Raw genomic sequence first — 57,174 nt, forward strand, 5'->3', positions numbered from 1 at the left:
AAGGATAGCATGAAGGAGAAACCTTTTGTTTTCTGGTAGCTATTCTACTCTTTTTGGTTTCTATTTCGTACTTCTTAATACACCTATCTATCTCTTCAGGTACTTTTACATACTTTTCAGCGGATAATGTTAAAACCCTCTGATTTTAAATCAAAGAGTTTTAACATTTTATAATTTATTCTGGTTTTTGCTCTTCCATTTGAGATTTCACTTCATCATAGCTCAAAGCATGTGAAGAACTTGCATTTGGTTCATCAGGCATTTCGCCAGTTTCATATAATGATTTGATTTGATGACTATCAAGTGTTTCGTATTTAAGAAGAGCTTCCGCAATTAATTTATGCTTTTCGCGATTTGATTGGATAATTTCTGCTGCTTTGTTGCGCGCTTCATTAAGCAAATTACGAACTTCTTCATCAATTTCATATGCAGTTTGCTCTGAAATTGATTTTTGTGGACTTGCAGCACCAAACATCGCATGGTTTCCTTCATATTGAACTGGACCGAGTTTTTCACTCATACCATACTCTGTTACCATCGCACGTGCCATTTGTGTAGCTTGTTCAAAGTCATTCGAAGCACCTGTAGTTTGGACGTTAAAAATAATTTCTTCAGCAACACGTCCCCCCATAAGTCCTGCCAATTGCTCTTTCATATCTTCTTTAGATAAAAGAGTCTGATCTTCTTTCGGAAGAGCAATCATATATCCACCTGCACGACCACGAGGTACAATGGTTACCTTGTGAACGACACGTGCATTTGATAAAACAAGACCAACAATCGTATGTCCTGCCTCATGATAAGCGACAATTTGCCGATCACGTTGTGAAACTGTCTTATCTTTTTTAGACGGTCCTGCAATAACACGATCTTCTGCTTCATCTATATCGGAAGCATCAATAACTTTTTTATTTCGACGCGCTGCGACAAGAGCCGCTTCATTTAACACATTTTCCAAATCAGCACCAACAAAACCAGGCGTTTGTTGAGCAACTAGTTTTAAGTCAACATCTTCAGCAAGAGGTTTATTTCTAGCATGAACACGAAGGATAGCTTCACGACCTTTTACATCTGGTTGCCCAACAAGAACTTTACGGTCAAATCGACCAGGACGCAGAAGCGCCGGATCTAGCACATCACTACGGTTTGTTGCTGCAATAACAATAATTCCTTCATTACCTTCAAAACCATCCATCTCAATCAGAAGTTGATTAAGGGTTTGTTCGCGTTCATCGTTTCCTCCGCCAAGTCCAACTCCACGTTGACGACCAACAGCATCAATTTCATCAATAAAAATAATCGCTGGGGCTGCTTTTTTTGCATCTTCAAAAAGAGAGCGAACACGGCTAGCACCGACACCGACAAACATTTCAACGAAATCTGAACCTGAAATACTAAAGAATGGAACACCTGCCTCACCAGCTACTGCTTTAGCAAGAAGGGTTTTACCAGTCCCTGGAGGGCCTTCAAGAAGAACACCAGCTGGTATGCGAGCTCCTAGTTTTGTATAACGTTTAGGATCCTTTAGAAATTCAACAACTTCAACTAGTTCTTGTTTTTCTTCTTCCGCACCTGCTACATCAGAAAAACGTACTTTTATATCTTCTTTGTTTGTCGCACGCGCTTTATTACGTCCAAAGCTCATGGCTCCACGCGCTCCACCGCCTCCACCTTGATTCATCATAGAGAACAGGAAGAAAGCAAAGATGGCAAATGGCACCAGAGTTGTCAGCACTTGAATCCAAACACCACTTGAACTTTCACGTTTAATGGTGATTTCAGTTCCTTTATCTGAAGCTAATTTTTGTAATTCAGCTACCGTTAAGTCTGAAGGTAGAATAACACTAGTAAAGCGGCTTACAGAGGTAGAAGAAGGAGTAAAAAACTGAATACCACTATTATCCTTTACCTTCTTTTCTTTCTTATAAGTACCTGCAACTTCAATAACACTACCATTTGGCTGATAGCTAATATCCTTTACATTTCCATTTCTAATTTCTTTAACTAACTCAGTATAGTTAATTTGTTGACTGCGACCTACAGAACTTCCAGCTGAAAAATACTGAAAACCTGTAATAACAACAACAATGATTAAAATATATAGGAAAGGATTTTTTATAAAACCATTATTTTGTTTATTTTTCATCTATCTATCAATATACCTTTTTATTTTGTATAAACTTCTTCTTTTAAAACCCCTACATATGGTAGATTTCGATAGTTTTCATCAAAATCTAGACCATAACCAACTACAAATTCATTTGGAATTGTAAAACATGTGTAATCCGCTTCAATATCAACTTTTCGTCCTGCCGGCTTGTCTAAAAGTGTAGCAATTTTAACAGACGCAGCTTTTTTCTCCCTAAATAATTCACACAGACTTTTCAATGTTTTTCCCGTATCAATAATATCTTCGACAAAAAGAATATGACGTCCAGCAATATCTTGATCAATATCTTTAATAATATTGATAACACCACTACTAGATGTTCCACCATGATAGCTTGACACTAACATAAAATCCATTTCAATATGGGTATCAACATGCTTTATCAACTCTGCCATAAAAGGAATGGAACCTTTTAGAATTCCTACAAAAATAGGATTTTTCCCTGCATAATCACTAGTTAATTGAGCTCCTAAATTTTGTGCTGCTACCACGATCTCATCATGTGAAACCAAAACTTTCTTAATATCTTGTTCTAGCATCTTCTTTACCTATCTAAATTTTGAATATAAAGTTTGTTATACATTATATCATTTTTTTGACTCTTACTCAAATCACATGTTACGATTCCAGCAATTGCTAAGATTTCCCCGTTTTGTTCAATAACAATAGCATTTTTTCTTTGATCTATAGGAATTTTTTGATCAATAAAATACCGACGAAGCTTTTTATGGTGTTGATTCAAAATAATTTCATCTTGTTCTTTTCTATGTCGAAGTAAAATTTCTGTTTCACGTGAAACAAACACTTCTTGGATGTTTTTTCCATGAAGTTCTTTTCCAAAAGAAAAGCGATAATGACCATATTCCACAATATCGTTATATTTTAACAAAATTGAATCCACTTTTAAATCAGACTGTGGACTGATTTTACGAATCTCAAAGGAATCATAATTTTTATAGAGTTCGTAACCCGCTTTAAGTGGTTGCTGATAATTAGATTGCTTGTTCAAGATTGCTAAAATATCAGAAAAATGTGCTTTACTGAGCTGCAAATCAGGAAATTTCTTTAAATAAGCCTGTAGCAAAAAACTTTGCACAGAGTAAGGTTGAGATTGAAATTCCTGCAGATTCGTCGCTACAATATTTTTAGTTAAATATGCTAATGCATCTTGCATTTGAGAAATTTCTGTTCCCAATTCTATTAAATGCTTCCTGAACTGCGGATTTTCTTGTTCTAACAATGGAAAATACTCATTTCGAATTCGATTGCGCAAATAATGGTTCTCTTGATTTGTCCAATCCTCAAAATGAAAAATAGGAGGGAAGTTTGATTTTTGAAAAGAAAGCAACGGTCTTATCAATTCTCCATTTGCAAATTTTTGTTTTTCTTTCATTCCTGAAATATGACATAAACGGCTGCCACGAAGAATTCTCATAAAAATCGTTTCTGCTTGGTCATCAGCATGGTGTGCTGTCACCAAAGCTGTGCAATTTTCTTCTAACATAATTTTTTTGAAAAAAGCATAGCGAAAATCACGCGCTTTTTGTTCTGAGAATGGTCCAGAAAAACTTGATGTAAAAATGCTTACACCAAGTTTCGTTGCTATTTTTTTTAGTTCTTCTTCCTCAAAATCAGATTCTTCTCTCACTCCATGATTAACATGAGCAAGGTAAATTTCTATTTCTAGTTTTTCGCGATATTTATAAAACCAGTCAAGCAAAGTCATAGAATCTAGTCCACCAGAAATAGCAAGTAAAACTTTTCTATGATGTCTGAAATAGCCTTTTTTTTGCACCATTTGAAAAAATTGTTGTTCTATCATTTTAAAACCTCATAAATATCATCTGCAATTTTAGAAATGGTGTCATAATCAGCATGATTTGTAAAAATAGACAGAACAAAAGGAGAATTAGCATAAACAATTGCAACATCATGCTTAAAATCATAAGCATCCCCAATTTTATGAGCTACTTTTACATTTATATTCTTAGAAATACGCTGTCCATCAAAATTTGTTTGTGATAGTGCATTGATAATGTCCCCATTTTGTTCATAGATAGCTTCCATCACATTTCCTGCCATCCTTGCTGAAGCATCGCGTTTTTCCACATCCCATTTTTTCCCAGCAATTTGCTCAATTGTTGCTTGATAAGTGCTGTCTGATTGATTAGTAATATAATATCCTAAAATATTTGTAGCTGCATTATCTGATTCTTTTGCAATATGGTTCATCAAATCCTGAATGCTGTAGGACTTATTATCTGATTTTTTAGAAATGCTTCCACTACCTTCTGTATCATAAGCACCTGAATAGTCATTTACAGCAGGAATATATTTTAAACCAGAAGATGATTTGTATTTTCCTTCATTTAATTGCTTCTGAGCGTAATAAAGAATAGGAAGTTTTGCCACACTAGCAGAATACATTTCCAAATCTGGGTTTATACCAGCAGTTTTTCCAGAATCTAATTGTTTTACATAGATCGAATAGTCTGCTTTATTGTACTTGCTTGTTAAAATCTCTTGAACTTTATCCATACGATTATCTGTATCAGATAAGTATTCCATATCAATCCAACCTTTGCCTTCAACATAAGCATATTTTCCTGATGTCGTCTCAGCAAGTTGAGTAATTTTCACTGGATGATAAGGTAATAAATTCGTCTTAACTTCTTTTGTTCCATTTATAAAAGGTTGATTGTAAACTACAAATGATGGTCTAAGCCACATTGTTTGAGAAACATCTGCACTAGATTGGACAATATCATCATAAATCATTCGTTTATCAGCAGGAACAAATTGCCCATTTGCGAGTTTAAAAACTGGGAGTCCTTGTTCATTGACTTGTAAGTCAGAAAGTTTAATTGATGTATTCGGAGTTAAACTCCCAGCAACTTTTTCTAAATTTAAGGACGTATAAGTTGGAATTTGCTCATAAACATTTGGATTGGTTGGAAGATCCGTGTAGTAGTTACTGTAGATCGTACTAGTAATTTCATACTGTTGCTTTGCAGTCAATTCGACATCTTGTTCCGTACTTACTACTACTTTTGCAGTTAAAAATGCTGGCAACAATAATAGAAATAGCAACTTACGCATGCTCTCCCCTTTCCTTTTTAGTCTCTTCTAATTTTAATGCCTGATTCTTTCTGGATAATTCTTCTAATTTTTCATCAGAAAACTCCAAAAATTGTTCAATCGTTTTTAATAAATTTTCCATCCTTACTGTGGCAACAATCCTGGGATTGTATAGATATATTCCCCTTGTTTAGAATAATAATATTTAGCACGTGCATATTTAGCAGCATATTCTTCATCTTTTAATTTATTAGCAAAAGCTTTTTGAGATTCTTTTTCGTTACTTATTTCTTCGTATCTCTTTTGTAGATGCATCAATTGTGTTCGACGTTCTAATAAATTTCGATAGCTTTGAACCAAATTAAATGTCGGTAAAATAAACAATAAGATGACTAAAATCAACACCCACCCCATAAAGCGATTCTTTTTTCTTCTTTCTTGCTCTAAATAACGGCGATGTTGGTTTTCATCTTGTATATAGCGATTATTTAATTGAACAATATTTCTAGCCATCTACTTCTACCTTTGTTTCTTTTATAATTTCGTACATTTTAGTGGCATCTTCTTTTTTAGTACTGTCTTTCATTTCTAGAACACGAACTAATAAAATTTTATTTCCAAAACGAATCTCTATTTCATCATTGATTTTTAAATCTGTTGAACTTTTAGCTAAAATTCCATTTACTTTAATTCTTCCCTTATCGGCCACCTCTTTAGCAATAGGACGACGTTTTATAATACGGGATACTTTTAAATATTTATCTAATCTCATAAAGTTACCTCAATTTATTATTTTACCATTTTTTAAGAAAATATTATAGATGAAAGCGAAACTTTACAAAATTGTAAAGTTAGCAATTTTTCTTTTGATTTTTAATTTCTACTAATTTTTCTGAAAACTGCAAAAGTCCTTCTAAAATTTCATAATCTTTTTTATTTTTTACATCAAATATAACTTCAATCAATCCCTTATTTTCTGAAATTCTTGCTTTTAAATTTGTCACAGAAAGAGCTTCAAAGTAATCTTGAGTTAAGAAAAACTGTTGAGAAACTTTTTCAAATCGGACAATCACAGCTTGTTGCTTTTTTTCAACAAGCTGAACAAAAGCTTGATCTAAATAAGACTTTACAAGACCAATTTCTAATAAAAAGGCAACAACATCTGGATATTCTCCAAAACGATCCATCAACTCATTCTGTAATTCTTCATAATTTACACGACTGTCAATCTCGCGAATACGTTTGTAAATTTCAATTTTCTGCCTTTCATCAGCAATATAATCACTAGGAAGATAGGCATCAATCTGCAAATTAATTTCAGCATTTCCTTTTTGCCGTCTTTTTTCTTTGCCTTGTTTTTTAGCAATAGCCTCTTCTAATAATTGAGAATACATCTCAAATCCAACAGAATCAATAAAACCAGATTGTGAACTTCCTAAAATATTTCCAGCACCACGAATAGATAAATCTCGCATAGCGATTTTAAAACCAGAACCTAATTCTGTAAATCCTTTTATAGTTTCCAAACGTTTTTCAGAAATTTCTGTTAAAACCTTGTCAGGACGATACATGAGATAGGCATAAGCAATACGATTACTACGACCAATACGCCCTCTTAATTGATATAAAGTTGACAATCCCATATGATCTGCATTTTCAATAAAAAGAGTATTAACATTAGGAATATCAACACCAGTTTCAATAATAGTCGTTGTCACCAAAATATCATATTCCCCATTGATAAAATCAAGTAAAGTATTTTCAAGAAGAATTTCACTCATTTGACCATGTACATATCCAATATAAGCTTCTGGAATCAATTCTTTCAATTCTGAAACTTTTCGCTCCATTGTGTCAACTTTATTGTAAAGATAGTAAACCTGCCCCCCTCGATCCATTTCTCTTAAAACTGCATCTCGAATAACTGTTGCATTATTTTCTAAAACATAAGTTTGAACTGGGTAGCGATTTGTTGGAGGAGTTTCAATAACTGATAAATCACGTATACCTAACATAGACATATGGAGTGTACGAGGAATAGGGGTCGCCGTCAAAGTTAAAACATCAACTTTTGTTTTCAACTCTTTTAATTTTTCTTTATGCTTAACTCCAAAACGTTGCTCCTCATCAATAACAATGAGTCCTAAATCAGCAAATACAATATCTTTTGACAGGAGACGATGCGTTCCAATAATAATATCCACCTGCCCTTTTTTTAATTTTTTTAAAATTATTTTTTGTTCTGATTTACTTTTAAAACGACTTAATACTTCAATGTTGATAGGAAAATCGTTAAAACGGTCCTTAAAGTTCGTATAGTGCTGTTGAGCTAAAACCGTAGTGGGAACTAAAATTACCACTTGTTTATGATCATTTACTGCTTTAAAAGCAGCTCTCATAGCTACTTCCGTCTTCCCAAAACCAACATCCCCAACTAAAAGACGGTCCATAGGATGATCACTTTCCATGTCTTTTTTAACTTCTTTTATAGAACGCAACTGATCTTCTGTTTCTACATAAGGAAAATCATTATCAAATTCTTGCTGATAAGAATCATCACTAGAAAACGCAAATCCCTTTAATTGACTTCTCTCTGCGTAAAGTTTAATTAAATCCTCAGCAATGTCTTCAACTTGATGTTGTACTCTCTGTTTAGTTTTTTGAAAACGTCCATCATTTAATTTATTGATCTTAGGCGCTTTACCATCACTCGCAACATATTTAGAAAGTAGATGAATCTGATCAACAGGAATAGAAATACGATCTGCATTTTGATATTGAATAGTGAGATAATCACGATGAATTCCTGAAATTTCAATCGTCTCAATTCCTAAATATCGCCCAATTCCATGAACGTTATGAACAACATAATCTCCTTTTTCCAGCTCATTATAATTTTTCAAACGTTCAGCATTAGAAATACTTTGCCTGCGAACTTTTCGTTTTACTTTTTTTTGCAGAATATCATATTCAGTGATTAAAACAATTTTTTCGTCTACAAAATTAAATCCTTGAATTAAACGTCCTTCTACTAATTGAACAGCATGTTTATGAATTTTAGTATCATTAACATAATCAAGTGGAATTTCATATTCTTGTAAACTTTTATGTAAACTTTGTAAAGTCAATAAAGAATTTGATTGTATAATAACTGTGTAGTTAGATTTTTTATAGCGACTGATTTCTTCTTTCAAAAGCTGAAATTGACTAAAAAATTCCTGCATAGGATACTGATTGAACTGATAAAGAGAATCAAATTTTAAATTTCCCAGTCCTTTATGAAAATTGGAAAAGAAGGTAGCTGGTTTATACTTTCTAAATATTGAATAAACATCTACAAAATAAGATTGATTTTCAACCGCTTTACTAGTTTGTAAATCTTCTGTCAATAAATTTGCTGTTTCTAATTGAAACTGAGCATATCTATTCATAATTTTTTGAAAATCATCAAAGAAAATTGGGCTATGTTTTGGAAGATAATCAAGAATTGTCCATTCATTTTGATAAAAATAAGACAATAATTTTCTAATATCAGTATGTTGAATTTGTTCTTTTGTACTAGCTAAAATCTCCTCTAAATAAGATTTTGAAGTTGAATCTACAGTTTTTTCTATAAGATTTTCTATTTTTTTCTGTGCACTTTTATAATCTGCTTTAGTAAATATGATATCTGTAGCAGGATGAATATGCACATGTTCTACATTTTGAATAGAAATTTGATTTTCAGGATTAAATAGACGAATACCATCAACTTCATCACCAAAAAATTCAACCCGAAAAGGCATTTGACTAGAGCGCTCAAAAATATCTAAAATATCACCACGAAGACTAAACTCCCCTTGTTTCAATACTTGTGATACTTGCTTATAACCTGAATTTAGCAATTGAGAAATCAAATCTTTCAACTCATATTCTTGCCCTATTTTTAAATCAATATAAGCTGAATTGAAATTAACAGGATTGGGTAAAAATAGTTGACTAGCTGCCACATTAACTATCAAAAATCCTGATTGTTGAGAATCTAATAAAAAATCTAGAGCTTCCAAACGAGAAAAAATCTTTTCTTGAGAAGAAAAAACAAACTCAGCTAACGGAGTATCATCTGCAAGAAATGTATAGACCCTCTCTTCTCCCACCAAGCCAATCAGATCACTAGAAAGTCTTTCTGCTTCACTATAAGTAGACGTTAAAATCAAAATTTTGTGATTCTCCTCTACACAAGAGGCCATTGTAATAGCCTTAGTTGAAGATGACAAACCCATTAATAACTGCCGAGTTGATTTATTTAGATTTCTTTGCCAATCAACTATTTGTTTATTTTGATTAAATAACTCAATAATATCCATCTTTTTATCCATTGTATTGTTGCATTGTTTGTTCAAAATTATTAGAATGTAAATAATAATTTACAGCACTGTCAACTTTGTCAAGTATATTTAAAATTATAGCATAGTCTCCTTTTGAAAATTTTCCTAACACATGGTGAATAATGGTTATATTATTTTCGGGACGACCAATACCAATTTTAATTCGTTTAAATTCTTGGGTTCCTATATGTTTTATAATTGATTTGATGCCATTGTGACCACCAGCTGATCCTTTTGCTCTAAGTCGTATTTTTCCTACTTCCATATCTAAGTCATCATAGATAACCACTAAATCTTCAATATCTAGACCATAATAAGATAGAAGAGCATGAACAGCCTTTCCACTCTCATTCATAAAGGTCGTTGGTTTGACAAAATACACTTTCTCACCATTAAAAAATGTAGAAGCTATTTCTGCTTGAAAAATTTTATCAGTTGTAAACTTTAAATTTTGTTCTTTACACATTTTGTCAATTAGCATAAATCCGACATTATGTCTTGTTTCAAAATATTTTTCTCCAGGATTTCCCAAACCTACAATCATCTTTACCATTTTTTACCTCTAAAAAGACCAAAAGGGCTGGAAAAGTTTTTCCAACCTCGTTTATATTTAGTTTACAATGCTTTACACATTAAATCTAAATTCCATAATATCGCCATCTTGAACGATATATTCTTTTCCTTCTTCACGCAGTCGTCCTGCTTCTTTGACTGCTTTTTCACTTCCATATTTCACTAAATCATCATAAGACATGGTTACAGCACGAATGAAGCCTTTCTCAAAGTCTGAGTGAATAATGCCAGCTGCTTGTGGTGCTTTCATGCCACGTTTAAATGTCCAAGCTCGAACTTCTTTTTCTCCTGCTGTAAAATAAGTTCCAAGTCCTAATAAATGATAAGCTGCTCTGGTTAATTTGTCAACCCCAGATTCGTTCAAGCCCATTGCTTCAAGAAATTCAGCTTTATCTTCATCATCTAGCTCAGAAATTTCTTCTTCAGCACGCGCAGATATAACCACTACCTCTGCATTTTCAGTTGCTGCAAACTCGCGAATTTGTTGAACATACTCAATATTATCCGAATCTGCTACCTCGTCTTCACCAACATTCGCAACATAAAGCACTGGTTTTGTAGTCAATAAAAATAATTTTTTGACAATCTTTTGTTCTTCCTCATCAAATTCAATGGTACGAGCTGATAAACCATTTTCTAAAACTGGTTTGATTTTTTGCAAAACATGAAACTCAGCTACTGAATCTTTGTCTTTTTGCGTTCGAGCAACTTTTTCTACACGTGTGTAGCGTTTATTGATACTTTCTAAATCTGCTAAAATCAACTCAAGATTAATTGTTTCAATATCAGCCATTGGGTCAACAAAACTTGACTCACGTCCTTGTTCCCGCATAACATTTTCATCATCAAAAGCCCGAACCACATGAACAATGGCATCAACTTCACGAATGTTAGCCAAAAATTTATTTCCAAGACCTTCTCCTTTTGAAGCTCCTTTTACAATCCCTGCAATATCTGTAAACTCAAAAGTTGTTGGCACTTTTTTCTGTGGTTTGATAAGCTCTGTTAATTTATCCAAACGAGCATCTGGAACTTCTACCCGTCCAACATTAGGGTCAATCGTCGCAAAGGGGTAGTTAGCTGCCTCTGCTCCTGCTTTTGTAATCGCATTAAATAAAGTGGATTTTCCAACATTAGGCAATCCCACAATTCCTGCTGTTAAAGCCATTTCGCTCTTCCTTTCACCTTTTCAATTCAATAAACCATTATATCATATTTACCACTATTTGACTTATAACTTAATCATTTTTGTAAAATGTTGTATTTTCCCAATAAAAATATTATAATTTTATTGAGGTATAGGAGGTAATGCCATGAAAAAAAGATATTTAAAACAATTATTGGTTGGTTTTGTTACAGTTTTTTCGCTCATCACTCTCATTGCATGCGGATCTCAAGAAAAAAAGATGTCATTTCAAAGAATTGATCAAAATTTGCAATACGACTTACGTTTAACCTATTATTATAAAGGAGATATTGTCACAAAACAAACTACTAATTCATTTTGGTCTTATAAAACCTTAGGAGCTACTAAAAAAGAAGATGTTAAAGACAGAATTGATAAAGCTTCTCAAATGTATCAAAATATTGAGGGAATTAAAGAAAAAGTCACTTATGAAGAAAAGGGAGTTAAGGAAACTGTAGAAATTAACTTTAATAAAGTAGACTTTGATAAATTAGCAACCTTACCTGGAATGTATACAGATAAGAATACGAGAAAAAGTAAAAAAGTTAGTATGAAAGCTAGTAAAGAACTCTTAACAAGTAAAGGTTTTAAAGAAATTACAGACGGTAAATTTGAAAAATTAAAATAAGATTATGAAAAGGTGCTAAGAAATCAATTTCCTAGCACTTTTTTTAGTTTTCGTTCAAAATCATATCGGCTCATCATCACGATATGTTGGCAATTTGTACAGCGAATTTTAATATCCGCACCCACTCGAATAATTTCCCAACGATTTGCTTTTTTGCCTGTAGATTTAATCGTACAAGCATGTGGTTTTTTCATTTCAACAAAATTTCCTACATCATACATTAGTTTGTTCTCACTGGTGTAATCAATTGAATAAAGTTCTCTGTATCTTCATTTGGAACTAAAGTAAATGGACGTACAGCCGAAATAAAGCTGATTGTAACTTTTTCACTATTAATAGCTTTCAATGAATCAATTAAATACGTTGGATTAAAACTAATGGTTAAATCTTGACCTGATATACTTTCAGTATCAATTTCTTCATTTACACGGCCAACTTCAGGAGAGTTCACATGTGCACTAACTACACCATTTATAATTTCTAATTTAACTGTTCCATTTTGAGTTGCATTTGAAAGAAGGCGTGCGCGTTCCATTGCATAACGAAGGTTATTTTTATCAAATGTTACGATACTAGTAAATTCTGTTGGAATTAAACGGTCGGTATCAGGATAATTTCCCTCTAACAGCCGAGTGTAGAAGCTAATATTTTCACTTCTAAAGAGCAATTGATTATTTGTGAAGTAAATCTCTACTGTTTCAATATCATCCGTAAAAACGGCTGAAAATTCGCGTAGAGAACGACTAGGAATAACAACATCAAAATTATCCCCATTTTTTTCTAAAACAATCTTCTTTTGACTCATCCGATGAGAGTCTGTTGCAACCGTCTTTAAATTTTTATTTTCTGTTAAAACAAAATGAACCCCCGTTAAAATCGGGCGACTTTCTTGTGTACTAGCTGCAAAAGCTGTCTCGTTAATAATATTTTTAAGAACACTTGTTTCAAGCACCAAAGGATTACTTGCTGAAATTTCTTGAATACGAGGGTATTGATCTGCATCTTTTCCTTTTAAGGTAATTTCTGATTTGCCACTAGTTAAAACAATTTGCTTTTGCTCAATTTCTTTAAAATCAAGTGTAACATCAGGAAGACTTGATACAACATTGATGAAAAAAGTTGCTTCAAGTAAAATGGAGCCTGAAGAGGTCACTAAAAGCCCTGCATTTTCATTTTTAATTGAAATAAAATTTTCAATAGAAATTTGTCCATTTGAACCAATTAATGTAATTCCTTCATTTGTAACATCAATTTTTACTGTAGAAAGAATTGGAATAGCATTTTTAAGACTAATAGCGCGTTTGGTTGTATTTAAAGCTTGTAAAAATAAATTTTTATTGATTGAAAAGTTAATCATAGACACTCCTTTTATTATTTTATGATTATTAAGTTAATAGTAATAGTAGTTTGTGTGAAACTTGTGGGAAAGTTTCCTAATCAGCGATAGAACACAAAAACAGACCTGTTTATAAATTGTGAATAACTTTAACATTTTTTCTGCAATTATCCACAGTTATCTGATTTTATTTTTTATGTTTTCTATTTCTAATCGAAGATTATCATCCATTTCTAGCATTGTTTTTATTTTCCCATGAGCATGTATGACCGTTGTATGATCTTTACCGCCAAATTCTCTTCCAATTTTTGGAAGACTGTTATCGGTTAATTCACGGGCCAAATACATAGCTACTTGTCTAGCAAGGACAATATTTTGAACCCGACGACTTCCTTTCATTTCTTTAACGCTAACTCCATAGAAATTTCCAACTTCTGTTTGGATTTTATCAATTGGAATAACTAAAATTTGACTTGCATCTTGTTTTCGAGCTCGAATAGCTTCAGCAGCAGCGTCAATTGTAATTTCTTTCAGATTTTTTACTCTAGCCATAAGAGAAATATCATTTAGAGCACCTTCTAAATCTCGCACATTTGAATCAAATTGACCTGCTAGATATTCTAAGGTATCATTTGGAAAGATGTAATCTAAATCTTCTATCTTATTACGTAAAATGGCGATTCTTGTTTCAAAATCAGGTGGAGTAATGTTTTGAGTTAATCCCCATTTGAAGCGCGTGACTAAACGTTCTTCAAGATTATCCAGATGATCAGGACTTCGGTCACTTGTTAGTACAATTTGTTTATTGTCTCCATGTAAAGCATTAAAAGTATTGAAAAATTCTTCTTGAGTAGAAACTTTCTTTCCACCTAAAGACTGAATGTCATCAATCAATAAAAGATCGAGGCTTCGATAAGTTCTCTTAAAGCTTTCCATTTCCCCTAATCGAAGATGTTCTAAAAAGTCGTTGATAAAAGTCTCAGCAGGAATGTATTTCACTCTAGCATCAGGAATATTTTCTAAAATTTGATTTCCAATTGCATTTAGTAAATGGGTTTTTCCTAATCCTGGTCCACCATAGATAAACAATGGATTATAAGTTGTTGCTAAATTTTCAGAAACAGCGAGTGCCGCCGATAGAGCCCAAACATTTCCATCGCCTTGAACAAAATTATCAAATGTATATTTTGCTTTTAACCCGGTTTCAATGGGAGGAAGGCTTGGTTTAACTACTGAATGATTTGTATTTGTTGATTGAGTAACTTCATCATTTTCCTCTTGAAAGATATAGTGTACGGTAATTTGGTCATTATAAATTTCAAAACCTGCAGTAATGATGACATCTGCTAAATTTTGATCCCAAAATAATTGTTTGACAGGACTGTCAAGAAGTACAGTAGCTTGAAAATTTTCAACTTTCATTAACCGAGCTCCTGAAACAAAATAATCATATGTATTTTTTTTGATTTGTTTTTGAGCCAATTCTAAAACACGCGCCCAAAAATTAGCTTCTTGTGACATAAGAAACCTCCTTCCTTGCTAATAAATCTTCGTTATATTTAATTATCCATAGAAGTTATTTTAACATAAAATGCAAAAGTTTTCCACAATCTGTGGAAATAAATTCACATTGTTCTTTGAAGTTTTCCACAGATTGTGAATAAAGCAGTTTTTCTGTGATTTATTAAGGTTTTCTTATAAAATAAGAGTGGATAACTCTGTGACTTGAAAGAATAAAAATAACAGCCTTATTTAAAGCTGTCAATAATTCTTTGATATTCTTCTAGGTTTGAAAAATGAATACAAATTTTCCCTGATTGAGATTGTTTAGAAAATTGAAGAGAAATCTCTGTACCAAATATCTTTTTTAATCTTTTTTCTTCCTCTTTGAGGAAGAGATGATGTTTATTTTTTGTTACAGTTTTTGTCTGTTGGGAATGCAATTGTTTTTCTAACTGCCGAACAGAAAGGCCTTGAGATAATATTTTATCAAACCACTGATTTTGCTCTTTTTCTGAGAGATTGATGAGCAGACGAGCGTGTCCTTGAGAAATATTTCCTTCTTTTATCGCTTCGATAATATTGAGAGGTAAATTTAATAACCGAACAGAATTTGTAATATAAGGACGTGATTTTCCCATAGTCAGAGCGATCTCTTTATGTGTCAACCCTTTGTCAATCAAATATTGATAAGATTGTGCTTCTTCTATAGGATTTAAATCTTCTCGTTGTAAATTTTCAATAATGGCTTGCTTCATCATTTCATCATCTGTTACTTCTTTTATAATAGCTGGTATATTTGTTAAGCCTGCTAATTTAGCAGCTCTAAAACGTCTTTCACCAGCTAGCAATTCATAACCAATTATCGGAGATTTTCGTACAATAATGGGCTGAATAATCCCATGTTCTTTTATAGAATTAGCAAGCTCAGTAATTTTTTCTTCTGAAAATTCTTTTCTTGGTTGATAAGGATTAGTTTGAATGTCCTTAAGTGCAATATATTGATATTTTTCCATGTTTATATAGAATAACACACCTTTACAATTCTGTAAAGATGTGTTAATAAAGTGTCAATTATTTGAATCTAAATCTTTTGTAGATTTTGTAAGCTTAATGGTAGTAGTAGTTTCTTTTCCATCACGATAGAAAGTGATTTTTATGTTGTCACCAATTGAATGTTTGTATAAAGCGGATTGTAAATCACTTGTTGAAGAAATTTCTTTATCATCTACTTTTGTAATCACATCATATTTTTGAAGTTTTCCTTCAGCTGGCATTCCAGATTGAGCTGAACGTACGACAACTCCACTAGTTATTTTTGATGGGAGTTTTAAACGTGATAGATCTGAACTAGACAGATTAGTGATGTCAATCATTTGGATTCCTAGAGCTGGTCGTGTAACAGTTCCATTTGCTTCTAACTGGTTAATAATGTTTATAACATCATTAGATGGAATAGCAAATCCTAATCCTTCAACCGAAGTTCCGCCGTTGTTAGCTATTTTACTTGAAGTAATACCAATTACTTGCCCTTGGATATTCACAAGTGGTCCACCAGAGTTCCCTGGGTTGATAGCTGTGTCTGTTTGAATAGCTTGTGTTGAAATCGTTTGTCCGTCTTCAGATTTTAGAGAAACATTACGATTTAAACTAGAAATAATTCCTTGAGTCACAGTATTAGCATAATTTGAACCAAGTGGACTTCCAATTGCAATAGCTGTCTCACCAACAGTCAATTTGCTAGAATCTCCAAATTCAGCAACTGATTTTACTTTATCAGCACTGATGCGAACAACGGAGATATCAGAATAAGTATCTGACCCTACAATTTCTCCAGGAACTTTATTACCATCTGCTAAACGAATGTCAACTTTTTTAGCACCACTGATAACGTGGGTATTGGTTACTAAGTAAGCGTATTTTCCATCTTTTTTATAAATAACTCCAGATCCTTCGCTAGCTACTTGTTGAGAATTATCATTGTTATTATTTGAATCATCATTTCCAAACACACTGTTTTGTGAATTATTATTAGCATAGGTAATAACGGATACAACAGCATCTTTTACTTTACTCACAGCTTGTGTTGTGGAATTTGTATTTTTATAAGCAGTAGTAACTTGATTAACTTTAGTCGTTGTAGAGCTATTTGTTGATAATTTAGATGAAGTTAAGTTTCCAAGTAAACCACCAATAAAACCTATAGCTAAGACCATGAAAAGCAATAACAATTTTTTTGTGAAATTTGAAGAGTTTTTCATATCTTCCTCCTAGTTATTTCAATTACTGAAAGTATAAAGAATTTAACTTAATTATAGCTTAAATGTTTTATCTTTTCCACAAATTGTGGATAACTTTTAAAATCTGTGATTTTCTAAGTCATTTATAAGGTAATTTATTTTTTATCCTGTGAATAAGGTGTGAAATAATTGTGGATATGGTAGAATAGAGATATGAAAATAAAACTTGTAACTGTTGGAAAATTAAAAGAAAAATACCTTAAAGATGGAATAGCAGAGTATGTAAAACGTTTAGGACGCTTTACTAAATTTGATATGATTGAACTTCCAGATGAAAAAACACCCGATAAGGCAAGTCATTTAGAAAATCAACAAATTCTTGACAAAGAAGGAACTCGTATTTTATCGAAAATAACTGATAAAGAATTTATGATTGCTTTAGCTATTGAAGGGCAACAATTTCCGTCAGAAGAATTCAGTAAGAGATTAAGCGATGTGACTGTTCGTGGATTTTCGGATATTACTTTTGTGATTGGTGGGAGTCTTGGTCTGTCTACTGCTGTCAAAAAAAGAGCTAATTTGCTGATGAGTTTTGGAAAATTGACACTTCCTCATCAGTTAATGCGATTAGTTTTAGTAGAACAAATTTATCGAGCATTTATGATTCAACAAGGAAGTCCCTATCATAAGTAATCTTGACGTCATAGGCTTTTTTTGTTAAAATGATAGAGCATTGGTCTCATAGCTCAGCTGGATAGAGCATTCGCCTTCTAAGCGAACGGTCGCAGGTTCGAATCCTGCTGGGATCATATAAGAAAAGGGCACGGGAAAGCGTGCCTTTTTCTATAACTGGATAAAGAAGTCTTTTGAGATGTAAAAATGTGTCGTTTAGAGTTTTTTTCAATTTATTTATGAAGATTTTGTATAATTACCTTGTAAGATTTCTTACAAAAAACAAACATTAAGGAGAAATTATGAAAAAGTTGTTTGCTAAAAAAGAGGTAGTAAAAAAGGAAGTTGTAGAATTTAAAGAACTGAATGATGAGCAGTTAGATAAAATCATTGGTGGGGATAGTCGAATCAGAATGGGATTTGATTTTTCAAAACTTTTTGGTAAATAATTATTTAGGAGAATAATATTGTGAAAATAGAATTTATACATTGGATTATTTTCTCAATTATAGAAGCTGTTTCTGTTGTATACTGCTATAAGAAAATAAGTAGAGTGAATAAAGTGAATATTCACTTTACTTTGTTGTGTTTAGGAATTGTATTTTTAACTGATTTCACTACTTTAATACATTATTCCATTAGATATATGATGTTTTTTATTCAACCATTATTTTTTTATTTATATTTTTTTAAAGTAAAAAAAGTTAAAAAACATCTTTCTGTATTTTTAGCACTATTTTTATCTTTAGCTGTGTCAAGTTCTGAAACCTTCTTTTCAGTCATTATTTCTTCTGTTACAGGTGATAAGTTTGTTGATAGATACTGGGGATTGTTCTATATTTTTATCAATATCATTTCTTTAGTTTTTATTTTAAAAGCAATTGATTATTTTAAGTTTAATTTTAAATATTTTAAAAAGGCGGATTTTAAAGAGAATATTGTGCAGTTAAACTTTTATCTCTTATTTATTCATTTTTTATTAAATTTGTCGCATTGGCTTAGTAATATGAAAAATTTAAATAGTTTTTCTAGTATGATTGCTACAATTTGCTTTTTAATGTTTATGTCAACTTTATTCTACTTACAATCTATTCGCGAAAAGTATGAAAAAGAAGAACAAATTAAACAGAAAGAACGAGAACAACTACAATTACAAAAATATACAGATGAAATTGTTAATCTGTATAATGAAATTCGAGGTTTTCGTCACGATTATGGTGGGATGTTGGCAAGTTTTCAATCAGCTATTCATACAGGTAATATAAAAGAAGTGGAGCGAATCTATCAGGAGGTTCTCGTAAATGCTAATTTACAGCTTCGTTCTGATAAATATACGTATTTTGATTTAAATAATGTTGGAGATTCAGCACTTAGAAGTGTTATGACGCAAACATTGTTTAAGGCACGAGATTACAATATAGAATTAACATTTGAAGTAAAAGATTTTGTCAAGCCCCTGCCGATTAAATTGTTAGATCTGGTTAGAATGACAAGCGTCCTTTTGAATAATGCCATAGAAGGATCAGCAGAAAGTTATCAAAAAACGATGAATGTTTCTTTGGTGGATTTAGATACAGAAACAATCTTAGTCATTCAAAATTCACGTAAGAAAAGACCGCTAGATTTAGAAGAGATTTACCAAACTGATTTTTCAACAAAGGGTGAAGGACGCGGTTTAGGCTTAAGCAATATCAAAGAAATTATTAACAACTATGAAGGAATTATCCTCGATACTAAAATTGAGGATGAATATTTTACACAAGTAATGAGAGTGCGGAAAGAAGGTTTATAATGAAAGTATTAGTATTAGAAGATGAAATTTCACATCAAGTAAGAATGGAAACAACTTTGGCAGAGATTGCGAAAGAAATGGGAATTACGATAAAAGTTAAAGTAACTGGCAAAGTAAGAGAATTTAAAGAATATATTGAAAATGATGAGGTGAATCAATTATATTTTTTAGATATTGATATCAAAGGAGAGGAAACAAAAGGTTTAGAAATAGCAAAATTTATACGTCATCACAATCCGTATGCTATTATTGTTTTTGTTACAACGAAATCAGAATTTGCCACTATGACCTTCAAATATAAGGTATCTGCACTGGATTTTGTTGATAAAAATTTGAGTGATGTTGCTTTTAAAAAACATATAAAAGACAGCATTGAGTATACAAAAGCGACATTGATTGAAAATAAAGATATGGTGGATTATTTTGAATATAGCTTTCGTGGCGGAGAGGTTAGAATGCCTTTTAATGACATTTTATATATTGAAACGACAGGTTCTTCTCATAAATTAAGAATTGTCGGTAAAAACTTTTTTAAAGAATTTTATGGTACTATTGCAGATATTCAAGAAAAAGATAAAGAAACAAGACGTTTCTTTTTACCTCATAAATCTTATCTAGTCAATATTGGAAACATCAAAGGTTATGACAAAAAAATGCGAGAAATAATTTTTTATGAAGATCATCGTTGTCCGATTACTCGAATGAAAATTGGAAAGTTAAAGGCTATTTTAGAGGAATTAAAAGGATAAATAGAATAGGCAAATGAAATAGCAAATATAGTTAAATTTTTAAATAAAAACTATTGACAAAGTTTTCCAAACTGGTATAATAGTATATGTTCTGTGGAAGAACATATATGGTCCGTTGGTCAAGGGGTTAAGACACCGCCTTTTCACGGCGGTAACACGGGTTCGAATCCCGTACGGACTATATCATCCGGCATAGCTCAGTTGGTAGTAGCGCATGACTGTTAATCATGATGTCGTAGGTTCGAGTCCTACTGCCGGAGCTACTAAGCATTCATAAAGAATGCTTTTTTATATAACTAAAGAATACTAAAAGCCAAACTGTCTTATTGTTCAGCTTGGCTTTTTAACTATGACAATTTTTTCTTACGTATCTTATTGTAAATTATAAATAAGGAGATTCCAGATAAACATGCTATACTACCTTCTTTAAGACCATTTGGGATAAATGTCAGTTTTATTTTTCCTGCGCCTTTTTTGACATCAATTTTCATAAAGCCATTTTGTGCTCTTGAAATTTTAATTGGTTTTCCGTTTTGTGTTGCAGCCCAACCTTTATCATAAGGAAGTGTGAAGAATAGAGAACTATCTCGTTGAGCTTGATAATGTGCTGTTATTGTATTATGTTTTGTTGTCACGGATACTTTTTGTCGTTGAATCTTGTTTATCGCTTGTTGAAAATGATTGGTGTTAAGCGTATAAAATTCAGGACTATCAAATGAAACTTTTGAGTTATCTGGGAAAGATATTTTAACGGTTATGGTTTGTTTTTGCTTAAAATAACCAAGATTAAAAAATGGAAAGACATTGTTGGTACCATAATGCATTTTTTGATTATTATTTACAGTTATGTCAACTGATTTTTGGTTGTCATTTGAGAAAGTTAAGTTTGGCAGAGTTAAATAAACTTGACTATTTGTTGGAACTTCTAAAGTGTAAGTTACACTAGCAAAGGAATCATGATTTTCTTTATCTACTTCTGCTGCTATTCTATTTCCAACCTGCTTAACATTATGATTACTTGTAGGAGATAATCTGTGATAATATTTTAAATTTAATCCAGAAAGCTGATTGAGAAAACGAGTTTGATTATCTAATGTTAAGTGATTAAACTTTACATCTCTGTAAATTGAATTTGTTAAAAATGCTAGTGAATTAGCATTTTTATTTTCATAAAGTGTTAAATTATCTTTCGTTTTAATGGAAGTAAAACCATATTTTTGAGGATTGTTTGTTGAAATATTATATTTTACACCCAATAAGCTATCCATAATGATACTATTGTTTTGATAACGTAAGTTTAAATTAGTTCCAGATGATTTAAAACCTAATTTATCAAGAATAGAACTAGCTGCGGTATTGCGAACAGAAGAAAATTGAGAGATACCATTATAATTGTATTTCATACTGTCATTTCCAGTTTGAATAGCTAATTTTTCAGTTCTAAAGAAATTGGAATTTTTCTTTTTACTGTAGTTGACGAGTAAATCAATAGCTGTTAAATCTTGTTCATAAGCATTTCTACTTGCAAAGACCCATTCTTTTGCAATTCCTTCCATTTGATAAAAACTATTTAAACTTAGTTCAAAGCAAACAAATAATAAAGTAGAAATAGTAAATATTTTAACAGAAATATATTTTTTTGTATAAGTCCAAGAAATTAAAAGATAAGCAATCAAAAACTCTAATGTTAAGATGAAATTAACAGAACCTAAAAATTTGTAATGATTCTTAAAAATAAAAGCAGCAATAAAACCAAGTCCTAAGATAGAAAAACTGGCTAGAATGTTTGTCAATTTAATCTCTTTTAGACGCTCCAAGCTTTCAGCAGCTAAGAAAATAATGACAATAGAAAAAGTCCAAGAGTAACGATGTAGGAACATATTTGGCGTGTGCATACCTTGCCAAAGCAGATCCAAAGGCTGTAAGTAAAAACTAGCTACTAAGAATATAATTAAAATAACATAGGAAAGTTTCACGTGAAACTTAATAGACTTTAAAGTGAAGAAGAGAATTGCTAGTAATAATGGAACAAGCCCAACATAAATCATCGGAATAGATCCATATTTAGTTGTGTCAAAAGCTCCAATAAAGTTTTTGGCAAAGATATCCAAATACCAACTTTTTTCAGTCAGTAAGGTTGTTACTTTTGTTAATTTCTCACCATGCGTTTTTAAATCTAGAAAAGTTGGTAGAATCATAATGAGACTAGTTATCCCAGCTGAAATTGACACAACTGTAAAGTCTATGAAAGATTTAATCCTAATTTTAAAATCCCATGAAGTTTGAACAAAGAACCACAATACAAGAAAGATCGCCATCATATAACCAAAATAATAATTTTGAATAAAAAGAATTGACAAAGCTGTAAAGTAAAGAACACGTCTTTTTTGAGTAATCAACTGGTGTAAACCAAGTAAAATAAGTGGAATAATAATGAAGACATCTAGCCAAGTTTTTATTTCAAGTTGACTAACTGCAAAACTCATTAGAGCGTAGGAAGTTGACAGTATTAATATAAGATAAGGAGAAATTTTTTTAAAGATACCTTTAATACTGATGAAACAAGTCAATCCCATCAAACCAAACTTTATCAGAGTAAATAAATATACTGCATCTGGCATATTTTTTAAATTGAAAAAGTAAACTAAAGGTGATAAAAAACTTCCAAGATAATAGCTAGATAAAGCATAAAAATTTAATCCAAGTCCACTTGTAAACGTGTAAAAAATACTGTCTGAACCATGCAAAATATTTCTTAAAGTAACATCGAAAATGACATATTGATGAAATCCGTCTCCTAATAGCGGAGAAGTGTCACTTTTCCAATAGATTCCATTTATAAGGTAAGTTATAAACAGAATCAAAAATGGAATAAAAAAGGCTATCAAATAATAATTTTTGAAGAGTTTTTTGATTTTTTTCATAAGCTATCGTAAAATACTAAAATTTAAGGAACTGAATCTTTCATCAGCTCCTATTTTTTGAAAAGTTTAATCTTTCCAAAGACTATTGACTTTTTCTTGTACTTCTTGATTTTCTAAAAATTCATCATAGGTTTCGTCAATACGATCAATGACACCATTTTTAGAAAGAACAATAATGTGATTAGCAAGTGTCTGGATAAATTCATGATCGTGGCTAGCAAAAATAATAGATTCTTTAAAGTTTTTCAGACCGTCATTTAGGCTAGAAATAGATTCTAAGTCTAAGTGATTGGTTGGATCATCTAGTACTAAAACGTTTGATTTGAGCAACATGAGCTTTGACAGCATGACACGAACCTTTTCACCACCTGACAAGACGTTGACAGACTTGTTAACCTCATCACCAGAGAAAAGCATGCGACCTAGAAATCCTCGAAGGAAGGTGTTGTCATCTTCTTCTTTACTTGCAAATTGACGGAGCCAGTCAAGAATAGATTCACCGCTGGCAAAATCTTTGCTATTGTCTTTTGGTAAATAAGATTGACTAGTTGTAATACCCCACTTGACAGTTCCTTCATAGTCAATATCTCCCATAATAGCTCGAATCAAAGCGGTTGTTTGAATGTCATTTTGTCCAATCAAGGCTGTCTTGTCACCCGGACGCAAGATAAAGCTGATACTGTCAAGGATGACTTCGCCGTCAATCTTGACAGAAAGGTTTTCGACTGTCAAGAGGTCATTTCCGATTTCGCGTTCGGCTTTGAAGTTAATAAATGGATATTTACGGCTTGATGGGACAATTTCTTCCAGTTCAATTTTGTCAAGCATTTTTTTACGAGAAGTTGCTTGCTTAGATTTTGAAGCATTAGCAGAGAAGCGAGCAACAAATTCTTGCAGTTGCTTGATTTTTTCTTCAGCTTTAGCATTACGATCTGCTAAGAGTTTAGCAGCTAACTCACTAGATTCTTTCCAGAAATCATAGTTACCAACATAGAGTTTGATTTTACCGAAGTCCAAATCAGCCATGTGTGTACATATTTTATTGAGGAAGTGACGGTCGTGGGATACAACGATAACGGTATTTTCAAAATCAACCAAAAAATCTTCTAACCAAGAGATAGATTGAATGTCAAGACCGTTGGTCGGTTCGTCTAGCAGCAGAACATCTGGTTGACCAAATAGAGCTTTTGCAAGGAGTACTTTTACTTTATCTCCATTGGATAATTCACTCATATTTTGATAGTGAAGATTTTCTGGGATATTCAAGTTCTGGAGGAGTTGAGAGGCTTCACTTTCAGCCTCCCAACCACCTAACTCAGCAAATTCACCTTCTAATTCAGCTGCTCGGATACCGTCTTTATCAGAAAAATCAGGTTTCATGTAAATGGCATCTTTTTCTTTCATAATGTTATAAAGATGCTCATTTCCCATGATAACTACATCAATCACTCGTTCTTCTTCATAATTAAAGTGATTTTGCCGAAGGACTGAGAGACGTTCGTCTGGTCCGAGTGAGATATTTCCAGTCGTTGGTTCGATATCTCCAGCTAGGATTTTTAAAAAAGTTGATTTTCCTGCACCATTAGCACCAATTAAACCATAAGTATTTCCTTTTGTAAATTTGATATTCACATCATCAAATAATTTTCGATCACTAAAGCGTAGTGAGACATCTGATACTGTAAGCAATAATTTTCTCCTAATTCTGTAATCTGTAATTAGTTTCATTTTACTAGAAAATTTGACTTTTTTCAAATGATTCGGGGATAAAATATGACATTTTAGAATATTGATAAGTAAGAGAAATTTCAAAAATTTATAATGAATTTAGAATATTTTTAGGAGGAGAAAATGAAAATTTTATTGGTAAATGGTTATCAAAAACATGATTTTTGTAAAGGAGAATTAAATTTTAGTTTGTATAATATTATGTTGGATAAATTACGTCACAATCATGATGTGCAATTATCGTCAGTTGAGAACTATAATGTAATAGACGAGAGAAATAAGTTTTTGTGGGCAGATTTGATTATTTTTCAATTTCCTATTTATTGGTTTAATGTACCTGGGAAGTTGAAATTATATATGGATGAAGTCTTTGAATATGGTCAATTTTATTCATTTGCAGATACTTATGGACAAGGTGGTTTAATGAAAAATAAAGAATATATCTTATCCACAACTTGGAATGCACCAGAAGAAGTTTTTAATAATCCGGCTGCATTTTTTGATGGAAAAAATGTAGATGATGTTTTGATTTCATTCCATAAGACCATGGAATTTTGTGGTTTAAAGAAAAGAAAAACACTATCTTTTCATAATGTTGTGAAAAATCCTCAATTTAAATTTTATAAACAGACAATAGAAGATTATTTTTTAAAAGAGTTGTAAATAGTGTAAAGGGGGCGTAAAGTGTTAGTTGTTTTTAATTTTAAAAATCAGATGTCAATCAAGCAACAATTAGAATTGTTAGAGAAGTTCAATCAACCAATAAGCAAGCAACATCAATTGATTATTGCTCCTATCATACCGGATTATAATGTATATCATTTTGACATTGCAGTTCAAAATTTGTCAATTAAAGGAAGAAATGTAGGTGATTTATCGCCTCAACATTTAAAACATTATAATATAAATTATGCTTTTGTAGGTCATTTAGAAAGGCAAAAGTATTTAAATGAAACAACAAGAATGATTCGCTCAAAGATTGACAATGCTTTACAGAAAGATATTATTCCTATTATTTGTGTAGGAAATCATGAAAATCCTATTTTTGAATGCGCAACATATTTAGATGATCTAGATCTTCAGGATAAACATATTATTGTAGCTTACGAAATATTGAGTGCAACATTAAAAGGAAAAAAAGATTATTCCTTTATAGATGTTGAAGAAAGTTTTCAAGATTTAAAAGATTATTTGGATAATTTAAGTGTAAAGTTTGGGTTTACATATCAGTTGATTTTTGGTGGTGGTGTAAACTGTGAAGATATTGAACAGATTTTAAATATTGGATTTGATGGGATTCTTATTGGAGATAGAATTGAAAGTTTGGTTGAAACCTACCAATACTTACTAAAAGATACTCTTGTATTGATGTAGAAAGACAAGGAGAAGAAAAAATGAAATCAATTTTAGTAACAGGTGGAGCTGGATATATTGGCTCTCATACTGTAAAGGCACTTTTAGATGCTGATTATGATGTGCATGTTTTGGATAATCTAGCATCAGGTGTCAGGGATGCGGTGGATGTAAGAGCGCACTTTAAAGAACTGGATGTTTATGATGAGCTGGCATTAAAAGATTATTTACAATCTCATAAAATTGATGCTGTATTGCACTGTGCAGGGGAAATCGTTGTTAGTGAAAGTATTGAAAATCCTAGTAAATATTTTGCAGCAAATGTAGCTGGTATGAATCGTGTGTTAAAAGTATTATCAGAAGTAGGAATTGATAAAATTATATTTTCTTCTACAGCTTCAGTTTATGGCAATAATTGTATGGATAAACCTGCAAATGAAGATACGCTATTAAATCCAGTAAATCCTTATGCAGAGACAAAACTGATGGGAGAACGCATGATTTATTGGATGGCCAACCGCTATAGTTGGAAATATGTCATTTTTCGTTATTTTAATGTTGCTGGTGCTGCTATGGATACTTCAAATGGTTTGAGGGTTAAAAATCCGACACATATTATCCCTAATATTAATAAAACGGCTCTTGGACAAAATGATGCTTTAAAAATTTATGGCGATGATTATGAAACGCGAGATGGATCATGCATTCGTGATTATATTCATGTTTTAGATTTAGCGCAGGCACATGTAAAGGGATTTGACTATTTGTTTACAGATTCGTCAACTTCACAGATTTTCAATTTAGGAACAGAACAAGGTTATACTGTCAAGGAAATTTACAATACTGCAGAGCAAATTTTACAGCAAAAAATTCCTCATAAAATTGTGGCACGTCGTTCTGGTGATCCAGCAAGTGTGTTAGCAAATGCTTCTAAAGCAAAAGAATTTTTAAATTGGCAAGCAACTTATTCTTTGAAAGATATTATATTATCTGATTATAAATGGCGTGTGAAAGCTGGTAATTCAATTGTCAAATAATTTTAAGAAGTGTAGAAATAGTTTCTACACATTTTTCTTGAAAATGGTATAATATTATCAAGAAAATTCAAGGAGAATGTGATGTCAAAACCTATTATTTTAACAGGAGATCGTCCAACAGGAAAATTACATATTGGTCATTATGTAGGAAGTTTGCGAAATCGTGTTTTATTACAAGATGAAGGAAAATATGAATTATTTGTATTTTTAGCTGATCAGCAAGCCTTGACAGATCATGCTAAGGATCCTAAGACAATTGTAGAGTCAATTGGAAATGTAGCATTAGACTATTTAGCTGCTGGATTAGATCCTGAAAAGACAACTATTTTTATTCAAAGTCAAATTCCTGAGTTGTCAGAGTTGTCAATGTATTATATGAATTTGGTGTCATTAGCGCGTTTGGAACGTAACCCAACTGTCAAGTCAGAAATTGCTCAAAAAGGATTCGGTGAAAGTATTCCAACTGGTTTTTTAGTTTATCCAATTGCACAAGCAGCAGATATTACTGCTTTTAAAGCGAATTATGTTCCAGTAGGAAATGATCAGAAACCAATGATTGAACAAACTCGTGAAATTGTACGTTCTTTTAACCATACTTATAATTGTGATGTCTTGGTAGAGCCTGAGGGCATTTATCCTCAAAATGAAGCAGCAGGACGTTTGCCGGGGCTTGACGGGAATGCAAAAATGTCTAAATCTTTAAATAATGGCATCTATTTATCTGATGATATGGATACTTTACAAAAGAAAGTGATGAGCATGTATACTGATCCTGACCATATCAAGATTGAAGATCCTGGTAAAATTGAAGGCAATATGGTTTTTCATTATTTAGATGTGTTTGGTCGTCCAGAAGATGCGCAAGAAATTACAGCAATGAAGGAACACTATCAACGAGGTGGACTGGGAGATGTGAAAACAAAACGCTATTTATTGGAAATTTTAGAGCGTGAGTTAGGACCAATTCGTGAACGTCGTGTTGAATTTTCAAAAGATATGGGAGCAGTTTACACTATGCTACAAAAAGGTAGCGAAAAAGCACGTCAAGTAGCTAGTCAGACCCTTTCTGAGGTAAAATCTGCTATGGGGATTAACTATTTTAAATAAAAATGAGCAAAACTATCACCAAAAGTGATGGTTTTTTAGATAATAGTGATTGACAAATACAGATAGAATGGTATCATATTAACAATAAATACGAGCTGTGCTCAATCAATAAAGAAAAGAGGAATTTGTGGATGTCTAACTGGGACACTAAATTTTTGAAAAAAGGTTTTACTTTTGATGATGTATTACTCATTCCTGCAGAGAGTCATGTTTTGCCAAATGATGCGAATTTACAAACAAAATTGGCTGAAAATTTGACACTCAATATTCCAATTATCACCGCAGCAATGGATACTGTTACAGAAAGTAAAATGGCCATTGCTATTGCTCGTGCTGGAGGTCTTGGTGTTATTCACAAAAATATGTCTATTGAGCAACAAGCGGATGAAATTCGGAAAGTTAAACGATCAGAAAATGGAGTTATCATTGATCCATTCTTCTTGACTCCAACTCATACGGTATCAGATGCAGAAGAATTGATGGAACGTTATCGTATCAGTGGTGTTCCTGTTGTTGAAACGCTTGAAAATCGCAAATTAGTTGGGATTATTACAAATCGTGATATGCGATTTATTACGGATTATAATCAACCTATCTCAGCGCATATGACGAGTAAAAATCTTGTGACAGCTCCTGTTGGAACAGATCTTGAAACGGCAGAGCGGATACTTCATGAGCATCGCATTGAAAAATTACCATTGGTTGATGACTACGGTCGTTTATCTGGTCTGATTACAATTAAAGATATTGAAAAAGTAATTGAATTTCCAAATGCAGCTAAAGATGAATATGGTCGTCTTTTGGTTGCTGGTGCAGTAGGAGTTACTTCTGATACATTTGAGCGTGCAGAAGCTTTATTTGAAGCAGGTGCAGATGCTATTGTCATTGATACAGCACATGGACATTCAGCGGGAGTACTTCGGAAGATTGCTGAGATTCGTGAACATTTTCCAGAACGAACGTTGATTGCAGGAAATATTGCTACTGCAGAAGGTGCACGTGCGTTATACGATGCTGGAGTTGATGTTGTGAAAGTCGGAATCGGTCCAGGTTCAATTTGTACCACTCGTGTCATTGCTGGAGTTGGTGTACCTCAAGTGACGGCAATTTATGATGCTGCACAAGTTGCGCGTGAATACGGGAAAACAATTATTGCAGACGGAGGTATTCAGTATTCAGGAGATATTGTGAAGGCACTGGCTGCGGGAGGAAATGCGGTCATGCTCGGTTCAATGTTTGCTGGTACAGATGAGGCGCCAGGTGAAACGGAAATTTTCCAGGGTCGTAAGTTTAAAACTTATCGAGGAATGGGTTCGATTGCTGCTATGAAGAAAGGGTCCAGCGATCGTTATTTCCAGGGTTCTGTCAATGAGGCGAACAAGCTAGTTCCAGAAGGAATTGAAGGTCGTGTAGCTTATAAAGGTGCAGCAGCAGATATCGTTTTCCAAATGATTGGAGGAGTTCGTTCTGGTATGGGATATTGTGGAGCAGCCAATCTCCAAGAACTACATGACAAAGCTCAATTTATTGAAATGAGTGGAGCTGGTTTGAAAGAAAGCCACCCTCATGATGTTCAAATTACGAATGAAGCTCCAAACTATTCTGTACAATGAGATTTATTATAAAAGCTCTGCAGTAGATAATGCAGAGCTTTTATAATTAACACACTTTACAAACGTGTAAAGCGTGTTAATATCTAGTTTACACCTTATCTTCAGTTAAATGTCCTTCATGAATTGAGAAAATTTTAATATTAGAAGGCACGTTTTGTAGATGTTCTAGAGTTGTTGTTGTCATAAATGTTTGGATATTTTGAGAAATAGTTTCAAGTAAATTAAGTTGACGACTATTGTCAAGTTCACTCATAACATCGTCAAGTAGAAGAATTGGTTTTTCTTTAGTAACAGTTTCCATGAGCTCAATTTCTGCCAGTTTGAGAGATAAAACCACACTTCGATGTTGTCCTTGACTACCAAAATTGGCATTCATGTCATTGATACAAAAAGCAATATCATCTCGATGGGGACCAACTCCAGTATTTTTTTTAAATAAATCTCTACTACGGCTTTGCTTTAATGCAATTTGGAAGGATTCTTTTAACTTATTGGAATCTGAAAGTGGAACAGAAGAGCAGTACTTAATGGTTAAGTTTTCTAAATGACTTGAGAGTTCCAAATGTTTTTGTTGACCAAAGTGCTCTAATTTTTTGAGAAATTCTATCCGATGCTGCATAACACGACAACCAAATTCCACTAGTTGATCATCTAAAACTGCTAAAAAAGTCTCATCTATTGTTTTTGCTGTTTTTAAATAAGTATTTCTTTGTTTTAAAACATGGTGGTAATGTGATAAATCAGATAAATAGATTGGCTTAATTTGCCCCAATTCTATATCAATAAATTTTCGTCTAAGGGCTGGAGCTCCTTTAATCAACTGTAAATCTTCTGGAGCAAATAAAATAACATTCATATTTCCAACATAATCAGATAGTTTGCTTTGTTTTAGATGATTAACCTTTGTAATTCTTCCTTTAGGTGTCAAGTCAATCTCTAAAGAGATTTTCCCCGTTTGCTTGACAAGTTGTCCAGATATTTTTAGGGTGTCTTTGGAGAAATAAATTAAATCTTTGTCTGAACGAGTTCGATGACTTCGTGTCAATGCAAGAAAATAGATGGCTTCCAAGATATTTGTTTTTCCTTGAGCATTTTGGCCTAGAAAAATATTGAGACCAGAATGAAAATCTATTTCAGTTGCTTCATAATTACGAAAATGTTGAATTTGTAACTTTTTTAACCACATATTAAATACCTGGGAAGCGGATAGGAGCCTTTTTATCCGATTTATTGGTTCTCAGACTTGTTGTCGATTTACTTTTTTTGATATTTTTGTTCATTTCTTTTACAAGGGTGGCAACTCGTCTTTTTTCTAAAAGCTCTTTTTCATGCTCCCCCCTTTCCTCTTCATTTGGTGCAGTCAGCAGTATTTCTAATTTTTGATTTGGGAGAGTAATAGTATCGCCAATGCGAATTTTCTTTCCGCGGCGAGTTTCGAGCTCTCCATTAAAATAAACTTGATTTTCTTGAAGAAAACTTTTAATAGCACCACCACTTTGAATGATTCCGACTTCTTTTAATAAAGCTTGTAGGGTGATGTAGTCATCAAATAATTTATATTTCATAATTCACCTCGATCTTTGTCATTATATCATAATTAGATGAAAAGATGATATTAGAATTATCACAATCACACCATTAAGAAAACGTTTTAAGTTGAAAGAATAAAGCTTGAAGGAGAAATTAGGAGTCGTTTCGTGATATAATAGAAGTCAATATTAAAAGAACATGAGGGACACTATGGAGCTGGTTTCTGGAGTAGATCTCCATTTTATAACATCCAAAAAATTTAAAACGAATCGAATAAAAATGAGGTTTTCAGCTCCGATGTCTACGGATACGATAGCGGGGCGCGTGCTGGTTGCAAGTATGTTTGAAACAGCTAATGAAATCTATCCAACTTCGCAGATTTTTCGTGAACGATTAGCAACTCTTTATGGTGCCAACTTTTCAACGGGATTATCACGCAGAGGACTAATACATTACGTGGATTTAAATATCTCTTTTGTTAGCGATGCATTTTTAAGTCGAAAAAATACACTAACAGGAGAGATACTTGATTTTTTAAAGGATAGCTTGTTAAAACCTTTAGCGAATGAAGGAGCTTTTAATCAGGCTGTTTTTGAAATTGAAAAAAAGAATGTACTCAATGATTTAAAAGCTGAAATTGAAGATCATTTTTATCACGCGCATCAAGAGCTGAATAAATTATTTTATACAGAAAAGGAAATACAAACTCCTCGTTTAGCTACGCCAGACTTAGTTGACAAGGAAACACCAGAAAGTAGTTTTGCTATTTTTCAAAAAATGCTTCAAAATGATAAAATTGACATCTTTTTTATGGGTGATTTTAATGAGATTGAAGTCTGTGAACATATTAAAACCTTTGGTTTACAGCCGCGTCAACTTAGTTTGCAACTGCATTATCATCAAGAATTTTCGAATGTTTTAAAAGAATCATTGGAGCGAAAAGATGCTTATCAATCTATTGTTGAATTAGGATATCATTTTTCTGCTCAATATGGTGATAAGACTCATATCCCTCTTATTGTATTGAACGGACTTTTAGGTGGCTTTGCTCATTCAAAATTATTTGTTAATGTTCGGGAAAAAGAGGGTCTAGCTTATACAATTTCAAGTAGTATTGATATTTTTTCGGGTATGATGCGTATTTATGCTGGAATTGATAGGAAAAATCGAACAAAAACAGTGAGTTTAATTTATCGACAAATTGCAGATTTAAAAAAAGGACATTTTACTGATGAGGCGTTAAATCAGACCAAAAAAATGCTACGAAATACGATGCTCCTTTCTTTAGATAGGCAAAATACGTTGATAGAACAAGCTTATATGGCATCTGTTTTGCAGAAAACATTTATGCCAATTGCTGTTTGGCTAAATGCTTTAGAAGCAGTCAGCCGAGAAGATATCATTGTTGCTGCAACACAACTCAGGCTACAAGCGATTTATTTTATGGAAGGAAAATAATGCAAATTTTAAAAATGGAGAGGAAGGATTATCCAGCAGTTGGAGAAGCAGTTTATCAGACTACTTTACGAAATGGTCTAAAAGTATTTCTTTTACCCAAACGAGATTTCAATGAAACTTATGGGATTATGACAGCAAATTTTGGCTCAATTGATACTTCTTTTATTCCGCGTGGTTCTAATCAAGCTGTTCAATACCCTGCAGGAGTTGCACATTTTTTGGAACATAAATTATTTGAGGATGAAAATGGTCAAGATCTTTTACAACAATTTGTTGAATTAGGTGCTGAGAGCAATGCCTTTACAAGTTTTACTAAGACCAGTTATCTTTTTTCGGCGACGGACAATGTTTTAGAAAATGTGAGATTGTTGCAAAGTTTACTAGAAAATGCTTATTTCACAGAAGAATCTGTTCAACGTGAACAGGGAATTATCCAGCAAGAAATTGATATGTACAAAGACAATCCAGATTATTGCCTGTTTTTTCACACTTTAGCAAATCTTTATCCAGACACTCCATTGGCAGAAGATATTGCAGGAAGCGTTGAATCAATTGCAGAAATAACTGTTGAGGATTTGGATGAAAACTTTGAAACCTTTTACCATCCATCTAATATGAGTTTACTGCTGATTGGTAATTTTGACTTAGAAAAGACCATTGCTGTTATTCAGGAACAACACGAATCTTTGAAGGGGATTGATGAAGAAAGTTTGATTAGACGTTTTCCCCTTGCGTTAAATCCTGTTATTTCTACTGGGAGTGTTCGAATGGAAGTGGCAAGTTCTAAACTTGCAATCGGATTACGTGGGAGTCAATCACTAGTGGGAGCTGATTTATTTCGTTATAAGACTGCTTTAAAACTGCTATTTGCAATGATGTTTGGTTGGACATCTAAAAGATTTCAAACGCTTTATGAGGCTGGAAAAATAGACAACTCATTATCGTTAGAAGTTGAAGTAGAAAAAGATTTTCACTTTGTGATGTTAACAATGGATACTAGTGAGCCAGTTGCTCTGTCTCACCAATTTCGTTCTGCGATTCGTGATTTTGAAAAAGACCCTGATGTAACAGAAGAGCATCTTGATATTATAAAAAGTGAAATGTTTGGTGATTTTTTACATGGACTGAACTCATTAGAATATATTGCCACTCAATACGAAACCTTTTCAGAAGGGGATAATCTATTTGATTTACCAAAAATATTACAGACAATTAGTTTAGTTGATGTGATTGAAATAGGACATCATTTTATTGATTCTTGTGAAATGATTGATTTTACTATTTTTCCAAAATAATTTCATGTTTTGATGAAATTTGGTAAAATAGTGTTTAATAGAAAGAAGGCTAGTGTGTATGAGAAAGAAAACAATCGGTGAAGTCCTGAGGTTAGCTCGTATTAATCAAGGAATGAGCTTGGAAGATTTACAAAAGAAAACAGATATTCAGTTAGAGCTACTGGAAGCTATGGAAGCTGATGATTTTGATCGTCTTCCCAGTCCTTTCTATGCTCGTTCTTTTCTAAGAAAATATGCTTGGGCTGTTGATTTAGATGAGCGAATTATTCTTGATGCTTATGAAGAAGGAAACATGATTACTTATGATGAAGTGGATGTTGATGAGGAAGAGAATTTTAGAAGTCGAAGAACAAAAAAACAACGAACTTCTTTTTTACCATTATTTTATCTGACGATTCTTGCATTAGCTATTTTATCTTTTGTTAGTTATTATGTTTGGACGTACGTTCACCATAACTCATTAACAACCACTCCTTCATCAAGTTATAGTGTTGTAAACAAACAGACAACTACTTCTTCTAGTTCGACTAGTGAGGCAACTTCTAGTGAATCTTCTGGCAGTTCAAATACAAATTTGACTGTATCAGGAAATGGTAACAACTTGACAGCAACCTTAACAGGTGCAACAAGCTCTGTCAATTTAAAACTATCAGTTACTGATGCAACTAGTTGGGTAAGTGTTACAGGTACAGACTTAGAAGGTGGGGCAATATTAAGTCCTGAGAATCAAAGTGTGTCAACCACTATTTCACCAGGCACTACCTCAACAATTACTCTTGGTGTGGTTCAAGGTGTGACCATTACAATTGATAATCAACAGATTGATACGTCAGGCTTGACAAGTTTGACAGGTACAATTACACTTATAATAAACAATTAAGGAAAAGAAAATGAAAAAAGAAAATATTCCCAATGCTTTAACTCTTTTGCGGATTGCTTTAATTCCAATTTTTATTTTAGTACTATCCTTGGGTCACTCTGTTGGAATGCATGTCTTTGCAGCGATTATTTTTGCAGTAGCCAGCATTACAGATTATTTGGATGGATATTTGGCTCGTAAATGGAAGGTTGTAACAAATTTTGGGAAATTTGCTGATCCGATGGCAGATAAGTTATTGGTCATGTCAGCTTTTATTATGTTGATTGAAATGAATATAGCACCTGCTTGGGTTGTTGCAGTTATCATCTGTCGTGAGTTAGCTGTGACAGGTTTGCGGCTATTGTTGGTTGAAACTGGAGGGACAGTCTTAGCTGCTGCTATGCCAGGGAAAATAAAAACATTTACGCAGATGTTTTCCATTATTTTTCTGTTATTGCACTGGACACTGCTAGGACAAGTTTTGCTATATATTGCATTGATTTTTACGATTTATTCGGGTTATGACTACTTCAAAGGAAGTGCCTATCTTTTTAAAGATACATTTAGATAATATGAAAAATATCATTGAAGTTCAGCATTTAAAGTATAAATACGATCATCATGTAGATGATTATATTCTCAAGGATGTGACGTTTCACGTGAAACAAGGAGAGTGGCTGTCTATTGTGGGGCATAATGGCAGTGGCAAGTCTACGACGATTCGTTTAATAGATGGCTTGTTGGAGGCAGAAAGTGGCGAGATTATCATTGATGGAGATAAATTAACTCTTGAAAATGTATGGGAAAAGCGCCAGCATATTGGGATGGTTTTTCAAAATCCAGATAATCAATTTGTGGGGGCGACTGTTGAGGATGATGTTGCCTTTGGTTTGGAAAATCAAGGGATGGATTACCAAACGATGTTTGACAGAGTTCAAGAAGCATTAGACATTGTTGGAATGCAAGATTTTAAAGAGCGTGAACCTGCAAGACTTTCAGGTGGGCAAAAGCAGCGCGTGGCTATTGCTGGTGTGGTTGCTTTGCGTCCTGACATCATTATTTTAGATGAAGCAACTAGTATGTTGGATCCGGAAGGGCGTTTAGAGTTGATCCAGACAGTTAAAAAGATTAAAGATCGACATGGAATGACTGTTATTTCTATCACGCATGATTTGGATGAGGTGGCTCTTAGTGACCGAGTTTTGGTGATGAAGGAAGGTCAGGTGGAATCAACCAGCACACCAAGTGAGCTTTTCTCACGAGTGGATTTAGAAGATTTAGGTTTAGATGAACCTTTTACAAATCAAGTAAAGGAAACTTTGCTGAATTCAGGCTTTCAATTGCCAGAGCGCTATTTAACAGAAAAAGAATTGCAGGATTATTTATGGGAATCACTTTAGAAAATGTAAGTTATACTTATCAAGCAGGCACTCCCTTTGAGGGTCCTGCCCTTTTTGAAGTCAATTTAGAAATAAAAGATGGCTCATATACTGCTTTGGTTGGTCATACAGGTAGTGGGAAATCAACTATTTTACAATTGCTGAATGGGCTTTTAGTCCCGACTGAAGGAAGTGTTGTGATTGATGATGTCAAAATTACTTCCACATCTGTAAACAAAGATATTAAACAAGTACGTAGAAAAGTAGGATTGGTTTTTCAGTTTGCTGAAAGTCAGATTTTTGATGAGACCGTTTTAAAAGATGTTGCTTTTGGTCCACAAAATTTTGGAATATCAAAGGAAGACGCTGAACGTGTAGCACGTGAAAAATTAACTCTTGTCGGAATTTCAGAAGAATTATTTGAACGAAGCCCGTTTGAACTGTCTGGGGGACAAATGCGTCGAGTAGCCATAGCTGGTATCCTAGCCATGGAGCCAGATATTCTTGTATTGGATGAGCCAACAGCAGGCTTAGATCCTGCTGGACGAAAAGAATTGATGAGTTTATTTAAACGATTACATGAAGCAGGAATGACCATTGTTTTGGTAACGCATTTGATGGATGATGTCGCTAATTTTGCAGATACGGTTTATGTGATGGAAAAAGGAAGATTAGTCAAAAGCGGAGAGCCTCGGCAAGTTTTTCAAGATGTAGCATTTATGGAAAGTATTCAACTAGGAGTCCCCAAAATTACAAAATTTGTACAAGAATTAAAAAATAGAGGGTTAACTCTTCTGTATTTACCTATCACCATAGAAGAATTTAAGGAGTTACTACATGGATAGTATGATTTTGGGGCGATATGTTTCTGGAAATTCAATCATTCATCGATTAGATCCTCGCAGTAAACTTTTGTCAATGTTTTTCTTTATTTTAATTATTTTTTTGGCAAATAATATTGTAACCAATGGACTACTATTCGTCTTTACAATAGTATTAGTTGGACTTTCCAAGATTCCTTTAGGCTTTTTCCTTAAAGGATTAAGATCTATGGTCTTTTTGATTGCTTTTACTACTTTGTTTCAACTACTTTTTACATCTGATGGCACGACTTTATTTCAATTTGGCTTTATTAGAATTACTGAAGTAGGTCTGGCTCAAGCGGGTATCATTTTTAGTCGTTTTCTTTTAATTATTATATTCTCTACCTTATTGACTTTAACAACAATGCCACTTAGTTTGGCAGACGCAGTTGAATCATTATTGCAGCCTTTAGTAGCATTAAAGGTACCCGTTCATGAAATAGGGTTGATGTTATCAATGAGTTTACGTTTCGTTCCTACTTTGATGGATGATACGACACGGATTATGAATGCTCAAAGGGCGCGTGGGGTTGATTTTGGTGAAGGAAATATTGTTCAAAAAGTAAAATCAATTATTCCGATTTTAATTCCGTTATTTGCTTCTAGCTTTAAACGTGCGGATGCTTTGGCAACTGCTATGGAAGCGAGAGGTTATCAAGGTGGTGTAGGAAGAAGTCGTTATCGTCAATTGAGGTGGAAAAAAGCAGATACCCTTTCTATTTTTATTATGTTTGCTTTAGGTTTGATGTTATTTTTCTTAAAAAGTTAAAAAACTTATATTATTGTTAGCTAAAAAACGCCTTGAAGGGCGTTTTTTGCGTATAAAATCAATATTTCTGTAATCTTTGTAATACAATTATAAGATTAAAGTAATATTTTATGTGTAATATAGTATTATACGAAAAAAGGAGAAATTGATATATACATGAATACAAAATCAATGAAATGGACTTTATCAGGACTTTTTACGGCAGTTGCTTTTTTTGCAACGGGAGCTATTGCAAGTGCTGAATCTTATACTGTTAAATCAGGTGACACTTTATCAGAAATCGCTAAAGAAAAAAACACATCAGTTGAAAAAATTGTTGAGCTCAATAAAATTGAAAATCCTGACTTGATTAAAGTTGGGCAAATTTTAGAACTTGATGAAGAGAAAAATTCAGAAGTTTCAACAGAAACTACAACAGAAGAAGCTGTAACTTATGAAGATGTGACATATAACGCACCTGCTGCTTCCACTACCTATTCGCAACCGGCTGCAAACACTTCTTCAAATGTTGTTCTTCCTAATGGAAATACTGCTGGTGCTACGGGATCTTATGCAGCTGCTCGTATGGCAGAATTGACAGGTGTCCCAGCATCAACTTGGGAACATATCATTGCTCGTGAGTCAAACGGACAAGTAAATGCTTATAACCCATCAGGAGCTAGTGGTCTTTTCCAAACAATGCCAGGTTGGGGGTCAACAGCAACAGTAGATGATCAGATTCAATCTGCTTACCGTGCTTATAATGCTCAAGGTCTTTCAGCTTGGAACTATTAAGCAAAATTTTATGATAAATGAGTAAACAAAAAGACGAATCATTGAGTAAAAGATGATTCGTCTTTTTCTATGAGTGATTGGCTCAGCAAACATAGTTGTTTGTTTTAGAATCTTTGATTGTATATTGTAAAGATGGTTTACAATTCATGTAAAGTATTATTTACCAAAGCCGTTAAAATTTTCTGAGGTGAATCTGAGATAAAATCTGCCCCATTGTCAGTTAATTCTTTCTTGTTTCCAAATCCCCACAGAACTCCTAAAGTAGCAATTCCGACTGATTTTCCACCAATCATATCAAATTTTGTATCCCCAACAATGATAGATTGCTTAAGATTAGCATGAGAATTATTTAAAGCACGAGTTATAACATCTGCTTTATGATAAGAATTTGGAAGAGAGCCGAAGATACCATTGAAATGTTTATCAATTTCTAGGTATTGTGCCATTTTATGAGCCATTGGTTCATTTTTACTAGTGATAATATAGACATGGTAATCCGAATGTTCTAATTCTAACAACAGTTCTTTTATACCTTTGTAAAGTTGAGCTTCAAAAACACCGTTATTTTTATAGTATTCTCTAAAGAGAGCAATAGCTTGATTGACATTGGTCTTTGGCACTACAGAAGCGAAACTAACTTCTAAAGGTGGTCCAATGAAAGTATCCAGCTCTTTGCTATCAACGGCTTTGATATTTAGTGAAGTGAATGCGTACTGGAAAGCATTCTTGATTCCTACAGAACTGTCAACAAGTGTTCCATCTAAATCGAAAAAAATATATTTAAAATTTTGCATAGTCTAAATTCATGTTTACAGAGTTGTAAACTTTTTCCTTTTTTGGAGAAAATTATTCTCCAAAAATTTTTTTGGACAATCTACGACCAGTAGGTGTAGCTGCCAATCCACCTTCAGCAGTCTCACGGAAGGCAGTTGGCATACTTGCTCCAACTTGATACATAGCGTCAATCACTTCGTCAACGGGAATTTTTGATTCAATACCTGCTAAAGCCATATCAGCGGCAATGAAAGCGTAGCTAGCTCCCATAGCATTTCGTTTGACACAGGGAACTTCTACTAATCCTGCAACGGGGTCACAGATTAATCCAAGCATATTCTTAATCACAAAACAAATCGCCTGGCTGGCTTGAAATGGGGTACCACCTGCTGCCAAAACAAGTGCTGCTGAACTCATGGCTGAGGCTGATCCAACTTCTGCTTGACAGCCCCCTTCAGCTCCTGAAATAGAAGCATTATTAGCGATGACTAGACCGAAAGCTCCAGCTGTTAATAAAAAGTCTAGTTGTTGTTTTTCAGTAAGGCTTAATTTTTCGATAGCAGATGTAAGGACAGCGGGTAAACAACCAGCACTTCCTGCTGTTGGTGTTGCACAGACCAACCCCATTTTAGCATTGTATTCATTGACAGCAATAGCATTTTTAGCTGCCGTCAAGACAGTATAGTCCGAAAGAGTTTTTCCTGATTGAATATATTTGTGGAGTTTGGCTGCATCGCCACCTGTTAAACCACTCCGAGATTTACTTTCATCTAATCCCATAACGACAGAAGCTTTCATAACTTCTAGATTTCTAGTCATCAAGCGTAAGACTTCATCTCGTTCACGACCTGTCAGTTCGTATTCAGTAGCAATCATAAGTTCGGCAACGCTACCCTGAAAGTCTAAATCTGCTTGCTCCACTAATTCTTTGATTGAATAAAACATAAACTCTCCTATTTAAAGAAATTGACATTATGAAGTTTAGGAATTTTCTTGATTTCCTCAATAGCTCCATCACAGCTGCGACTGTCAACTTCAATGATCATAATTGCTTTTTCACCTGCTTTTTCTCTTGTGACATTCATCTGTGCGATATTGATGTTATAACGAGAAAGTGCTTCAGTAACATGAGCAATCATTCCAGGTACGTCCTGGTGAACGATAATGATTGTTGGAGTGTTCATGCTGAGTGAAATAGAAAAACCATTTAATTCAGTTACCTGAATATTTCCACCACCAATAGAAATACCAGTAACACTAATCGTTTTGTGGTCGTTTTTTACGGTGATTTTAGCTGTATTTGGGTGTGGAGCATTGCTATCTTTTTGAATAGTCCAGACAATTTTAATCCCTCTTTTATGAGCAATTTCTAGGCTATTTGGAATATCAGGGTCATCTGTATCCATTCCGAGAATCCCAGCTACAAGAGCCAGGTCTGTACCATGTCCCCGATAAGTTTTCGCAAAAGAATTAAATAGTTGGAATTCAACTTCTGTTGGTTCGTCATCAAAGATAGACGAGACAATTTTTCCGATACGAACAGCTCCTGCAGTATGACTACTAGATGGACCAATCATAACAGGTCCAATAATATCAAAAACAGATTGAAATTTTAGTGAGTTCATTGTAATTCCTTATAAGTTCATTAGCTTCATTATATCAAAATTCAGTATTTTTTGTTTGATAAAATAGATGTGATATAAATTCTAGACCATCTTTAAGGTCACTTTTCTTATAGTAACCTTAAAGCAAAGAAATATAGGGTGAATTTTAGTCTCTCTTCAATTTGCCTGTAATATTTTTAATGAAAGGTAAAAACAATAGTAATAATTAAGGTATATGATAGTTCTATCACAGAAAAGGAGAATTTAAATGATTTTGAATTTAAAGAATACAAATAAAAAAATGAAAGTAGGTTTAATGAGCTTAGCAGCAACAGCGCTGTTCTTTCTTCCTACACTTGCAAACGCGGATAGTTATACAGTGAAATCTGGAGATACACTTTCAGCTATTGCTGCATCACATAATACAACAGTTGATAAAATTGCTCAGAAGAATAAAATTAGCAATATTCATCTGATTAGTGTTGGGCAGGTATTGGAGTTAGATGACACCGCTACAAGTACTACAACTGCGGAGTCAAGTAATTCTGCAACTACCACATCTGGTCTGAGTGCTGAAGATGCAGCTGCAAAAGAATGGATTGCGCAAAAAGAATCAAGTGGCAGTTATACAGCCCAAAATGGACAATATTATGGTCGTTACCAATTGAGTTTATCTTACTTAAATGGTGACTTGTCAGCAGAAAATCAAGAAAAAGTAGCTGATGCTTATGTAGCAGGTCGTTATGGTTCTTGGTCAGCTGCAAAGACTTTCTGGTTAGCAAATGGCTGGTATTGATGAATACAAAAAATGATTGAGGTTGGGACAAAATGTCTCAACCTTTTTGTGATGAAAGCAAGGCTTTAATATAGTAGTTTACGACTAAAAGCACCATTTTCAGACTGTAGATAGAGGCTGAAAGTTGCTCACTAGATTCGCCCTTTTGATAGAATCTCTATTGTTTCATTCACTGATTTAATAGTTTATCCACTGAATTTTTAGTTTACAGTAGTGTAAAGTTATTGATGTCTGGTTATTGAAATTTGTTCTTAAGGTTATTTCGTGTTATAATAAACCTTGCTCTAAGCGACCTTCAATCGTTGAAAGCAAAACACGACCTTCAATCGTGAAATAACGAAAAGATGGGAGAACACTATGAGTGATCATTCTAAAACACGTGTCGTTGTCGGAATGAGTGGCGGTGTGGATTCGTCAGTTACGGCTCTTTTGTTAAAGGAGCAGGGCTATGACGTGATCGGCATTTTCATGAAAAATTGGGACGACACTGACGAAAATGGGGTCTGTACGGCTACAGAGGACTATAAAGACGTAGCAGCTGTGGCAGACCAAATTGGCATTCCCTATTATTCTGTCAACTTTGAAAAAGAGTATTGGGATCGCGTTTTTGAATATTTCTTAGCTGAATATCGAGCTGGTAGAACCCCGAATCCAGATGTCATGTGCAACAAAGAAATTAAGTTCAAAGCTTTTTTGGACTATGCTATGACATTGGGAGCGGACTATGTGGCAACAGGTCACTATGCGCGTGCAAAGCGCGATGAAGACGGAATTGTTCATATGCTGCGAGGAGTGGATAATGGCAAAGACCAGACTTATTTCCTTAGTCAATTATCACAAGAGCAGCTGCAAAAAACGATGTTCCCGTTGGGACATTTAGAAAAGTCTGAAGTTCGAGCTATTGCAGAGAAAGCAGGATTAGCTACTGCTAAGAAAAAAGATTCAACTGGCATCTGCTTTATTGGTGAGAAAAACTTTAAAGAATTCCTAGGAAACTATTTACCGGCTCAACCTGGTCGCATGATGACAGTTGATGGTCGAGATATGGGTGAACATGCTGGTTTAATGTATTATACAATTGGTCAGCGTGGTGGCCTTGGCATTGGTGGTCAGCATGGCGGGGATAATGAACCTTGGTTTGTAGTGGGTAAGGATCTCAGTCAAAATATTCTTTATGTTGGTCAAGGTTTTTACCATGACAACTTGATGTCAACGAGTCTTGACGCTAGTCAAGTACATTTTACAAGAGAAATGCCAGCTGAGTTTACTATGGAATGTACAGCTAAGTTTCGTTATCGTCAGCCAGATTCTAAGGTTACAGTAACTGTAAAGGGTGACAAGGGAATTGTCAACTTTGCAGAACCTCAACGTGCTATTACACCTGGACAAGCCGTTGTATTTTATGATGAAGAAGAGTGTCTTGGTGGTGGCTTGATTGACAATGCCTATAAAGATGGTAAACTTCAACAGTATATTTAGATTGACATTTTTTAGCAATCTGCTAAAATGGATATAGCAATAACTATGATGGTCAAAGCTCATGGATGTTGCAGGCTTTTTGTCCTGCACTTCTAGAGGTTTGACTTTTTTGGTGAAAAAATAAGGAAAGAAAAGATGACACACAATTTTACTGAAAGTTATGATATTGTCGTAATTGGCGCAGGGCATGCGGGTGTTGAGGCTTCGTTAGCAGCAAGCCGGATGGGCTGTAAAGTTTTGCTTGCGACAATCAATATTGAAATGCTAGCTTTTATGCCTTGTAATCCGTCTATTGGAGGATCTGCTAAGGGGATCGTTGTACGTGAAGTGGATGCTCTAGGTGGAGAGATGGCTAAGAATATAGATAAAACTTATATTCAAATGAAGATGCTCAATACTGGGAAAGGTCCAGCAGTTCGTGCTCTTCGTGCGCAAGCAGATAAGGAACTTTATTCTAAAGAAATGCGCAAGACGGTTCAACATCAAGAAAATCTCACTTTGCGTCAAACTATTATAGATGAGATTCTAGTTGAGAACGGGAAAGTCGTTGGTGTGAAAACAGCCACGCACCAAGAGTTTGCTGCACAGGCAGTTGTCGTAACAACCGGTACAGCTCTGCGTGGAGAAATTATTATTGGAGATTTGAAGTATTCTTCTGGTCCTAATCATAGTTTAGCTGCAATTAACTTAGCAGACAATTTACGTGATTTAGGGTTTGAAATTGGGCGTTTTAAAACAGGGACTCCACCACGTGTGAAAGCCTCTTCTATCAATTATGAAGAAACGGATATTCAGCCTGGAGATGAAAAAGCGAACCACTTTTCCTATACTTCTCACGATGAGGATTACCTCAAAGATCAGATTCCTTGTTGGCTAACTTATACTAATGGAAGAAGTCATGAAATTATTCAAAACAACCTTTACCGTGCACCAATGTTTTCAGGAATGGTGAAAGGTGTAGGACCACGTTACTGCCCGTCAATTGAAGACAAAATTGTTCGTTTTGCAGATAAAGAGCGTCACCAACTTTTCTTGGAGCCAGAAGGGCGAGATACAGAAGAAGTTTATATTCAGGGGTTGTCAACGAGTTTGCCAGAAGATGTTCAAAAAGATTTAGTGCATTCTATTAAGGGACTTGAAAATGCTGAATTGATGCGAACTGGCTATGCGATTGAATATGATATGATTATGCCACATCAGCTTCGTGCTACTCTAGAAACTAAGAAAATCTCAGGTTTGTTTACAGCTGGGCAAACGAATGGGACGTCTGGTTATGAAGAAGCAGCGGGACAAGGCATTGTTGCAGGAATCAATGCAGCTCTAAAAGTTCAAGGAAAACCGGAACTGATTTTGAAACGCAGTGATGGTTATATTGGGGTCACGATTGATGACTTGGTCACTAAGGGAACGGTAGAGCCGTATCGTCTTTTGACTAGTCGAGCCGAATATCGTCTCATTTTACGTCATGACAATGCGGATATGCGATTGACTGAAATTGGACGTAAAGTAGGATTGGTTGATGATGAGCGCTGGCTGCGTTTTGAAATTAAGAAACATCAATATGAAACTGAAATGAAGCGTTTGAATTCTATTAAATTAAAGCCAATTAAAGAAACGAATGAAATGGTTGAAAAATTAGGCTTTAAACCATTGACAGACGCAGTTACAGCGAAAGAATTTTTGCGTCGTCCAGAAGTTTCGTATGAAGATGTTATCAATTTTATTGGTCCAGCAGCTGAAGTTTTAGATGAAAAGATTATTGAATTGATTGAAACTGAAGTTAAATATGAAGGCTATATTTCTAAAGCATTGGATCAGGTTGAAAAAATGAAGCGCATGGAAGAAAAACGCATTCCAGCAACTATAGATTGGGATGATATTGATTCTATTGCTACAGAAGCTCGTCAGAAGTTTAAGAAAATAAATCCAGAAACTATTGGTCAGGCTAGCCGGATTTCTGGTGTCAATCCTGCAGATATTTCTATTTTGATGGTTTATTTGGAAGGTAAATCACGAAGTATTTCGAAAAACCAGGAAAAAACAAAAAAATAATGATGAAGATACTTGTTCAATAGTATGAACAAGTATCTTTTTCGTGAAAAATGTTTGACAAGTTTGTAAACTATTGAGTTAGTAAAGTTGAGAAAACAGTGACAGAACTTGTTTTTCCTTGTAAAGTAGACCAAGTGGTAATAGAAAGATTGATGTCTAACAAGATATTTGGCTTGCTTTATACAGGGAAAGCTCGCTTTTTTAGAGCTTTTATGGTAAAATGGCGGTTAAGAGGTTTATGATGGAAAAATTTCGTTTTACTCCAATCCATTTTGTAATCATGGGTGTTATTTCCTTTGGAATTTTAGCTATTTTATTAAGAGTTCTTGGTAGCGGCATTTTGATGTTAGTTGTGCTTTTTTTGGTGCTGGCTATTTTGATTTTTCTATTGATTTTCCAACAAAAAAGTTATGAACTTAATGAAGTAGAACAAATCCAGTATGTAAACAATCAAGCAGAAAACAGTTTGGCGTCATTACTTGAAAGGATGCCAGTTGGTGTTGTGAAAGTAGACCAAGCATCTGGAAATGTTGAATGGTTTAATCCCTATGCGGAGTTGGTTCTCACCAATGAAGATGGTGAGTTTGATATGGATTTACTGCAAAAAATTACCAAAACACCATCTGAGGGTGCTGGGTCGTATGCAACAATTGGGGATACAAAATATTCGGTCTACTTAGATCATGCTTCAAGTGTGTTTTACTTTTTTGATGCATCTAATGAGTATGAAGCAACTTCAGAATTAGTAACGACGAGACCAGTTATTGGTATTATTTCAGTCGATAATTATGATGATTTAGAGGACGTCGTCTCAGATTCAGATATTAGTCATATTAATAGTTTCATCGCAAAGTTTGTTGCTGAATTTGCCGAAAAATACGCCATGTTTTCTCGTCGTGTGGGGATGGATCGTTTTTATATTTTTACAGATTACACAGTTTTGGATCAGTTAATGCAAGATAAGTTCACAGTGATTGATCAGTTTAGGGAAGAGGCGAAAAAGCGGGAAATTCCTCTTACTTTGAGTATGGGATTTTCGTATGGAGATAGCAATCATGAACAGATTGGTAAAGTAGCTCTGTTAAACTTGAACCTTGCTGAAGTTCGTGGTGGTGATCAGGCTGTTGTAAAAGAAAATGATGAGTCAAAGAATCCAGTTTATTTTGGTGGTGGATCAGCTGCATCTGTGAAACGGACACGTACTCGCACGCGCGCTATGATGACTGCTATTTCAGATAAGATTAAAAGTGTGGACCAAGTTTTTGTGGTTGGGCATAGAAATTTGGATATGGATGCACTGGGCTCTGCTGTTGGAATGCAAGTATTTGCTAGCAATATTATTGATCAGACCTATGCTGTCTATGATCCTCATCAAATGGCTGCTGATATTGAGCGAGCAGTTCATAGATTGCAAGATGAAGGAGAGACCAATCTTCTTTCGGTCGCTGATGCGATGACAATGGTAACGAATCGCTCTTTACTAATCATGGTGGATCATTCAAAAACAGCTCTGACCCTATCAAAGGAATTTTATGATTTATTTCATCAAATTATCGTCATTGACCACCATAGAAGAGACCAAGATTTTCCAGAAAATGCCATTATTAGCTACATTGAAAGTGGAGCAAGCAGTGCTTGTGAATTAGTGACAGAATTGATTCAATTCCAAAATTCTAAGCATCGACGTTTGAGTAAAATGCAAGCTAGTGTATTGATGGCTGGAATTATGCTGGATACGAAGAAATTTTCTTCGCGTGTCACTAGTCGAACATTTGATGTAGCAAGTTATTTGCGCACGCGTGGAAGTGACAGTGTAGCCATTCAGGATATTTCTGCCACAGACTTTGATGAGTACCGTGAGGTGAATGAGCTAATTTTAAATGGTAAGAAAATCTTGCCAAATGTACTTGTAGCCACTGGAGCAGAAGAAAAATGCTATGATACAGTTGTTATTAGTAAAGCTGCAGATGCTATGCTAGCTATGTCGGGAATTGAAGCGAGTTTTGTTGTCAGCAAAAATAAACAAAATAGTATATCGATATCTGCTCGTAGTCGTAGTAAAATCAATGTACAGCGGATTATGGAAGAACTGGGTGGAGGCGGTCATTTTAACTTGGCAGCAGCGCAAATCCCTGACCAGACAATCGCACAAATCATCCAACGGTTGAATGAAATTATTGTTCATGAAGTACTAAAAGATAAGGAGTTAAAGAAATGAAAGTAATTTTTTTAGCAGATGTTAAAGGAAAAGGGAAAAAAGGCGAGATTAAAGAGGTGCCAACTGGTTATGCACAGAACTTTTTGATTAAAAAAAATCTTGCAAAGGAAGCAACTGCTGCAGCTATTGGTGAACTTCGTGGTAAGCAAAAATCAGAAGAAAAAGCGCATGCAGAAATGTTAGCTGAAGCACAAGCCATTAAGGAAAAGCTGGAAGCAGAAAGTACAATTGTTGAATTTACTGAAAAAGTAGGACCAGATGGACGTACTTTTGGTTCTATTACCAATAAAAAAATTGCTGAAGAATTGCAAAAGCAATTTGGAATTAGGATTGATAAACGATTGATTCAAGTCAAGAATCCTATTCGTTCTGTTGGCTTGATTGATGTGCCAGTGAAAATTTATCAAGATGTGACTAGCGTTATCAATTTACGTGTAAAAGAAGGTTAATAAAGAAGATTATTTTTTGAGAGAGGAGGTCTTATGGCAGATATTGATGAATTGCGAGTACAGCCGCAAGACATTTTGGCAGAACAATCTGTTTTAGGTGCGATTTTTATTGATGAGAGTAAGCTAGTTTTTGTTCGTGAATATATCGAGCCAAACGACTTCTTTAAATATGCTAATCGCTTAATTTTTAAAGCGATGATTGACTTGGCAGAGCGAGGTGATGCCATTGATGCGACAACTGTTCGTAATATTTTGGACAGTCAGGGTGATTTGCAAAATATCGGTGGCTTGTCTTACTTGGTTGAAGTGGTCAATTCAGTGCCGACTTCTGCCAATGCTGAATATTATGCTAAGATTGTCGCAGAAAAAGCTGTTTTGCGCCGGTTGATTTCGCGGCTGACAGACTCTATCAATCTAGCTTATGATGGCTCTAGTCCTGCAGATGAAATCATTGCTGGGGCTGAAAAAGCGCTGATCGATGTTAGTGAAAATGCTAGTCGAAGTGGCTTTAAAAATATTAAAGAGATTTTGAATCTTAACTTTGGCAGCTTGGAAACGCGGTCTCAGCAAACTTCTGATATTACAGGGATTGCGACAGGTTATCAAGACTTGGATCACATGACTACGGGTTTGCATGAAGAAGAGTTAATCATCGTGGCAGCTCGTCCAGCGGTTGGTAAAACAGCTTTTGCTCTCAATATTGCTCAAAATATTGGAACAAAGCTAGATAAAACAGTCGCTATCTTTTCTTTAGAAATGGGGGCAGAAAGCCTAGTAGACCGAATGCTGGCAGCAGAGGGGTTAATTGAATCACATTCAATCCGTACAGGGCAACTGACGGATGAAGAATGGAGCAAGTATGCGATTGCACAAGGAAATCTAGCAGAAGCTAGTATTTACATTGACGATACGCCAGGAATTCGGATTACAGAAATTCGTTCGCGTGCTCGAAAATTAGCGCAAGAAACAGGAAATCTTGGATTGATCTTGATTGACTACTTGCAGTTGATTACAGGGACTGGTCGAGAAAATCGTCAGCAGGAAGTTTCTGAAATCTCTCGTCAATTAAAGATTTTGGCAAAAGAGTTGAAAGTGCCAGTCATTGCGCTGAGCCAATTGTCACGGAGTGTGGAACAGCGTCAGGACAAACGGCCTGTTTTGTCAGACATTCGTGAGTCGGGTTCTATTGAGCAGGATGCAGATATTGTTGCATTTTTATATCGAGATGACTACTATGAACGCGGCGGTGAAGAACCTGAAGGGCTTCCAAACAACAAGGTTGAAGTGATTATCGAAAAGAACCGTAGCGGTGCGCGTGGTACGGTAGAATTGATTTTCCAAAAAGAATACAATAAGTTTTCAAGTATTTCCAAGAGAGAGGAATAAACAATGAGTGATGCATTTACAGATGTTGCAAAAATGAGAAAAATTAAAGAAGAAATCAAAGCCCATGAGGGCAAAATGGTAGAAATGACTCTTGAAAATGGTCGTAAACGTCAAAAAAATAAGCAAGGGCGCTTGATTGAAGTTTATCCTTCTTTGTTTATCGTTGAATATACAAGTAATGGAGGTCAACCGGGTGAGATTGAAAATACTTATGTCGAATCTTATACTTATTCAGATATTTTAACAGAGAAAAATCTCATTCATTATTTGGATTGAGAATAAATTTGTTTTAATGGCGAAAAACTGCTTTGATGTGATGTAGCTGGAGTGAAAAATGATTAAAAATCTAGTTTTTGATTTTGGCAATGTTTTAATTGAATGGAATCCCGCTAAGATTTTAGCTACTTTTGTAGAAGATGAAGAAGACCGGAAGTGCGTCAAAGCTGCTATTTTTGATTCGGGGTTCTGGGCTCAGACAGATACTGGACAATTAACTTTGGAAGTAGCCATTCAGGCAGCTCAAACATTGCTAGATAGTTCTTACTCTGCTACTGTTGAAGCCATTTTTACTCATTGGTATGAGATAGTGGATGTTTATTATCAGCTACAAGAGAAAATTTTTGAATGGGCTCAGCTGGGATATGGCATTTATATTTTGTCTACTACAAGTGAGATATTTTATGCAGTTGAAAATGCAGGTTTATTACCGATGACGAAAGTGTTGACTGGTAAAATCCTTTCTTACGAAGTAGGGTGTGCAAAGCCAGATAAAAGTATCTATCAAAAGTTACTAGCTCAATACGCATTACAAGCTAATCAATGTGTGTTTATAGATGATCTACAGGTTAATTTAGATGTCGCTAAAAGTCTAGGATTTGAAACTATTTTAGCAACATCTGAACAGCAAAATATAATTGCGATAGAAGAATTGTTGAAAAAGAAAGGTTATTTTCATAGAAAGAAATAATCTGGTAAAATCCGTCTTTACAGATAGGATTTTTTTTGATATAATGGCTTTTGTGTGAAATAGCAGCAGGAGAGCATGAAGCTCGTCAACAGAACATTAGCTATAAAAGTAGCCTTGGCTGTTTAGGCGAAAATGTTCTGCACGAATCAGGGCTTTCTAAGTGACTATTTCCTCAAATTATTATTTTTACAGGAGGACATGTTTATGTCACGTTATACAGGACCATCTTGGAAACAAGCTCGTCGTTTGGGTCTTTCACTTACAGGTACAGGTAAAGAATTAGCACGTCGTAACTACGTACCAGGTCAACATGGACCAAACAACCGTAGTAAATTGTCAGAATACGGTTTGCAATTGGCTGAAAAACAAAAACTTCGCTTCACTTACGGTGTAGGTGAAAAACAATTCCGTAACTTGTTCGTACAAGCAACTAAAATCAAAGGCGGAATCCTTGGTTTTAACTTCATGCTTCTTTTGGAACGCCGTTTGGATAACGTTGTTTATCGTCTTGGACTTGCAACAACTCGTCGTCAAGCTCGTCAATTCGTAAACCATGGTCATATCCTTGTTGACGGAAAACGTGTAGATATTCCTAGCTACCGCGTATCTGTTGGACAAGTGATTTCAGTTCGTGAAAAGTCACTTAAAGTACCTGCAATCCTCGAAGCTGTTGAAGCAACTCTTGGACGTCCAGCGTTCGTATCGTTTGATGCTGAAAAATTAGAAGGTTCATTGACTCGCCTTCCAGAACGCGATGAAATCAACCCAGAAATCAACGAAGCACTTGTCGTTGAATACTACAACAAACAACTTTAATCAATGGATTATCAGAAGTTGGGATTTCCCCAGCTTCTTTTTTGTTATAAAGATTACGAAAAAAGTCCTAGAGACCTTGTGTGTGCTACTAGGGCAGGTATAGGAAATATTCTAATACAGCATTTTTAAAAGGAAATCTGCCATTTGTTCGGGGCTTTCTTTTTTTCCTCTGGAAATCCACATTTGACAGACACCAAAAAAGGCATTTGTGAGATAAACATAACTGTACTCTTTTTCTAATTGGCTCAGCAATTTGCTATTGAAGTGATCTTGTAGGTCTTCAGCTAGCATAATTTGGAATTTATGGCGTAAAAAAGTTTGGATTTCTTTGGTTCCGTTTTCTGTCAATAGGGCAGAAAGGAGAGATTCACGTGTGAGAAAATCAAAAACTTCTATAATGGCACTGCGCTTATTTTGGGCATACTTATCAAAAATGTATTCTAACTTATGAAAAAGTTTTTGCTGATAATGCTCAATCATGTCATATTTATCTTTGTAGTGTGTATAAAAACTGCTGCGACTGATACCAGCCGTTTTTGTCAACTTGACAGTGCTAATCTGATCGAATGATTCGTGTTCCAGTAGCTCTACCATAGCGTTTTCAATAATCATTTTTGTTTTTTGACGTTTGTTACTTTCTACCATTTTACCTTTCTCTTTTGAACAATTTTATACAACGTGTCTAAAAATGAAATTTTTCTCTTGTGAAAAATTTCAGAAACTGTATAATCTATTATATCAAATATTTAGACAATGTGTATAAAAATATTTCAAAAATTAAAATTTTTATACAGAGTGTCTAAGATAGAGGAGAAAAAATGTTCAAAGAATGGAAAGCAATTTTCAAAAAACCAATTTTTGTGATTGTCATGATTGGTGTTTCCTTGATTCCTGCTCTTTATAATGTAATCTTTTTGAGCTCCATGTGGAATCCTTATGGTAAAGTTTCAGAATTGCCAGTAGCGGTTGTGAATAAAGACCAACATGCGACATTTAACAACAACACCTTATCTGTTGGCGATGATATGGTGAAAAGTCTTAAAAAGAATGATGCTTTGGACTTTCATTTTGTATCTGAAGGAAAGGCTAAGAAGGGATTGGAGAAAGGTGATTATTATATGATAATCACGCTTCCAAGTGATTTGTCTCAAAAGGCTGCTAGTATTCTGGATAATAAGCCGCAAAAGATGCAGATTGATTATCAAACATCTAGCGGACACAGCTTTATTGCCAGCAAGATGAGTGACTCAGCTATGACGCGGCTTCAACAAACTGTCGCTAACAATGTGACAAATACATACACGACATCTCTCTTCAAGAGTATGAATAGCTTGAGGAAAGGCATGACAACAGCTGCTTCTGGTAGTGGTCAACTCGCTTCTGGCGGTCAACAATTAAAAGACGGTAGTCAAACCTTGACAGATAATTTGAATACTTTATCTAGCTCTAGTATGACGTTTGCAGACGGCGCTAATACATTGACGACAGGTTTGGGGACCTATACGCTTGGTGTGCGTCAGCTTTCAGACGGAATTGGTACGCTATCGACACGCCTTTCAGCTTATACGTCAGGTGTCGGTCAATTGGCTTATGGGTCAGATACGCTTTCAAAAGGTCTGACAGACTATACAAATGCTGTTGGTCAATTAGCTTCTGGGTCAGATATATTATCAAAAGGTCTGATAGACTATACAAGTGCTGTTGGTCAATTGGCTGACGGCTCAGGGCAATTATCAGATGGCTTAACTACCTATACCAATGGTGTGGCCAATCTTGCAGGTGGTGCAAATCAATTAAACAGTCAATCGCAAAACTTATTGGCTGGTGTTAATCAATTGAGTGCTTCTAATGAAGAAATTCAAAAATTATCAAGCGGTGCGCATCAATTAGCTACGGGTCTGAACACGTTAATGACGACTGTTCAACAATCTGGCATGACTGCTGAACAAGTTCAAAAGCTACAGGATTTGCAAGCAGGTTTAACTGCTGTGCAAACCGCTCTTTCAACTGGATCAGACTTATCAGCTGCCAAAGCAAGCATGACAACTGCTTTAAGCGATATGGAAACGGCTGTGAACACGCTTGCCAATAGTGCGACGACAGACAAGACTACGATTGCAACTAACGTGGCTGCTACAGCTGCTTATCAAAAGTTAAGTGCTAGTGAGCAGGCAGAAATCAATGCTGCGATTTCGCAAACTCCAAGTCAAACTGCTACGACTGCGGCAAGTCTATTGACAAATATTCAAGCGCTCAAGACGCAAGTGACGAACTTGCCAGAGCAATCTTCTAATCAACAAAGCGCAGCTGTCATCGGACAAGCAAAAGGTGCGCTTTCAGAGCTTCAAACGAGCGCACAACAATCCCAAGCAAAAATCCTTGCAGCTTTGCAACAATCAAATGCGGGTGCTAATCAAGTAGCAGCAGGTATTGACCAATTGCAAACGAGCTTAGCAACAGGTGCTGGTCAATTGGCAAAAGGTGTAACCGACTACACCAATGGGGTTGCGCAGATAACAGCAGGAGCTAATACCTTATCTAGTAAGAATAGTCAATTAACATCCAGCATGGCGAAAATCAGTTCAGGTTCTAAGACCTTGGCTGGTAAGAATGAGCAGTTGACGTCTGGCATGGCGAAAATCAGTTCAGGTTCTAAGACTTTGGCTGGTAAAAATAGTCAATTGACATCTGGTATGGCAAAAATCAATTCCGGAGCTAATCAATTGGCGGCTAATAATGGTCAAATCGACGCTGGCTTAGCAAAATTGGCAGACGGAGCTAGTCAATTAGTGAACAATTCTGCTACACTCGTGTCAGGAGCAGGCAAACTGTCTGACGGAGCTAGTCAAATTGCAAATGGTTCTACGAAGTTAGCAGACGGTAGTTCAACTATCACGTCTAATCTGGGAACACTTGTGTCGGGTGCGGATACCTTGACAGCAGGTTTAACAGACGCCAAAGACCAATTATCCACGGTGACAACCAATAAAGCCAACGCCAAGGCGCTTGCAAATCCATTGACAACGAAGAAAACAGATAAAGACCATGTTGGTAAAAATGGTATCGGTATGGCTCCATATATGATTTCTGTGGCACTTTTTGTAGCAGCGATTTCAACCAATATCATTTTTAACACGTTGCCTTCTGGTAAGAAACCTCAGACACGTATGGAATGGCTGAAAGCACGTATTCAGGTCAATGGTGTTATTTCTCTCTTGGCAGGTTTATTGGTGTACGGTGCGGTACACATGATTGGCTTAACTGCTAACCACGAATGGGCAACGCTTGGTATCATTCTTTTGACCAGCATGTGCTTCATGGCTGTGGTGACGGCTCTGGTAACGTGGGACACCAAGCTTGGTGCTTTCATTTCCTTAATCTTGTTGTTGCTGCAACTCGCCTCTAGTGCGGGTACTTACCCATTGCCATTGACGGATAAGATTTTCCAAGATGTCAATCCTTGGATGCCAATGAGTTACTCTGTTTCGGCTTTGCGTCAAACAATTTCGATAACAGGGCAAGTCGGTGGACAAGTTGCTTTCATGACAGTTGTTCTGCTGCTCTTTGTCGGTCTTGGTTTCTTGGTTTACAATCCAAATAAAAAAGAATTAGTCTAATCTAAAAGCTCTTGTATCTTGAATACAGGAGCTTCTTTTTCAAATTAAACCAAAGTGAGCAAGGGCGTACGGAATACCGTTTTCATCATTGGAGCGCGTGATGAAAGTGGCTGCTTCTTTGACGGTTGCTTGGCTATTGCCCATTGCAATGGGATAATCTACTGTCTCAAACATGGTCAGGTCATTGAGTCCGTCTCCGAATGCGTAAGTCGGTGCTTCGTCTGCCAGCAAGGTCAGCAGGTGTTGAATCCCAGAGCCTTTGTTACAACCGTGCGGCGTGATGTCTATCGAGTAGGGGCTGTTACGGAAAAAGTGCAGTTCAGGGACTTCTGTCTGATACTGGGTGTCTTTTTCAGGCTCCTCACTAAAAATGAGCAACATCTGACAAGGCTGATTTTGATAAATGGTCGGACCGACTTGGGGCAGGTCTTGATGAAAATAGCGGAAATTCCGCTGAACAGTCAGACTGAGCGCCGTCACACGCATTTCTCCTTGCGAATAAAAACCGAGGTCGTGTTCATTTTCCTTTGCCAGTTGCAGGAGCTTGAGGATGCTGTTTTGTGCAATTCGTCCTTCAAACAGGAATTGCTTTTCATGGAGGATTTCCATGCCATTTAGCAAGATAGCGGAATGAATCCCAGCGTCTTCCAGAACTGTCCCCATTTCTCCGCGCCCGCGCCCCGTACAGATAATAGGCAGAAAGCCGTTGGCTCGTAGTTGAGCAATGGCTGTTTTGTTGTCTGCTGGGACTTGTCCTTGGCTATCAACCAAGGTGCCGTCAATATCAAAAAATACAAATCCGTTGTAAGTCATTTGCTTCTCTGTCTCCTTTAAGGTGCTGAAGTTCCACGTGAAACATGAGAGAAAGGGGAAGTACGATGCTGTTTGACTTCTTTTTTCAAGTTTTCGAGCAAGGTCGTTTCTTCTGTCAGCTCAAGCAACTGGAGACCTTTCTGGATAAGGTCGTCGTCTCTTTGGCAAATACCCAGACGAACCTGAGCAAAGCCGAGCTTGTCGTATCGTTTTGTTTGCTTGGCGAGCGGTAAGATCATCTCGGTGATACGCTGGCAATCGTCAAGGCGGTTGTTGTAAAGGTAGATGGTCGAAAGGTTGGCTAAAATGGAGAATTGTGTACTGTGAATTTCTTTGTAATGCTTATACCTGTTGAGACTGGCTAAGATTTTTTCCGTTATATTTTGAATAGTTTCTAGTGGGAAGAAATAAAGAATGACACTTAGTAAATTTAGGTCACTTTCATAAAAAGTATCTCGTTTTTCTAAATCTGTCCATAACTGTTGAGCTAAAACTTGTGCTTGACTACTGATTTTATTTTTTCTAATTTCAATTAGTATATTTGCCATACGCAAAATATTGCTAATGGGAATATCATGATGAGCTTTCAAGTAGTCTTCACACTGTTTGGTTAAATCCAGTAATTGTTCTGTTTCAACGACAGACAAATAATTTTTAAATTGTAAGATGATCTTCATTCTGTGATTTGAATGATAATAATCACAAATATATTCAAATTCCCCAAAGCTCATGTCAATCTGGTGGAGCAGAAATTCCATGGTTTCATAGCTGGGAACGGATTGGTTGCTTTCAAACTTGGAAAGATTGGAGCGCGAAATCCAATCTCCGCAAATCTCTTGCTGGGTGATTCCCTTTGCTTTTCGAATTGTCTTGTAAACTGTGCCAATATCCCAACGCATAGGCGACTCCTTGTGTTAAATATGAAATGTGAAAATAGTGGGCATTTTGTGAATGCCTTTTCATCATATTATATCATATAGATGAAAGGAGAAAAAGTGATGAAGAAAAATACCTTTTCTGCTTCTGCGTTCCATTAAGGACTGTGTGTTCAAACTGTTTTGAAAGTGGTTAATCCTCTTTTTCAGAAAATTTCCTATAATTTCCCATTCATGTTATACTAAATGAGATGATTTTTCTGGATTTCGTTGGCTGATGAGGTGAGGCGAGACAATTTCATTTCGTCCGCGCAGCTGACAAGGCAAACTGATTGTCGTTCACTCCGT

The 57,174-nt window shown here is 34.9% G+C and carries 53 protein-coding genes and 3 tRNA genes; 31 read left to right on the forward strand and 25 right to left on the reverse strand.

The genetic code is table 11. The features are described from left to right. Positions 1-175 precede the first annotated feature (175 nt). The 10 genes from ftsH to ychF all read right to left on the reverse strand — a co-directional run bounded on the left by ftsH (position 176) and on the right by ychF (position 11,356). Positions 176-2,146, reverse strand: coding sequence for an ATP-dependent zinc metalloprotease FtsH (gene ftsH, locus HMPREF3249_RS02970; RefSeq protein WP_003029496.1), 1,971 nt, complete (start codon positions 2,144-2,146; stop codon positions 176-178). 20 nt (positions 2,147-2,166) lie between these two features. After that, positions 2,167-2,709, reverse strand: a complete 543-nt coding sequence (gene hpt / locus HMPREF3249_RS02975) for a hypoxanthine phosphoribosyltransferase (RefSeq protein WP_059221684.1) — start codon at positions 2,707-2,709, stop codon at positions 2,167-2,169. A 5-nt stretch (positions 2,710-2,714) separates the two neighbouring features. Further along, complete coding sequence (gene tilS / locus HMPREF3249_RS02980; protein ID WP_059221682.1) at positions 2,715-3,992, reverse strand: tRNA lysidine(34) synthetase TilS; 1,278 nt, start codon at positions 3,990-3,992, stop codon at positions 2,715-2,717. Continuing rightward, the gene (locus HMPREF3249_RS02985) at positions 3,989-5,269 is read right to left on the reverse strand and encodes a serine hydrolase (RefSeq protein ID WP_049533208.1); all 1,281 of its coding nucleotides are present in this window, start codon (positions 5,267-5,269) and stop codon (positions 3,989-3,991) included. The genes tilS and HMPREF3249_RS02985 overlap by 4 nt, the downstream gene beginning before the upstream one ends. Continuing rightward, the gene (locus tag HMPREF3249_RS09615) at positions 5,262-5,390 is read right to left on the reverse strand and encodes an SP_0009 family protein (RefSeq protein WP_003026834.1); all 129 of its coding nucleotides are present in this window, start codon (positions 5,388-5,390) and stop codon (positions 5,262-5,264) included. The genes HMPREF3249_RS02985 and HMPREF3249_RS09615 overlap by 8 nt, the downstream gene beginning before the upstream one ends. A 2-nt stretch (positions 5,391-5,392) precedes the next feature. Beyond that, positions 5,393-5,761 carry a septum formation initiator family protein gene (locus HMPREF3249_RS02990; RefSeq protein ID WP_003029503.1) on the reverse strand — a complete coding sequence of 123 codons (369 nt, stop codon included), beginning with the start codon at positions 5,759-5,761 and terminating at the stop codon, positions 5,393-5,395. Beyond that, on the reverse strand, positions 5,754-6,020 hold the full coding sequence (locus tag HMPREF3249_RS02995) for an RNA-binding S4 domain-containing protein (RefSeq protein ID WP_003029504.1): 267 nt from the start codon (positions 6,018-6,020) through the stop codon (positions 5,754-5,756). The genes HMPREF3249_RS02990 and HMPREF3249_RS02995 overlap by 8 nt, the downstream gene beginning before the upstream one ends. Positions 6,021-6,099: 79 nt before the next feature. Continuing rightward, positions 6,100-9,606, reverse strand: a complete 3,507-nt coding sequence (mfd, locus tag HMPREF3249_RS03000) for a transcription-repair coupling factor (RefSeq protein ID WP_106382324.1) — start codon at positions 9,604-9,606, stop codon at positions 6,100-6,102. Next, a complete protein-coding gene (pth, locus tag HMPREF3249_RS03005; RefSeq protein ID WP_059221680.1) occupies positions 9,599-10,168 on the reverse strand; it encodes an aminoacyl-tRNA hydrolase in 570 nt (189 codons plus the stop codon). Before pth ends, mfd begins: the two co-directional genes overlap by 8 nt. A gap of 72 nt (positions 10,169-10,240) precedes the next feature. Beyond that, a complete protein-coding gene (gene ychF, locus HMPREF3249_RS03010) occupies positions 10,241-11,356 on the reverse strand; it encodes a redox-regulated ATPase YchF (protein ID WP_049533211.1) in 1,116 nt (371 codons plus the stop codon). A 145-nt stretch (positions 11,357-11,501) separates the two neighbouring features. Here ychF and HMPREF3249_RS03015 point away from each other — a divergent pair, with 145 nt between their 5' ends. Beyond that, positions 11,502-12,002 (forward strand): DUF1307 domain-containing protein, encoded by a 501-nt coding sequence (locus tag HMPREF3249_RS03015; RefSeq protein WP_049533212.1) that lies wholly within the window; start codon positions 11,502-11,504, stop codon positions 12,000-12,002. A gap of 23 nt (positions 12,003-12,025) precedes the next feature. Here HMPREF3249_RS03015 and HMPREF3249_RS03020 read toward each other — a convergent pair whose 3' ends face one another. The 5 genes from HMPREF3249_RS03020 to HMPREF3249_RS03040 form a co-directional block, all read right to left on the reverse strand. Then, positions 12,026-12,223, reverse strand: coding sequence for a DUF951 domain-containing protein (locus HMPREF3249_RS03020; protein WP_022526716.1), 198 nt, complete (start codon positions 12,221-12,223; stop codon positions 12,026-12,028). Next, positions 12,223-13,359: a DNA polymerase III subunit beta gene (gene dnaN, locus HMPREF3249_RS03025; protein ID WP_059221678.1), complete on the reverse strand. Its 1,137-nt coding sequence runs from the start codon at positions 13,357-13,359 to the stop codon at positions 12,223-12,225. The genes HMPREF3249_RS03020 and dnaN overlap by 1 nt, the downstream gene beginning before the upstream one ends. 156 nt (positions 13,360-13,515) lie before the next feature. Continuing rightward, the gene (dnaA, locus tag HMPREF3249_RS03030; RefSeq protein ID WP_003029515.1) at positions 13,516-14,859 is read right to left on the reverse strand and encodes a chromosomal replication initiator protein DnaA; all 1,344 of its coding nucleotides are present in this window, start codon (positions 14,857-14,859) and stop codon (positions 13,516-13,518) included. Between the two features lie 227 nt (positions 14,860-15,086). Continuing rightward, positions 15,087-15,854: a ParB/RepB/Spo0J family partition protein gene (locus HMPREF3249_RS03035; RefSeq protein WP_059221676.1), complete on the reverse strand. Its 768-nt coding sequence runs from the start codon at positions 15,852-15,854 to the stop codon at positions 15,087-15,089. A gap of 54 nt (positions 15,855-15,908) precedes the next feature. After that, the gene (locus HMPREF3249_RS03040; RefSeq protein WP_003029517.1) at positions 15,909-17,099 is read right to left on the reverse strand and encodes a serine protease HtrA; all 1,191 of its coding nucleotides are present in this window, start codon (positions 17,097-17,099) and stop codon (positions 15,909-15,911) included. Positions 17,100-17,291: 192 nt separating this feature from the next. Between HMPREF3249_RS03040 and rlmH the strand changes: the two genes are divergently transcribed. From rlmH to HMPREF3249_RS03070, 7 genes are all read left to right on the forward strand, one after another. Further along, the gene (gene rlmH / locus HMPREF3249_RS03045; RefSeq protein WP_049533214.1) at positions 17,292-17,771 is read left to right on the forward strand and encodes a 23S rRNA (pseudouridine(1915)-N(3))-methyltransferase RlmH; all 480 of its coding nucleotides are present in this window, start codon (positions 17,292-17,294) and stop codon (positions 17,769-17,771) included. Positions 17,772-17,813: 42 nt separating this feature from the next. After that, positions 17,814-17,887: transfer RNA gene (locus HMPREF3249_RS03050), tRNA-Arg, on the forward strand. A 165-nt stretch (positions 17,888-18,052) separates the two neighbouring features. Further along, positions 18,053-18,199, forward strand: a complete 147-nt coding sequence (locus HMPREF3249_RS09170; RefSeq protein ID WP_003029519.1) for a bacteriocin — start codon at positions 18,053-18,055, stop codon at positions 18,197-18,199. Between the two features lie 20 nt (positions 18,200-18,219). Continuing rightward, complete coding sequence (locus tag HMPREF3249_RS03055; protein ID WP_218969867.1) at positions 18,220-19,542, forward strand: sensor histidine kinase; 1,323 nt, start codon at positions 18,220-18,222, stop codon at positions 19,540-19,542. Beyond that, a complete protein-coding gene (comE, locus tag HMPREF3249_RS03060) occupies positions 19,542-20,291 on the forward strand; it encodes a competence system response regulator transcription factor ComE (RefSeq protein WP_059221673.1) in 750 nt (249 codons plus the stop codon). The genes HMPREF3249_RS03055 and comE overlap by 1 nt, the downstream gene beginning before the upstream one ends. 109 nt (positions 20,292-20,400) lie before the next feature. Beyond that, positions 20,401-20,472 (forward strand) — tRNA-Glu (locus HMPREF3249_RS03065). 5 nt (positions 20,473-20,477) lie between these two features. After that, positions 20,478-20,551 (forward strand) — tRNA-Asn (locus HMPREF3249_RS03070). Positions 20,552-20,638: 87 nt separating this feature from the next. On the opposite strand, the gene HMPREF3249_RS03075 is transcribed toward HMPREF3249_RS03070, so the two are convergent. Further along, entirely contained in the window at positions 20,639-23,215 is a 2,577-nt protein-coding gene (locus HMPREF3249_RS03075; RefSeq protein ID WP_003040707.1) for a YfhO family protein, read from the reverse strand. 66 nt (positions 23,216-23,281) lie between these two features. Next, positions 23,282-24,904 carry an ATP-binding cassette domain-containing protein gene (locus HMPREF3249_RS03080; RefSeq protein WP_049533459.1) on the reverse strand — a complete coding sequence of 541 codons (1,623 nt, stop codon included), beginning with the start codon at positions 24,902-24,904 and terminating at the stop codon, positions 23,282-23,284. A 162-nt stretch (positions 24,905-25,066) separates the two neighbouring features. On the opposite strand from HMPREF3249_RS03080, the gene HMPREF3249_RS03085 reads away from it, so the two are divergent. The 5 genes from HMPREF3249_RS03085 to guaB all read left to right on the forward strand — a co-directional run bounded on the left by HMPREF3249_RS03085 (position 25,067) and on the right by guaB (position 30,053). Beyond that, a complete protein-coding gene (locus HMPREF3249_RS03085; protein ID WP_003027895.1) occupies positions 25,067-25,606 on the forward strand; it encodes an NAD(P)H-dependent oxidoreductase in 540 nt (179 codons plus the stop codon). 21 nt (positions 25,607-25,627) lie between these two features. Continuing rightward, the gene (locus tag HMPREF3249_RS03090) at positions 25,628-26,317 is read left to right on the forward strand and encodes a triose-phosphate isomerase (RefSeq protein WP_003027894.1); all 690 of its coding nucleotides are present in this window, start codon (positions 25,628-25,630) and stop codon (positions 26,315-26,317) included. Positions 26,318-26,337: 20 nt separating this feature from the next. Then, positions 26,338-27,333 (forward strand): UDP-glucose 4-epimerase GalE, encoded by a 996-nt coding sequence (galE, locus tag HMPREF3249_RS03095; protein WP_065426971.1) that lies wholly within the window; start codon positions 26,338-26,340, stop codon positions 27,331-27,333. A gap of 81 nt (positions 27,334-27,414) precedes the next feature. Further along, positions 27,415-28,440 (forward strand): tryptophan--tRNA ligase, encoded by a 1,026-nt coding sequence (trpS, locus tag HMPREF3249_RS03100; RefSeq protein WP_059221671.1) that lies wholly within the window; start codon positions 27,415-27,417, stop codon positions 28,438-28,440. 131 nt (positions 28,441-28,571) lie between these two features. Beyond that, the gene (gene guaB / locus HMPREF3249_RS03105) at positions 28,572-30,053 is read left to right on the forward strand and encodes an IMP dehydrogenase (protein ID WP_003030719.1); all 1,482 of its coding nucleotides are present in this window, start codon (positions 28,572-28,574) and stop codon (positions 30,051-30,053) included. Between the two features lie 88 nt (positions 30,054-30,141). Here guaB and recF read toward each other — a convergent pair whose 3' ends face one another. Both recF and yaaA read right to left on the reverse strand, forming a co-directional pair. Next, positions 30,142-31,239 carry a DNA replication/repair protein RecF gene (gene recF / locus HMPREF3249_RS03110; RefSeq protein ID WP_003027889.1) on the reverse strand — a complete coding sequence of 366 codons (1,098 nt, stop codon included), beginning with the start codon at positions 31,237-31,239 and terminating at the stop codon, positions 30,142-30,144. 1 nt (position 31,240) lies between these two features. Further along, positions 31,241-31,618: a S4 domain-containing protein YaaA gene (yaaA, locus tag HMPREF3249_RS03115; RefSeq protein ID WP_003031580.1), complete on the reverse strand. Its 378-nt coding sequence runs from the start codon at positions 31,616-31,618 to the stop codon at positions 31,241-31,243. Positions 31,619-31,793: 175 nt separating this feature from the next. Between yaaA and yfmF the strand changes: the two genes are divergently transcribed. The 8 genes from yfmF to HMPREF3249_RS03155 all read left to right on the forward strand — a co-directional run bounded on the left by yfmF (position 31,794) and on the right by HMPREF3249_RS03155 (position 38,980). Further along, positions 31,794-33,041 (forward strand): EF-P 5-aminopentanol modification-associated protein YfmF, encoded by a 1,248-nt coding sequence (gene yfmF, locus HMPREF3249_RS03120; protein ID WP_059221669.1) that lies wholly within the window; start codon positions 31,794-31,796, stop codon positions 33,039-33,041. Then, positions 33,041-34,336, forward strand: coding sequence for an EF-P 5-aminopentanol modification-associated protein YfmH (yfmH, locus tag HMPREF3249_RS03125; protein WP_049533456.1), 1,296 nt, complete (start codon positions 33,041-33,043; stop codon positions 34,334-34,336). Before yfmF ends, yfmH begins: the two co-directional genes overlap by 1 nt. A 58-nt stretch (positions 34,337-34,394) precedes the next feature. Then, a complete protein-coding gene (gene rodZ, locus HMPREF3249_RS03130) occupies positions 34,395-35,216 on the forward strand; it encodes a cytoskeleton protein RodZ (RefSeq protein ID WP_049533455.1) in 822 nt (273 codons plus the stop codon). A gap of 10 nt (positions 35,217-35,226) precedes the next feature. Further along, complete coding sequence (gene pgsA, locus HMPREF3249_RS03135; RefSeq protein WP_003027883.1) at positions 35,227-35,766, forward strand: CDP-diacylglycerol--glycerol-3-phosphate 3-phosphatidyltransferase; 540 nt, start codon at positions 35,227-35,229, stop codon at positions 35,764-35,766. Position 35,767: 1 nt separating this feature from the next. Beyond that, on the forward strand, positions 35,768-36,595 hold the full coding sequence (locus tag HMPREF3249_RS03140; protein ID WP_059221668.1) for an energy-coupling factor ABC transporter ATP-binding protein: 828 nt from the start codon (positions 35,768-35,770) through the stop codon (positions 36,593-36,595). Beyond that, a complete protein-coding gene (locus tag HMPREF3249_RS03145) occupies positions 36,580-37,419 on the forward strand; it encodes an energy-coupling factor transporter ATPase (RefSeq protein WP_070867483.1) in 840 nt (279 codons plus the stop codon). The genes HMPREF3249_RS03140 and HMPREF3249_RS03145 overlap by 16 nt, the downstream gene beginning before the upstream one ends. Beyond that, on the forward strand, positions 37,412-38,206 hold the full coding sequence (locus HMPREF3249_RS03150) for an energy-coupling factor transporter transmembrane component T family protein (RefSeq protein ID WP_059221666.1): 795 nt from the start codon (positions 37,412-37,414) through the stop codon (positions 38,204-38,206). Before HMPREF3249_RS03145 ends, HMPREF3249_RS03150 begins: the two co-directional genes overlap by 8 nt. 156 nt (positions 38,207-38,362) lie before the next feature. Then, entirely contained in the window at positions 38,363-38,980 is a 618-nt protein-coding gene (locus tag HMPREF3249_RS03155; RefSeq protein ID WP_003027878.1) for a LysM peptidoglycan-binding domain-containing protein, read from the forward strand. Between the two features lie 137 nt (positions 38,981-39,117). Here HMPREF3249_RS03155 and HMPREF3249_RS03160 read toward each other — a convergent pair whose 3' ends face one another. The 3 genes from HMPREF3249_RS03160 to sdaAB are packed head-to-tail and all read right to left on the reverse strand — an operon-like array spanning position 39,118 to position 41,379. Then, the gene (locus tag HMPREF3249_RS03160) at positions 39,118-39,774 is read right to left on the reverse strand and encodes an HAD hydrolase-like protein (RefSeq protein ID WP_070867484.1); all 657 of its coding nucleotides are present in this window, start codon (positions 39,772-39,774) and stop codon (positions 39,118-39,120) included. A gap of 52 nt (positions 39,775-39,826) precedes the next feature. After that, entirely contained in the window at positions 39,827-40,699 is an 873-nt protein-coding gene (gene sdaAA, locus HMPREF3249_RS03165; protein WP_049514052.1) for an L-serine ammonia-lyase, iron-sulfur-dependent, subunit alpha, read from the reverse strand. An 8-nt stretch (positions 40,700-40,707) separates the two neighbouring features. Continuing rightward, positions 40,708-41,379, reverse strand: a complete 672-nt coding sequence (gene sdaAB, locus HMPREF3249_RS03170) for an L-serine ammonia-lyase, iron-sulfur-dependent subunit beta (protein ID WP_059221662.1) — start codon at positions 41,377-41,379, stop codon at positions 40,708-40,710. Positions 41,380-41,626: 247 nt separating this feature from the next. Between sdaAB and HMPREF3249_RS03175 the strand changes: the two genes are divergently transcribed. The 9 genes from HMPREF3249_RS03175 to rpsD all read left to right on the forward strand — a co-directional run bounded on the left by HMPREF3249_RS03175 (position 41,627) and on the right by rpsD (position 51,521). Further along, positions 41,627-42,154, forward strand: coding sequence for an aggregation-promoting factor (locus HMPREF3249_RS03175; protein WP_059221659.1), 528 nt, complete (start codon positions 41,627-41,629; stop codon positions 42,152-42,154). Positions 42,155-42,487: 333 nt separating this feature from the next. After that, positions 42,488-43,633, forward strand: coding sequence for a tRNA 2-thiouridine(34) synthase MnmA (gene mnmA, locus HMPREF3249_RS03180; RefSeq protein WP_257362725.1), 1,146 nt, complete (start codon positions 42,488-42,490; stop codon positions 43,631-43,633). Positions 43,634-43,768: 135 nt separating this feature from the next. Next, positions 43,769-45,685: a tRNA uridine-5-carboxymethylaminomethyl(34) synthesis enzyme MnmG gene (gene mnmG, locus HMPREF3249_RS03185; RefSeq protein ID WP_070867485.1), complete on the forward strand. Its 1,917-nt coding sequence runs from the start codon at positions 43,769-43,771 to the stop codon at positions 45,683-45,685. A gap of 241 nt (positions 45,686-45,926) precedes the next feature. Further along, on the forward strand, positions 45,927-47,903 hold the full coding sequence (locus HMPREF3249_RS03190) for a DHH family phosphoesterase (RefSeq protein WP_059221655.1): 1,977 nt from the start codon (positions 45,927-45,929) through the stop codon (positions 47,901-47,903). After that, entirely contained in the window at positions 47,900-48,352 is a 453-nt protein-coding gene (gene rplI, locus HMPREF3249_RS03195; RefSeq protein WP_059221653.1) for a 50S ribosomal protein L9, read from the forward strand. Before HMPREF3249_RS03190 ends, rplI begins: the two co-directional genes overlap by 4 nt. 33 nt (positions 48,353-48,385) lie before the next feature. Then, positions 48,386-49,738, forward strand: a complete 1,353-nt coding sequence (gene dnaB, locus HMPREF3249_RS03200) for a replicative DNA helicase (protein WP_059221651.1) — start codon at positions 48,386-48,388, stop codon at positions 49,736-49,738. A 3-nt stretch (positions 49,739-49,741) separates the two neighbouring features. Beyond that, the gene (locus HMPREF3249_RS03205; protein ID WP_003027868.1) at positions 49,742-50,014 is read left to right on the forward strand and encodes a Veg family protein; all 273 of its coding nucleotides are present in this window, start codon (positions 49,742-49,744) and stop codon (positions 50,012-50,014) included. 58 nt (positions 50,015-50,072) lie between these two features. Then, positions 50,073-50,705 (forward strand): HAD family hydrolase, encoded by a 633-nt coding sequence (locus HMPREF3249_RS03210; protein WP_059221649.1) that lies wholly within the window; start codon positions 50,073-50,075, stop codon positions 50,703-50,705. A gap of 204 nt (positions 50,706-50,909) precedes the next feature. After that, positions 50,910-51,521: a 30S ribosomal protein S4 gene (gene rpsD / locus HMPREF3249_RS03215; RefSeq protein WP_003026749.1), complete on the forward strand. Its 612-nt coding sequence runs from the start codon at positions 50,910-50,912 to the stop codon at positions 51,519-51,521. A gap of 111 nt (positions 51,522-51,632) precedes the next feature. Here the strand turns inward: rpsD and HMPREF3249_RS03220 are convergent, their stop codons facing one another. Then, positions 51,633-52,166 (reverse strand): TetR/AcrR family transcriptional regulator, encoded by a 534-nt coding sequence (locus HMPREF3249_RS03220; RefSeq protein ID WP_003027864.1) that lies wholly within the window; start codon positions 52,164-52,166, stop codon positions 51,633-51,635. A 173-nt stretch (positions 52,167-52,339) separates the two neighbouring features. On the opposite strand from HMPREF3249_RS03220, the gene HMPREF3249_RS03225 reads away from it, so the two are divergent. Beyond that, the gene (locus HMPREF3249_RS03225) at positions 52,340-55,138 is read left to right on the forward strand and encodes a YhgE/Pip domain-containing protein (RefSeq protein WP_059221647.1); all 2,799 of its coding nucleotides are present in this window, start codon (positions 52,340-52,342) and stop codon (positions 55,136-55,138) included. A 39-nt stretch (positions 55,139-55,177) separates the two neighbouring features. On the opposite strand, the gene HMPREF3249_RS03230 is transcribed toward HMPREF3249_RS03225, so the two are convergent. Then, complete coding sequence (locus tag HMPREF3249_RS03230; RefSeq protein WP_059221645.1) at positions 55,178-55,951, reverse strand: Cof-type HAD-IIB family hydrolase; 774 nt, start codon at positions 55,949-55,951, stop codon at positions 55,178-55,180. Between the two features lie 17 nt (positions 55,952-55,968). Then, positions 55,969-56,850, reverse strand: coding sequence for a helix-turn-helix domain-containing protein (locus HMPREF3249_RS03235; RefSeq protein ID WP_081317648.1), 882 nt, complete (start codon positions 56,848-56,850; stop codon positions 55,969-55,971). Positions 56,851-57,174 lie beyond the last annotated feature (324 nt).

The organism is Streptococcus sp. HMSC36C04 (genome assembly GCF_001839535.1).
GTDB lineage: Bacteria > Bacillota > Bacilli > Lactobacillales > Streptococcaceae > Streptococcus > Streptococcus hominis.

Bases quoted from the DNA above. Each gene is read 5' to 3' on its own strand.
- ftsH (WP_003029496.1), bottom strand. From the start codon at position 2,146: ATGAAAAATAAACAAAATAATGGTTTTATAAAAAATCCTTTCCTATAT.
- hpt (WP_059221684.1), bottom strand. From the start codon at position 2,709: ATGCTAGAACAAGATATTAAGAAAGTTTTGGTTTCACATGATGAGATC.
- tilS (WP_059221682.1), bottom strand. From the start codon at position 3,992: ATGATAGAACAACAATTTTTTCAAATGGTGCAAAAAAAAGGCTATTTC.
- HMPREF3249_RS02985 (WP_049533208.1), bottom strand. From the start codon at position 5,269: ATGCGTAAGTTGCTATTTCTATTATTGTTGCCAGCATTTTTAACTGCA.
- HMPREF3249_RS09615 (WP_003026834.1), bottom strand. From the start codon at position 5,390: ATGGAAAATTTATTAAAAACGATTGAACAATTTTTGGAGTTTTCTGAT.
- HMPREF3249_RS02990 (WP_003029503.1), bottom strand. From the start codon at position 5,761: ATGGCTAGAAATATTGTTCAATTAAATAATCGCTATATACAAGATGAA.
- HMPREF3249_RS02995 (WP_003029504.1), bottom strand. From the start codon at position 6,020: ATGAGATTAGATAAATATTTAAAAGTATCCCGTATTATAAAACGTCGT.
- mfd (WP_106382324.1), bottom strand. From the start codon at position 9,606: ATGGATAAAAAGATGGATATTATTGAGTTATTTAATCAAAATAAACAA.
- pth (WP_059221680.1), bottom strand. From the start codon at position 10,168: ATGGTAAAGATGATTGTAGGTTTGGGAAATCCTGGAGAAAAATATTTT.
- ychF (WP_049533211.1), bottom strand. From the start codon at position 11,356: ATGGCTTTAACAGCAGGAATTGTGGGATTGCCTAATGTTGGAAAATCC.
- HMPREF3249_RS03015 (WP_049533212.1), top strand. From the start codon at position 11,502: ATGAAAAAAAGATATTTAAAACAATTATTGGTTGGTTTTGTTACAGTT.
- HMPREF3249_RS03020 (WP_022526716.1), bottom strand. From the start codon at position 12,223: ATGTATGATGTAGGAAATTTTGTTGAAATGAAAAAACCACATGCTTGT.
- dnaN (WP_059221678.1), bottom strand. From the start codon at position 13,359: ATGATTAACTTTTCAATCAATAAAAATTTATTTTTACAAGCTTTAAAT.
- dnaA (WP_003029515.1), bottom strand. From the start codon at position 14,859: ATGTCACAAGAAGCTAATTTTTGGGCGCGTGTTTTAGAATTGGCTCAA.
- HMPREF3249_RS03035 (WP_059221676.1), bottom strand. From the start codon at position 15,854: ATGGAAAAATATCAATATATTGCACTTAAGGACATTCAAACTAATCCT.
- HMPREF3249_RS03040 (WP_003029517.1), bottom strand. From the start codon at position 17,099: ATGAAAAACTCTTCAAATTTCACAAAAAAATTGTTATTGCTTTTCATG.
- rlmH (WP_049533214.1), top strand. From the start codon at position 17,292: ATGAAAATAAAACTTGTAACTGTTGGAAAATTAAAAGAAAAATACCTT.
- HMPREF3249_RS09170 (WP_003029519.1), top strand. From the start codon at position 18,053: ATGAAAAAGTTGTTTGCTAAAAAAGAGGTAGTAAAAAAGGAAGTTGTA.
- comE (WP_059221673.1), top strand. From the start codon at position 19,542: ATGAAAGTATTAGTATTAGAAGATGAAATTTCACATCAAGTAAGAATG.
- HMPREF3249_RS03075 (WP_003040707.1), bottom strand. From the start codon at position 23,215: ATGAAAAAAATCAAAAAACTCTTCAAAAATTATTATTTGATAGCCTTT.
- HMPREF3249_RS03085 (WP_003027895.1), top strand. From the start codon at position 25,067: ATGAAAATTTTATTGGTAAATGGTTATCAAAAACATGATTTTTGTAAA.
- galE (WP_065426971.1), top strand. From the start codon at position 26,338: ATGAAATCAATTTTAGTAACAGGTGGAGCTGGATATATTGGCTCTCAT.
- trpS (WP_059221671.1), top strand. From the start codon at position 27,415: ATGTCAAAACCTATTATTTTAACAGGAGATCGTCCAACAGGAAAATTA.
- guaB (WP_003030719.1), top strand. From the start codon at position 28,572: ATGTCTAACTGGGACACTAAATTTTTGAAAAAAGGTTTTACTTTTGAT.
- recF (WP_003027889.1), bottom strand. From the start codon at position 31,239: ATGTGGTTAAAAAAGTTACAAATTCAACATTTTCGTAATTATGAAGCA.
- yaaA (WP_003031580.1), bottom strand. From the start codon at position 31,618: ATGAAATATAAATTATTTGATGACTACATCACCCTACAAGCTTTATTA.
- yfmF (WP_059221669.1), top strand. From the start codon at position 31,794: ATGGAGCTGGTTTCTGGAGTAGATCTCCATTTTATAACATCCAAAAAA.
- yfmH (WP_049533456.1), top strand. From the start codon at position 33,041: ATGCAAATTTTAAAAATGGAGAGGAAGGATTATCCAGCAGTTGGAGAA.
- rodZ (WP_049533455.1), top strand. From the start codon at position 34,395: ATGAGAAAGAAAACAATCGGTGAAGTCCTGAGGTTAGCTCGTATTAAT.
- pgsA (WP_003027883.1), top strand. From the start codon at position 35,227: ATGAAAAAAGAAAATATTCCCAATGCTTTAACTCTTTTGCGGATTGCT.
- HMPREF3249_RS03140 (WP_059221668.1), top strand. From the start codon at position 35,768: ATGAAAAATATCATTGAAGTTCAGCATTTAAAGTATAAATACGATCAT.
- HMPREF3249_RS03145 (WP_070867483.1), top strand. From the start codon at position 36,580: ATGGGAATCACTTTAGAAAATGTAAGTTATACTTATCAAGCAGGCACT.
- HMPREF3249_RS03150 (WP_059221666.1), top strand. From the start codon at position 37,412: ATGGATAGTATGATTTTGGGGCGATATGTTTCTGGAAATTCAATCATT.
- HMPREF3249_RS03155 (WP_003027878.1), top strand. From the start codon at position 38,363: ATGAATACAAAATCAATGAAATGGACTTTATCAGGACTTTTTACGGCA.
- HMPREF3249_RS03160 (WP_070867484.1), bottom strand. From the start codon at position 39,774: ATGCAAAATTTTAAATATATTTTTTTCGATTTAGATGGAACACTTGTT.
- sdaAA (WP_049514052.1), bottom strand. From the start codon at position 40,699: ATGTTTTATTCAATCAAAGAATTAGTGGAGCAAGCAGATTTAGACTTT.
- sdaAB (WP_059221662.1), bottom strand. From the start codon at position 41,379: ATGAACTCACTAAAATTTCAATCTGTTTTTGATATTATTGGACCTGTT.
- HMPREF3249_RS03175 (WP_059221659.1), top strand. From the start codon at position 41,627: ATGATTTTGAATTTAAAGAATACAAATAAAAAAATGAAAGTAGGTTTA.
- mnmG (WP_070867485.1), top strand. From the start codon at position 43,769: ATGACACACAATTTTACTGAAAGTTATGATATTGTCGTAATTGGCGCA.
- HMPREF3249_RS03190 (WP_059221655.1), top strand. From the start codon at position 45,927: ATGGAAAAATTTCGTTTTACTCCAATCCATTTTGTAATCATGGGTGTT.
- rplI (WP_059221653.1), top strand. From the start codon at position 47,900: ATGAAAGTAATTTTTTTAGCAGATGTTAAAGGAAAAGGGAAAAAAGGC.
- dnaB (WP_059221651.1), top strand. From the start codon at position 48,386: ATGGCAGATATTGATGAATTGCGAGTACAGCCGCAAGACATTTTGGCA.
- HMPREF3249_RS03205 (WP_003027868.1), top strand. From the start codon at position 49,742: ATGAGTGATGCATTTACAGATGTTGCAAAAATGAGAAAAATTAAAGAA.
- HMPREF3249_RS03210 (WP_059221649.1), top strand. From the start codon at position 50,073: ATGATTAAAAATCTAGTTTTTGATTTTGGCAATGTTTTAATTGAATGG.
- rpsD (WP_003026749.1), top strand. From the start codon at position 50,910: ATGTCACGTTATACAGGACCATCTTGGAAACAAGCTCGTCGTTTGGGT.
- HMPREF3249_RS03220 (WP_003027864.1), bottom strand. From the start codon at position 52,166: ATGGTAGAAAGTAACAAACGTCAAAAAACAAAAATGATTATTGAAAAC.
- HMPREF3249_RS03225 (WP_059221647.1), top strand. From the start codon at position 52,340: ATGTTCAAAGAATGGAAAGCAATTTTCAAAAAACCAATTTTTGTGATT.
- HMPREF3249_RS03230 (WP_059221645.1), bottom strand. From the start codon at position 55,951: ATGACTTACAACGGATTTGTATTTTTTGATATTGACGGCACCTTGGTT.
- HMPREF3249_RS03235 (WP_081317648.1), bottom strand. From the start codon at position 56,850: ATGCGTTGGGATATTGGCACAGTTTACAAGACAATTCGAAAAGCAAAG.